General features: G+C 59.3%; 44 protein-coding genes and 5 pseudogenes. 24 read left to right on the top strand and 25 right to left on the bottom strand.

Annotated elements, in window-relative coordinates; genetic code table 11:
* The first annotated feature begins 47 nt into the window (after positions 1–47).
* The gene (locus B8991_RS18610) at positions 48–620 is read left to right on the top strand and encodes a hypothetical protein (RefSeq protein ID WP_084354700.1); all 573 of its coding nucleotides are present in this window, start codon (positions 48–50) and stop codon (positions 618–620) included.
* 594 nt (positions 621–1,214) lie between these two features.
* On the opposite strand, the gene B8991_RS18605 is transcribed toward B8991_RS18610, so the two are convergent.
* The 3 genes and pseudogenes from B8991_RS18605 to B8991_RS22055 all read right to left on the bottom strand — a co-directional run.
* Positions 1,215–1,421: a hypothetical protein gene (locus tag B8991_RS18605; protein ID WP_084354697.1), complete on the bottom strand. Its 207-nt coding sequence runs from the start codon at positions 1,419–1,421 to the stop codon at positions 1,215–1,217.
* A 493-nt stretch (positions 1,422–1,914) separates the two neighbouring features.
* Positions 1,915–2,931: a nucleotidyltransferase family protein gene (locus tag B8991_RS18595; protein WP_268876752.1), complete on the bottom strand. Its 1,017-nt coding sequence runs from the start codon at positions 2,929–2,931 to the stop codon at positions 1,915–1,917.
* Positions 2,932–3,091: 160 nt separating this feature from the next.
* A pseudogene (locus B8991_RS22055) lies at positions 3,092–3,309 on the bottom strand (DUF2493 domain-containing protein); the annotation flags it as partial.
* Here B8991_RS22055 and B8991_RS18585 point away from each other — a divergent pair.
* The 3 genes and pseudogenes from B8991_RS18585 to B8991_RS22425 all read left to right on the top strand — a co-directional run.
* Positions 3,295–3,549 (top strand): annotated as a pseudogene (locus B8991_RS18585) (IS6 family transposase); the annotation flags it as partial. The pseudogenes B8991_RS22055 and B8991_RS18585 sit on opposite strands and share 15 nt — an antisense overlap.
* A 46-nt stretch (positions 3,550–3,595) precedes the next feature.
* Positions 3,596–3,925: an MBL fold metallo-hydrolase gene (locus tag B8991_RS18580; RefSeq protein WP_235866697.1), complete on the top strand. Its 330-nt coding sequence runs from the start codon at positions 3,596–3,598 to the stop codon at positions 3,923–3,925.
* 189 nt (positions 3,926–4,114) lie between these two features.
* Positions 4,115–4,279: pseudogene (locus tag B8991_RS22425) on the top strand (IS6 family transposase); the annotation flags it as partial.
* A 62-nt stretch (positions 4,280–4,341) separates the two neighbouring features.
* Here B8991_RS22425 and B8991_RS18570 read toward each other — a convergent pair.
* From B8991_RS18570 to iolD, 5 genes are read right to left on the bottom strand one after another with little or no spacing between them, the layout of a single operon-like run.
* Complete coding sequence (locus B8991_RS18570; protein ID WP_084354703.1) at positions 4,342–5,475, bottom strand: Gfo/Idh/MocA family protein; 1,134 nt, start codon at positions 5,473–5,475, stop codon at positions 4,342–4,344.
* A 30-nt stretch (positions 5,476–5,505) separates the two neighbouring features.
* Positions 5,506–6,564 (bottom strand): sugar phosphate isomerase/epimerase family protein, encoded by a 1,059-nt coding sequence (locus B8991_RS18565; RefSeq protein ID WP_084354688.1) that lies wholly within the window; start codon positions 6,562–6,564, stop codon positions 5,506–5,508.
* A gap of 3 nt (positions 6,565–6,567) precedes the next feature.
* A complete protein-coding gene (locus B8991_RS18560; protein ID WP_084354685.1) occupies positions 6,568–7,383 on the bottom strand; it encodes an SDR family oxidoreductase in 816 nt (271 codons plus the stop codon).
* Complete coding sequence (gene iolE / locus B8991_RS18555; protein ID WP_084354682.1) at positions 7,380–8,276, bottom strand: myo-inosose-2 dehydratase; 897 nt, start codon at positions 8,274–8,276, stop codon at positions 7,380–7,382. Before iolE ends, B8991_RS18560 begins: the two co-directional genes overlap by 4 nt.
* A gap of 2 nt (positions 8,277–8,278) precedes the next feature.
* Positions 8,279–10,138 (bottom strand): 3D-(3,5/4)-trihydroxycyclohexane-1,2-dione acylhydrolase (decyclizing), encoded by a 1,860-nt coding sequence (iolD, locus tag B8991_RS18550; RefSeq protein WP_084354679.1) that lies wholly within the window; start codon positions 10,136–10,138, stop codon positions 8,279–8,281.
* A gap of 104 nt (positions 10,139–10,242) precedes the next feature.
* Here iolD and iolG point away from each other — a divergent pair, with 104 nt between their 5' ends.
* The 19 genes and pseudogenes from iolG (at position 10,243) to B8991_RS18455 (ending at position 30,737) form a co-directional block, all read left to right on the top strand.
* Positions 10,243–11,250 (top strand): inositol 2-dehydrogenase, encoded by a 1,008-nt coding sequence (gene iolG, locus B8991_RS18545; protein ID WP_084354676.1) that lies wholly within the window; start codon positions 10,243–10,245, stop codon positions 11,248–11,250.
* Positions 11,251–11,253: 3 nt separating this feature from the next.
* Positions 11,254–12,684 (top strand): NAD-dependent succinate-semialdehyde dehydrogenase, encoded by a 1,431-nt coding sequence (locus tag B8991_RS18540; RefSeq protein WP_084354673.1) that lies wholly within the window; start codon positions 11,254–11,256, stop codon positions 12,682–12,684.
* Positions 12,685–12,707: 23 nt separating this feature from the next.
* Positions 12,708–13,523, top strand: a complete 816-nt coding sequence (locus B8991_RS18535) for an HpcH/HpaI aldolase family protein (RefSeq protein ID WP_084354670.1) — start codon at positions 12,708–12,710, stop codon at positions 13,521–13,523.
* Positions 13,523–14,497, top strand: a complete 975-nt coding sequence (locus B8991_RS18530; protein ID WP_084354667.1) for a hydroxyacid dehydrogenase — start codon at positions 13,523–13,525, stop codon at positions 14,495–14,497. Before B8991_RS18535 ends, B8991_RS18530 begins: the two co-directional genes overlap by 1 nt.
* A 127-nt stretch (positions 14,498–14,624) precedes the next feature.
* On the top strand, positions 14,625–15,611 hold the full coding sequence (locus B8991_RS18525; RefSeq protein ID WP_235866696.1) for a MurR/RpiR family transcriptional regulator: 987 nt from the start codon (positions 14,625–14,627) through the stop codon (positions 15,609–15,611).
* 530 nt (positions 15,612–16,141) lie between these two features.
* Positions 16,142–17,167 (top strand): substrate-binding domain-containing protein, encoded by a 1,026-nt coding sequence (locus B8991_RS18520; protein WP_084354662.1) that lies wholly within the window; start codon positions 16,142–16,144, stop codon positions 17,165–17,167.
* Positions 17,168–17,339: 172 nt separating this feature from the next.
* Entirely contained in the window at positions 17,340–18,287 is a 948-nt protein-coding gene (locus B8991_RS18515; RefSeq protein ID WP_235866695.1) for an ABC transporter permease, read from the top strand.
* A complete protein-coding gene (locus B8991_RS18510; protein WP_235866694.1) occupies positions 18,200–19,078 on the top strand; it encodes an ATP-binding cassette domain-containing protein in 879 nt (292 codons plus the stop codon). Before B8991_RS18515 ends, B8991_RS18510 begins: the two co-directional genes overlap by 88 nt.
* A gap of 2 nt (positions 19,079–19,080) precedes the next feature.
* Positions 19,081–20,073 (top strand): ABC transporter permease, encoded by a 993-nt coding sequence (locus B8991_RS18505; RefSeq protein ID WP_084354653.1) that lies wholly within the window; start codon positions 19,081–19,083, stop codon positions 20,071–20,073.
* A gap of 249 nt (positions 20,074–20,322) precedes the next feature.
* Positions 20,323–22,038, top strand: a complete 1,716-nt coding sequence (locus tag B8991_RS18500; RefSeq protein ID WP_179141544.1) for an extracellular solute-binding protein — start codon at positions 20,323–20,325, stop codon at positions 22,036–22,038.
* A 247-nt stretch (positions 22,039–22,285) separates the two neighbouring features.
* Positions 22,286–23,380, top strand: a complete 1,095-nt coding sequence (locus tag B8991_RS18495; RefSeq protein ID WP_084354646.1) for an IS630 family transposase — start codon at positions 22,286–22,288, stop codon at positions 23,378–23,380.
* Positions 23,381–23,406: 26 nt separating this feature from the next.
* Positions 23,407–24,762, top strand: coding sequence for an ABC transporter substrate-binding protein (locus B8991_RS18490; protein ID WP_084354643.1), 1,356 nt, complete (start codon positions 23,407–23,409; stop codon positions 24,760–24,762).
* Positions 24,763–24,849: 87 nt separating this feature from the next.
* Positions 24,850–25,725, top strand: a complete 876-nt coding sequence (locus B8991_RS18485) for a carbohydrate ABC transporter permease (protein WP_084354640.1) — start codon at positions 24,850–24,852, stop codon at positions 25,723–25,725.
* Positions 25,726–25,792: 67 nt separating this feature from the next.
* Complete coding sequence (locus B8991_RS18480) at positions 25,793–26,587, top strand: carbohydrate ABC transporter permease (protein ID WP_179141543.1); 795 nt, start codon at positions 25,793–25,795, stop codon at positions 26,585–26,587.
* Positions 26,476–27,066: pseudogene (locus B8991_RS18475) on the top strand (ATP-binding cassette domain-containing protein); the annotation flags it as partial. The gene B8991_RS18480 and the pseudogene B8991_RS18475, both read left to right, overlap by 112 nt.
* Entirely contained in the window at positions 27,055–27,675 is a 621-nt protein-coding gene (locus B8991_RS22255) for a TOBE domain-containing protein (RefSeq protein ID WP_328588527.1), read from the top strand. The pseudogene B8991_RS18475 and the gene B8991_RS22255, both read left to right, overlap by 12 nt.
* A gap of 3 nt (positions 27,676–27,678) precedes the next feature.
* The gene (locus B8991_RS18465) at positions 27,679–28,764 is read left to right on the top strand and encodes an ABC transporter ATP-binding protein (RefSeq protein WP_084354629.1); all 1,086 of its coding nucleotides are present in this window, start codon (positions 27,679–27,681) and stop codon (positions 28,762–28,764) included.
* Between the two features lie 127 nt (positions 28,765–28,891).
* Positions 28,892–29,713, top strand: a complete 822-nt coding sequence (locus B8991_RS18460) for a TIM barrel protein (protein ID WP_084354626.1) — start codon at positions 28,892–28,894, stop codon at positions 29,711–29,713.
* Positions 29,714–29,774: 61 nt separating this feature from the next.
* Positions 29,775–30,737, top strand: coding sequence for an aldo/keto reductase (locus B8991_RS18455; RefSeq protein WP_084354623.1), 963 nt, complete (start codon positions 29,775–29,777; stop codon positions 30,735–30,737).
* A 23-nt stretch (positions 30,738–30,760) separates the two neighbouring features.
* Here the strand turns inward: B8991_RS18455 and B8991_RS18450 are convergent, their stop codons facing one another.
* From B8991_RS18450 to B8991_RS18415, 8 genes are all read right to left on the bottom strand, one after another.
* Positions 30,761–31,879 (bottom strand): phytanoyl-CoA dioxygenase family protein, encoded by a 1,119-nt coding sequence (locus tag B8991_RS18450; RefSeq protein WP_084354621.1) that lies wholly within the window; start codon positions 31,877–31,879, stop codon positions 30,761–30,763.
* Between the two features lie 45 nt (positions 31,880–31,924).
* Entirely contained in the window at positions 31,925–33,043 is a 1,119-nt protein-coding gene (locus B8991_RS18445; protein WP_084354618.1) for a Gfo/Idh/MocA family protein, read from the bottom strand.
* Between the two features lie 74 nt (positions 33,044–33,117).
* Positions 33,118–34,077 (bottom strand): substrate-binding domain-containing protein, encoded by a 960-nt coding sequence (locus B8991_RS18440; RefSeq protein WP_084354615.1) that lies wholly within the window; start codon positions 34,075–34,077, stop codon positions 33,118–33,120.
* A 33-nt stretch (positions 34,078–34,110) separates the two neighbouring features.
* The gene (locus tag B8991_RS18435) at positions 34,111–35,115 is read right to left on the bottom strand and encodes an ABC transporter permease (RefSeq protein WP_084354612.1); all 1,005 of its coding nucleotides are present in this window, start codon (positions 35,113–35,115) and stop codon (positions 34,111–34,113) included.
* Positions 35,112–36,644, bottom strand: a complete 1,533-nt coding sequence (locus B8991_RS18430; protein ID WP_084354609.1) for a sugar ABC transporter ATP-binding protein — start codon at positions 36,642–36,644, stop codon at positions 35,112–35,114. The genes B8991_RS18435 and B8991_RS18430 overlap by 4 nt, the downstream gene beginning before the upstream one ends.
* A 224-nt stretch (positions 36,645–36,868) precedes the next feature.
* Positions 36,869–37,648 (bottom strand): ATP-binding cassette domain-containing protein, encoded by a 780-nt coding sequence (locus B8991_RS18425; protein ID WP_084354606.1) that lies wholly within the window; start codon positions 37,646–37,648, stop codon positions 36,869–36,871.
* A gap of 1 nt (position 37,649) precedes the next feature.
* Positions 37,650–38,765, bottom strand: coding sequence for an ABC transporter permease (locus B8991_RS18420; protein WP_084354603.1), 1,116 nt, complete (start codon positions 38,763–38,765; stop codon positions 37,650–37,652).
* Between the two features lie 64 nt (positions 38,766–38,829).
* Positions 38,830–39,780, bottom strand: coding sequence for a sugar ABC transporter substrate-binding protein (locus tag B8991_RS18415; RefSeq protein WP_218673258.1), 951 nt, complete (start codon positions 39,778–39,780; stop codon positions 38,830–38,832).
* Between the two features lie 297 nt (positions 39,781–40,077).
* Between B8991_RS18415 and B8991_RS18410 the strand changes: the two genes are divergently transcribed.
* On the top strand, positions 40,078–41,256 hold the full coding sequence (locus tag B8991_RS18410) for a phytanoyl-CoA dioxygenase family protein (RefSeq protein ID WP_084354598.1): 1,179 nt from the start codon (positions 40,078–40,080) through the stop codon (positions 41,254–41,256).
* Positions 41,257–41,339: 83 nt separating this feature from the next.
* Here the strand turns inward: B8991_RS18410 and B8991_RS18405 are convergent, their stop codons facing one another.
* The 9 genes and pseudogenes from B8991_RS18405 to B8991_RS18370 all read right to left on the bottom strand — a co-directional run bounded on the left by B8991_RS18405 (position 41,340) and on the right by B8991_RS18370 (position 50,492).
* Complete coding sequence (locus B8991_RS18405; RefSeq protein WP_084354596.1) at positions 41,340–42,416, bottom strand: Gfo/Idh/MocA family protein; 1,077 nt, start codon at positions 42,414–42,416, stop codon at positions 41,340–41,342.
* Between the two features lie 604 nt (positions 42,417–43,020).
* Positions 43,021–43,560 (bottom strand): annotated as a pseudogene (locus tag B8991_RS18400) (IS6 family transposase); the annotation flags it as partial.
* On the bottom strand, positions 43,475–43,744 hold the full coding sequence (locus tag B8991_RS21580; RefSeq protein WP_179141540.1) for a hypothetical protein: 270 nt from the start codon (positions 43,742–43,744) through the stop codon (positions 43,475–43,477). The pseudogene B8991_RS18400 and the gene B8991_RS21580, both read right to left, overlap by 86 nt.
* 253 nt (positions 43,745–43,997) lie before the next feature.
* Positions 43,998–44,873, bottom strand: a complete 876-nt coding sequence (locus B8991_RS18395) for a PfkB family carbohydrate kinase (RefSeq protein WP_084354592.1) — start codon at positions 44,871–44,873, stop codon at positions 43,998–44,000.
* Positions 44,874–44,885: 12 nt separating this feature from the next.
* On the bottom strand, positions 44,886–45,749 hold the full coding sequence (locus B8991_RS18390) for a MurR/RpiR family transcriptional regulator (RefSeq protein ID WP_084354590.1): 864 nt from the start codon (positions 45,747–45,749) through the stop codon (positions 44,886–44,888).
* A complete protein-coding gene (locus B8991_RS18385; RefSeq protein WP_084354587.1) occupies positions 45,746–46,735 on the bottom strand; it encodes an ABC transporter permease in 990 nt (329 codons plus the stop codon). Before B8991_RS18385 ends, B8991_RS18390 begins: the two co-directional genes overlap by 4 nt.
* Positions 46,732–48,276 carry a sugar ABC transporter ATP-binding protein gene (locus B8991_RS18380; RefSeq protein ID WP_084354584.1) on the bottom strand — a complete coding sequence of 515 codons (1,545 nt, stop codon included), beginning with the start codon at positions 48,274–48,276 and terminating at the stop codon, positions 46,732–46,734. The genes B8991_RS18385 and B8991_RS18380 overlap by 4 nt, the downstream gene beginning before the upstream one ends.
* Positions 48,277–48,424: 148 nt before the next feature.
* Positions 48,425–49,411: a sugar ABC transporter substrate-binding protein gene (locus tag B8991_RS18375; protein ID WP_235866693.1), complete on the bottom strand. Its 987-nt coding sequence runs from the start codon at positions 49,409–49,411 to the stop codon at positions 48,425–48,427.
* A gap of 103 nt (positions 49,412–49,514) precedes the next feature.
* Positions 49,515–50,492, bottom strand: coding sequence for a sugar phosphate isomerase/epimerase family protein (locus B8991_RS18370; protein WP_084354579.1), 978 nt, complete (start codon positions 50,490–50,492; stop codon positions 49,515–49,517).
* Between the last annotated feature and the right edge of the window lie 321 nt (positions 50,493–50,813).

Genomic DNA, 50,813 nt, shown 5'->3' with positions numbered 1-50,813 from the left:
GCAGGTGATGAACGACGTTCTGTCACACAATGTCTGGGAGGCCGAGGATGCCTAAACCCAAAGCGCAGGTCCTACACCCCGACACAACAGGCGCGACCCTGCATATCGGGGACAGCAAACTCCTTGACCAACTGGGGGTCTCCCCTGCCGCCCTGCCCGGCAGGCAGGCCGCGCCGCAAGAGCCGCAGGCAAAGCAACCGGCCCGTCAGAGCGGCCAGGCGTCAAAACCGCCGCGGGGATCAAAGCCGACGTCGCGAGAGAAGAAGATGCCCTCTCAAAGCCCACAAACGCATCTGCACATCGCTGAAAAATACCTCTCCGAAATCGAGGCGCACGTGGTCAGGACAGGCGTCTCGAAGGACGACATCATCAAGCTGGTGGCGATCGAGCTGTCCGTGATCGACAGGTTCGACATGCCGGACACGGAATGGATCGCCACACGAAAGACAACCAAGGGCGTGCTCATCCGCTACGCCATCCCGCAGGAGTTCGTCGACGCCTATAATCGGCAATTCAATCCGCTCGGCGTGAAGCCTCAGACCCACCCCTACTACGCCTGGGCAGATCAACACGAGGACACCGTATACCCGAAGATCCTTGATAGGTTGAAAAGCATCTGATTTGGCCGGTCTGGAGGCTGCGCGCACCGCGCGGCAAGCAGCACACGCAGCCTGACCCTTGTCACCGTCATCAGGACCCCCAGATCAGAGCGCCACTGGCGGGATGCGACGTGTCGCCACCTCAGCGCATGGGGTCCAATATTTCTTGGAAAACATGACTGTTCTTCGTGAGCAGCTGGCCTACTGTATCGCGGCACCACACAAAGTGATGCAGAACCAAATCAACTACCAAGCGACATTTGAGTGTCCGCGTCCAAGGTTCTGGCCGAACACGCGCGTGTTCGGACGGAACCGCGGGCGGGTGCAAACTCCACCGACGGGGCGGACAGGCAGGGTCAAGGAGGCCCAGATTTGGCTTGCCAAATCTCTGCCGCAAAAACCGGGAGGCCTTGGCCAATCGGGTTTTCGGGCTGGCCCCCTCGAGGCTGGCTGGAAGGTCTGTCGCGGGCTGATCATTCCGGGCGGTGTTCGTCCTTTGAGCGCGCAGCGACCGGCAGAATGCGGAGGTCGCTATCGGCGATCATCCGCGCCGGTGTCGGCGTCCCTGGAACATGGACAGGGCCGCCCGGGGGCGGCCCATCCTCGTCAGAGGATTTAGTCCTGAGGGTCCTTTGCGCTCGGCGGGAACATCACCAGTTCCTGGACCGCGACGGGGAAGTCGAGCTTGAGGCTGAAGAACTCCGAGCCGTCCCCGTTGCGGGTGTTGCGGAACATCGCACCCACGCGCTGAAAACGGGTGCGCTCCTGGCCATCGGTGTCGGTGAACTTGACGGGGACGGTGGCGACGTAGTGGTTGGTCATTTGGGTTACTCCTTGTTGCGATGGGGATCACCCGGCACGGGGCAAGAGGCCCGGTCGCAAGCGCAAATGCGGAGGGTCCGCGGCCAGCCGTGGAAGCCGTATTTGTGCTTGCCGAAGCGTAAGCTGAGGGCACGGACGGGCCGACCCCGTGCGATCCACATCAATGAGCAAAAAGAAGGGACCCGGATGGCTGCTGACACCACGCAGTCGCCACTGGAATCCTTCATGTCCATGACGACTTTGACCCTAGCGCTCACATCGGAACATGGCGGCGACCTTGGTCCGAATTACCGCATGTTGGAAGTTGCCGTTCCTCAGCCTCAAGTTCGACTTGCGCGATGCAAATCTGGGGCTGACCGCCGGGCGCGTAGGAACCCAAGCCCTCCCCACGAAAAAGGGCCGCTGGCAGGTGCCCCGGGAATGCGCGACGTTTCAGCCGGCGGTCAGGTCAGGAGGCTCACAAGCCTTTGTGCCAAGACGAGACGAACGGTGATTATACGTTGATGCTGTCGAGGATAGCCTTTGTCTCAACCATCCGCTTCAGCGATGTATCGATATGTTCGCGCCAGCGTGGGCCAATCTCCCTTGCCGCGGCATAGGCGCGGGCCAAGTCATCGGGTCGGTCCTGTGCAAGGGCTTCGATCAGAAACGCCGCCTGCTCCCGGTCCTTCGCCGATTTCAGGCTGCCCGCTCCGTCGCGTCGCCGATCCGCGATAATCAGTTTGTGGACTGCATATCTCTCCGGGCGCGGTACCTGCACCAGAACGCCGGATCTATAGATCGCCGCCGCATGGATCGGTTCTGCGATCAGGAAATTGAGGTAGTTCAACCCCTGAGCGTTCACGCCCAATGCTGGCAGGTCGCGGATAGACTCGTTGCCGAAGGCCGGTGTGAGAAACTCGACCAGCTGGCCACTGCCTCCCTGTGCCCATCGCCAGGTCCGGCCTTGTTCAAGCGCCGGCAAAGGGTCAAATTTGAGCGCCGAGAAGGTCTCGGCCAGACCCGGGTCAACCTGATCCTGCAGCGCGACGCTGAGCTTTTCAAACTGGGCGATGTCGATATCGCCGGTGTTGGCCATGCCGCCCAGGGGAAGGCGGAGACCAAGTTCACCTTCATACAGCCGGAATGCATTCGTTCCGACGATGGTACCGCCCAGCCGGAATGTCCCTGCTGCAGCCATGGCGGACAGGATGGATCCCGTCGCGCGGTCGGTTGGCGTCATCCCTTCTGCACGCAAGAGTCGAACCAACCGCGACCTCTCGGCTTGCCGTTCCTTTGCGGTCGCGCGCAGATCTTCGATACGGTCGATGCGCGCGCGCGTGTCGGGGCTTTCTTCGCCGATATAGATGAACCGCATCTCTGTTCCGACACGACGAGCCGCGTACCAGTAAGCTTTGTCACCGCGCTGTTTCAGCGTCGGTTTGCCCTCAGCACCGGACAAGGCATCATCCTTCAGCAGCCGTACCAAATCGGTATAAGCGCTCATTGCGATGCTGCTGAGAGGGGTCATGCCTATCATTTCATAGTTTTGCTTGGCATTGATATACCTATCAAAAATAAAAATTGCTAGGCATGATCCTGACGATGGCTGTAATCAAGGCATCCTTTCAACACAGCGCCCCAGAGAAAAAACGAAAGTGCCGCCCGAAGGCGACCCTCTAAAGTCACGTCTACGTCGGCTTCTTCGCAGGATCTGCAACCTGCATGACCATCAGTCCATTCGCTTCGGCTTTCTGCCCGAGGTTCAGCGCGACCCCGTTGCCGCCGAAAAAAACAACCCCGGTCGCCGCAAACACGTCGTCGCACTTGAACGGCGCTGCGCGGACCAGCGCGGGTCGAAGCGGCCTTGTGCGACCCCTCGTGCGCGCGGCCACCGGGCGCTGATCATCGGGCGCACAAGGGCTTGAAAAACCCGATCGAAGGGTCGCATAGACCGACCCGAAAGCGAGAGAAACTCATGGGGCGTTTCAACTCGCCCGGACAGGCACAGAGATTTCTCGCCGCACATGATCAGATCAACACGATCTTCCGTCCCCGCCGCTATCGCCTCACCGCCACAACCTATCGCCACGCCAGAGCTGATGCCCTCAATCTTTGGAGCGCCTACACACTCGAAATGACCGCCTGACGGGAGCGGGTCAGGCCGCATTCGGGCGGACGCAAATAGGTTGGCAATGCCCTGCGAAGCGGTGAAGCGGCTCTATTCCGGCAAGGTGGTGTTCCACGACGGCGACGCCGAAGTGGCCGAGGGTGTGACGGTGCATTGCATCGGCGGCTATTCGCGGGGACTGCAATGCGTCCGGGTGCGGACGGCGGCGGGCTGGATGGTGCTGGCCTCGCACGCGGCGCATTACTACGAGAACGTCTTTGCGAAGAAGCCGTTTCCGATCGTGGTTGACCTGCAAAACATGCTCGACGGGTTCATCCGGCTGGAGGTCCTGGCGTCCGATCCTCGGCTGATCGTGCCGGGCCATGATCCGCGCGTGCGGCAACTTTATCCCTAAGGTTCGGCACCGCATGTCTTCAGGCTCGATCACGGGCCGGAGGGTAACCCGCGAGCGGCGGGATGAGCGCGGACCTTATCACACCGCGCCCGATTGTGTCGAGCACGCCAGCCGCTTGCCCATAACCACCTCTTCGGGGTCGTAGTGGCGAAAGGCCAGGCCATCGGCTTCGGGATCATATTTCAGTGGCTGCAAGGCTTCCGATCGCCGGGCGGATTGCAGCGCTTCGTCTCCATGCTGCCTGCAACCCGGAATTCCATCTCCGTCCCAGTCCGCCGTCGTTCCGCTCTTGCCACACGTTACCATCGGCTCGACGCTGTCGAGGCGTGGAAATCCGCGGCAAACGTCGCTTGATGTCCTATAAGCACCCAGTCTCGCAGACTGGGCGCGTTAATGTGACAACATCAAAAGTCCGCCTAGACGGCCACAGGCGTCAGCCAGACGGGTGTTTCGCTTTCCGCGCTATCGACGACCGCTTCGACAAACGCAACCCCCTTGAGACCGTCATAGGCCAACGACACGTTGTGCCCCAAGAGACTTGGCGTGCGATCGTCAAGGCGCGCTCGAATGGCTTCGGCAAACCCGGCATAGAGATTGGCGAAGGCCTCGAGATAGCCCTCGGGATGCCCCGGAGGCGTACGCGACCGCAGTTTGGCATCCTCCGACAGATCGTCGGCACCGCGCTTGATCGTTTGCACCCGCCCGCCAAGAGGCGCGTAGACCAACTCGTTGGGCTGCTCCTGAAACCACTGAAATGACCCGGTTTCCCCGAAAACGCGCAAACGGACGCCGTTCGAATTGCCAAGCGCCACTTGGCTGGACCAAAGAAGGCCGCGCGCGCCTCCTTCATAGCGCATCATCACATGCGCATTGTCATCCAGCGCGCGCCCCTCGACAAAGGTTGCCAGATCCGCGGTCAGGCTTTCCAGCTTCAGACCGGTGACGAAACCTGCCAAATGGTAGGCGTGCGTGCCGATGTCACCGATGGAGCCCCCACGCCCGTTCTTTTTCGGGTCGGTGCGCCATGCGGCTTGCGCGTTGCCTTCCGCTTCGATTGCGGTAGCCATCCACTCAAGCGGATACTCGACCTGCACCGTGCGGACTTTGCCAATTTCGCCATTAGCGATCCGGACCCGTGCCTCGTGCACCATCGGATAGCCCGAATATGTGTAGGTGACGCCGACGAAACGCCCTGAGTCGCGGGCCAGTTTTTCAAGGGCGACAGCGTCTTCCAGGGTCGCCGTAAGCGGCTTTTCACAGATCACGTCGAACCCGGCGTCGATCAGGGCTTTGGCAATCGGGTAATGGGTGAAATTCGGGGTGCAGATCGCTACGGCATCGACCCGGTCTTCGCGGGCCGTTTCGCCTTCGATCAGGGCGTTGTAGTCGCCGTAGGCGCGGTTCTCGTCGATCCCTTGCGACAAGGCGAAAGCGCGCGCTTTGTCCGGATCTACGTCAAAGGCTCCCGCATCGAGGTCCCAAGCGCCGTCAAGGCGTGCCGCCATCCGGTGGATGTTGCCGATGTAGGCCCCCTCGCCACCGCCGATCATGCCAAGGCGCAGTTTACGTTGAACACTCATTTATTCCTCCAATCCGAGCATGGCCCGGTTCGCCTGCCGGTTCGCGCCGGATTTGACGAAATCGTCAAAGGCGCGGTCCGACACCTTGATAATGTGATCGGTGATGAACTGTGCCCCTTCGCGGGCGCCGTCTTCGGGGTTCTTGATGAAACATTCCCACTCCAGCGTCGCCCAGCCGTCGAACCCATAGGTCGAAAGCTTGGTGAAAATACCGCCGAAATCGACTTGGCCGTCACCGGGCGACCGGAACCGGCCTGCCCGTTTCGACCACGGCATGAAGCCGCCGTACGCACCGGATTTGCCATCCGGGCGGAACTCGGCATCCTTGACGTGAAACGCCTTGATGCGGTCGTGATAGTGATCGATGAACGCCAGATAGTCGAGCGATTGAAGCACGAAATGACTGGGGTCATACATGATGTTGGCGCGCGGGTGCCCGTCGAGCTTTTCGAGGAAATATTCCCACGAATGACCGTCGTGCACGTCCTCGCACGGATGGATTTCAAAGCAGGCATCAACCCCGTGTTCGTCGAAGTCGTCAAGAATCGGCTTCCAACGCGCGGCAAGCTCGGTGAAGGCCTCGTCGATCAGACCCTCCGGCCATTGTGGATAGGGATACAGGTACGGCCACAATAGGGACCCCGAAAAGGTTGTGTGCGTGGTTATGCCGAGGCGTTTGGAGGCACGCACGGCGAACCGCAACTGCTCCTCGGCCCACGCACGGCGCGCCTTGGGGTTGCCACGCACATGTTCGGGCGCGAAGCTGTCCATGATCTGGTCATGCGCCGGATGCACCGCCACAAGTTGACCGGTGATATGCGATGCAAACTCGGTCAGTGTCAGACCGTGATCGGCCAGCATGCCCGTGATTTCGTCGGCGTAGGTCTCGCTTTCCGCCGCCTGTTTCATGTCGATGAGGCGCGTGTCCCAAGTCGGGATCTGGACTCCCTTGAACCCCTTTTCCGCTGCCCATTTCGCAAGGCTGGGCAAGCTATCATAGGGGGCGTCATCCGCCGCGAACTGGGCGAGAAAAACGGCCGGTCCTTTGATTGTCTGCATGGCCTACGCCTTTAGCTTTTCGGCCGGCGCCGGAGCTTGGCCGTCGTAGCCACCCCACACCGACTGATCGAAATGGACAACCGCGCCCGTCATCATGCCGCTGTCCTCCGAGGCCATCCACAGGACGGCCTTGGCGACTTCGCGCGGTTCGAGCAGGCGGCCGAACGGCATGGTTGCAGCCTGTTTGTCGATGAAATCGGGATCGCCGGATTCGGCCTCCTGCAACTTGCGTTCGTGGTCCGAATTCATCCAGCCGATGTCAATCTGGTTGACCCGGATGCGGTTCCGCATCAGCGCATAGCCCGAATTTCGGGTCAGCGTTGCCAATGCCGCTTTCGAGGCGCAATAAGGCGCGATGAACGGCTGACCGGCCAGTTCGGAGGCCGATCCGATGTTGACCATTGTGCCTTCAATGCCTTCGCGCTCCATCAGTTTGACCGCATCCTGCATGAGGAAGAACGGTGCACGCGTGTTGACGGCGAAAATCCGGTCGAATAGGTCCGGCGTGGTGTTCAGAAGGTTGCCCCTATCGGTCAAACCGGCGGCATTGACAAGGATATCGACGCGCCCGAACAGGCGGTCGGTTTCGGCAATGATGTTGCGGACATCGTCCATGTTGCCCAGATCGGCGGCAACCATTTCGGTTTGCACGCCCGTGGCTTTCGTAATTTCGTCCGCCTTGGCGCGCCCCTTTTCGAGACCGCGCCCTACAATCACAAGTCCCGCAGCCCCTGCTTCGGCAAAGAGAGTTGCGATCGCGGCGCCCAGTCCTTGGGTCCCCCCCGTGACGACAGCGATTTTTCCATCAATACGGTTCATGCGTCCACCTCGTATCCTGCCGCGTCCATGACGCGTTTCAATTCTATCCGACCCTTTTTCGCCATCTCCAGAGGAGGATTGGCGATCGGATCCTGTTCCGCTTCGATCACAAACCAGCCTTCATAGCCTTTGCTGGCCAAGGCTTTGACGATCTCTTCGAAATCTAGGCTGCCGTCGCCAGGCACGGTGAACGCACCTTTGATTACGGCATCAAGGAAGCTTTCCGTGCTGCGATCGAGCGCGTCGATCACCTCCATACGCACGTCTTTGGTGTGGACATGGCTGATCCGCCCGAAGTGGTTGTCGATGACGCGCAAATTGTCTCCGCCAGCAAACGCCATGTGGCCCGCATCGAACAACAGCGGCACCGCGCTGTGCTTCATGAACAGGTCCAGTTCGGCCTCAGTTTCAACCGCAGCCGCCATGTGATGGTGATAGGCAATCGGCATGCCTTCCCCCGCGCACCAGTCCGCGAAGTCTGACATCTTGCGACCGTAAGCGGCCATTTCAGCCTCGGTCAGTTTCGGTTTCCGGGCCAGCGGCGTATTTCGTTCGCCCTGAACCGACCGTGCGGTTTCGCCGTAGACGATGCAGGGCGCGCCAGCGGCCTTGAAAAAGGCCATCTGCGCAGCAATCCGGTCCTTTTCGGTCTCGATGTCACCGTCCAGCAAAAGACCCGAAAACCACCCGCCGCACACGGAAATACCGTGACGATTGAGGATCGGTCCAAGCTCGTCCATGTCCATGGGAAAGCGGCGACCGGTTTCCATGCCGGTCAGACCGGCCTCGGCCGCCTGACGCAAACATTCGTCAAGAGAAACGTCGTCGGACAGTTCTTCGAGATCATCGTTCCACCACGCGATCGGCGCGATGCCAAGTCTGGCTTTTAGCATAATCAAACTCCCCGTCGCTGTTTTGCACGGAAGGCTTCCTGTCCCTCGCGCGCCTTGCGGATGCTTTCGCGTTCGTTGATTTCTGGAACGCCCACATACCAACCAGCGCCTCCCGGGGTCCAAGTGTAGGCATCAGAGGTGATGCTTAGCACGGTCGTCCGGTCGGTTCCCTGCGCCCATTCCATCGCCGCTTCGAGATCCGCGAGGCTGTCGCAATGGCGGGCTTCGGCACCCATGGCACGGGCGTGCGCGACAAAATCGACATGCGGGACGTTTTCTTTGTCCAACACGCGGGAGTCCTTGAGCAGGTTGTTGAACCCGGGAACGCCCATGTTGGTCTGCAGCCGGTTGATGACCCCGAAACCACCATTGTCGCATACGACGACGATCATCTTGTGGCCTGTCAGAACCGTTGAATAGATGTCGGAATTCATCATCATGTACGACCCGTCGCCCAACATGATGATCGGCACGCCATTACCCGCCTTGGCCATCGCATGACCCCAGCCTCCGGCAATCTCATATCCCATGCAGGAAAACCCGAATTCGAGATCATAGGTGTTTGGCGCTTTGACGCGCCAGTTCTTGGCTGTTTCGCCGGGCAGACCGCCAGCGGCAGTGACCATCGTGTCTTCAGGCTTGGCCATCTTGTTCACGATGCCGATAACCTGGGCGTAAGACGGGACCGCTGCGTTTGTCGGCGCCTGACCTTCATCAAGCAATTCGTTCCACTCGGCATAGAGTTTTTTGGCGCGCTCCATCTGGGCCGCATCGCAGGTCCAGTCCCCGAGCGCCTCGTCGATCTCCGTCAGGCACTCTACCGCGTCACCGACAACCGGCACGGCGAAGTGCTTGGACGCATCGAAACGGGCCGCGTTGATGTTGAGGAACTTGGCCTCCTTGGAAAAGGTGGTCCACGATCCCGTGGTAAAGTCCTGCATCCGCGTGCCCACGGCGATGATCACGTCGGCGGTTTCCGCCAGTTCCCGTGCCGCCTCGGTGCCTTCGATACCCATTGCGCCGACGTTGGCAGGGTGATCATGGACAATCGCGCCCTTGCCAGCGATCGTCTCTGTGATCGGGATGCTGCGGCGAACCGCGAAATCGGCGAGCAATACGTTTGCGCCCGAATAGCGCACGCCCCCACCGGAAATGATAAGCGGCTTTTTCGCGGTTTTCAGAAGCTCGACCGCCTCGACAACCTCGTCACGCGACGGGCGCGGACGCGGAATCGTCCACGTCTTCTCGACGAAAAAGCTTTCGGGATAGTCGTATGCGATTTCCTGGATGTCCTGCGGCAAACCGATGAACGCGGGGCCGCAATCGGCCGGATCCAGCATCGTCGAAATGGCCTGAGGCAACGAGGACAGGATCTGGGCCGGATGCACGATGCGATCCCAGAACCGCGACACACAACGGAACCCGTCATTCACGGTCGTCGAAGGCGAGCCAAAATGTTCGACCTGCTGCAACACTGGATCGGGAAGCCGGTTCACATACGTGTCGCCAGCAAGCAAAAGGACAGGCAGTCTGTTTGCATGAGCCACACCGGCGGCCGTTATCATGTTGGTCGCACCGGGACCGACCGAGGTTGCGGCAACCATGATCTGGCGGCGAAGTTTGGCCTTGGCGAATCCAACGGCAGCCAATGCCATGGATTGCTCGTTCTGGCCGCGCCATGTCGGAAGCTGATCCTGGACTTGTTCCAGTGCTTCGGAAAGGCACGTAACGTTGCCGTGACCAAAAATGCCGAACACTCCGGCAAAGAGTTGCACCCGCTCACCGTCGATGACGGTGTATTGGTTGCATAGGTAACGCACGAGCGCCTGCGCCATGGTCAAGCGGACTGTTTTCTCGGACATCTTGGCTTCCTCCCGTAGATGGATTCTCCTCATTTGTGAAATGCATATTGACAAATCACCTCCCATGCAATGAAAATTGCATAACTTTGCCCAGGAGGAGCACCATGCCTAATATCGCAGTTCTCGGCTGCGGCCGTATCGGTCGCATGCACGCTGAAAACATCGCAGCGCATCCCAACGCCACACTTGCGGGAGTATACGACATCCACGCCCCGTCTGCCGAAGATGTTTCTCAACACCTTGGAGTGACAAACTTTTCCTCGGTCGAGGAGATCCTGAAATCGAGTGGCGTAGACGCAATCCTGATTGCCACCTCCACTGCCACCCATGCCGATCTCATCGAACAGGCCGTTGAAGCTGGCAAGCCGATTCTGTGTGAAAAACCGATCGATCTGTCTCTTGATCGGGTGAACCTTTGTGCAAGCCGCATCTCCGGAAGCAGCGTTCCGATCATGCTGGGCTTCGTGCGCCGGTTCGACCCCGGACACAGGTCCGTGCGCAACGCGATTGCTGATGGTAAACTCGGCGACCTGCGTCAGGTGATCATCTCTTCCCGCGACCCCGCGATCGCTCCGGACGCCTATATCAAAGCGTCTGGCGGCATTTTCCGCGACATGACAATTCACGATTTCGACATGGCGCGGTTCCAGACCGGCGAAAACATTGAAACGGTCTATGCAACAGGCTCGCGGTTCGTAGCGCCCGATCTGATGGCGCAATGCCATGACTTCGATACGATTTCAGTCGTCTTGACCACCAAATCCGGCAAACAGGTGCTGATCAACAACTCGCGGGAAGCCGCCTACGGGCACGACCAGCGCGTCGAAGCCTTTGGCGGCAAAGGCATGGCAATCTCGGAAAACCGTCGCAACAACTACGCGACGCTTCATGACGCGCATGCCACGTTCCAAGGCGCACCGCTGCAACACTTCTTTACCGATCGCTACCGCGAAGCCTTCTTCAACGAAATTTCCGCATTCGTCGACGCCGTGTCCAAGGGCGAGACCCCCGAAGTCGGTTTCGAAGACGGGCGTCAGGCATTGATCATCGCCGAAGCCGCGTTCAAGTCCGTTGCCGAGGGCCGCGCGATCAACTCAAGCGAGATCGGATAAAGCATGTACGAGAAATTCGGACTATTCATCGACGGCTCATGGACAAAAGGCACAACCTCAGCCGACGTGACCTCGCCTGTCAGCGAAAAATCTCTCGGGCAGGTCGCGACAGCGACCCCCGAAGACACCCTGTCCGCCATCGACGCCGCCGCGCGCGCCGTGCCGGCATTGCGTAATCTTGGCGGTTTCGGTCGTGCCGACGCGCTTCACAAGATCGCCGATGAAATGATCGCACGGACGGACGAAGGCGCCCGCATGATTTCGACGGAAACCGGCAAGCCCTTGGTGCAAGCCGGTCGAGAATGGGCGCTCGCCTGCGACCAGTTCCGTTGGTACGCCGAGGAGGCGCGCCGGATATACGGACGGATCGTTGACAGCCGCGTCCCCGGTGGACGGTTCGAAGTTACCCGCGAAGCCGTTGGCATCGTTGGCGCGTTCACCGCCTGGAACTTCCCTGCCGCCCTGCCCGCGCGCAAAATCGCGCCTGCTCTGGCTGCCGGCTGTCCGGTCGTGCTGCGCCCGTCCTCACAGACGCCCGGCGTGGCCATGGTCATGGTCGATTGCATCCGTGCGGGCGGTCTGCCCGATGGCGCGGTGAACCTCGTGGTCGGCTCGACCGGCAACACCTATGCGCCCATCATGGCGGATGCCCGCGTACGCAAAGTGTCGCTGACGGGGTCGACCCGTGTGGGCCAGCAGATGATCCGTGACGCGGCAGACACCGTCAAAAAGGTCTCGATGGAGTTGGGCGGCAACGCACCCTATATCCTTTATGACGACGCCGATCTCGAAGCGGCCCTTGATGTCACGGTTGCAACCAAGTTCGCGAATTGCGGCCAGGTGTGTGTGACCCCGGACCGCTTCTTTGTTCACGAATCCCTACACGACGCCTTTGTCGAGGGGTTTGTAAAACGCGCCGAGGCCATCCAGTTGGGTGACGGCCTTGCCGAAGGCGTTGCGATGGGCCCCCTGATCAACGCGGGTCGTCTGACTGAAATCGACGCCATTGTGCGCGATGCGATCAAAGCCGGCGCCACAGTGGCCACTGGCGGACAGCGCGCGCCGCATTTCAACGAAGGCTACTTCTTCGAGCCGACCGTTCTTACCGGCGTGACGGATTCGATGAAAGTTTTTGACGAAGAGAACTTCGGACCGATTGCGGCAATCACCACTTTCAAAGACGAAGACGAAGTTCTGGCCCGCGCGAATGCGTCCACCATGGGCCTTTCGGCCTACGCCTTCACATCGTCCCCCGACCGCGCCCGTCGCACCGTCGCGGCACTCAAGGCAGGTATGGTCGGGATCAACTCCTTCGCGCTCGCGGCAAGCGAAGTTCCGTTCGGGGGCACAAACTTTTCCGGCATGGGTCGTGAAGGCGGCACCGAAGGTATCGAGGACTACCTCGACACCAAGCTTGCCCAGATCGTGTTCTGAGCGTCAATTTAGGGAGGAAGACGATGATCAAGAACAAGGTCCGACAGCTATGGGCAGAGGGAAAACCGGCCCTTCATGGGTGGTTGTCCATCGGCAATCCGTTCACCGCGGAAATCATGGCCGCGCAAGGCTATGACGCAATTTCAATCGACTGGCAGCACGGGGCCCTGGAATATTCGGATGTCCTGCCAATGTTTCAGGCCATGCGCGCCTCCGGCGTCACGATCGGCGCGCGGGTGCCTTGGCTTGATCCAGCGGCGATCATGAAGGCGCTTGATGCGGGTGCGATGCAGATCATCTGCCCGATGATCAACACCCCCGAGCAGGCCGCTGAATTTGTCAGCTACCTGCGCTACCCGCCACACGGGCAGCGCAGCTTTGGCCCCACGCGCGCGGCGTATGCGCAAGGCGGCAACATTCACGTCGAGGCCAACACCGAAATCACAGGTTGGGCCATGGTCGAAACCAAAGAGGCAATGGCCAACCTCGACAGGATCGCGGCAACGCCCGGTCTCGATGGCATTTATGTCGGGCCTGCCGATCTAACGTTCTCGCTGTGCGACGGCAAATACCCGCCGGGGTTCGATCGTGAAGAACCCGAAATGATCGAAGCGCTGCAAACCATAGTGCGCACCTGCCAAAAGCACGGGATCAAGGCAGCCCTACATTGTGGAACTGCCGAATATGCGGCCCGAGCCATTGACTGGGGTTTCAACATGACAACGGTTTCGGGGGATACGCGCCTTCTGGCCAGTGCCGCAGCGGCCTCAGTGAAGGCGTTTCGCGACGCTGTTTCGGCCACGGCGACCGAAGCGACCGACGACAAGGGAGGATACTGATGCCTCATGTCATCGTCGCCGGAAAGCTCCACCCCGCGGGCCGCGCGTTGCTCGACGCTGCGCCGGGTCTGACCGTGCGCTACATCGAAGAGGTCAGCGAAGAAAGCTATGCGCCCCACATCCACGAGGCGGACGCGCTTTTGATCCGCACCCAGCCGATGAGCGCCGCAACCGTGTCCAAGGCGGAAAACCTCAAGATCGTGTCCCGTCATGGCGTTGGTTATGATGCCGTTGACGTTGGGGCGCTCAACGAACGCGGGATCGCGCTTGTCGTCTGCGGTGATGTGAATTCCTATTCTGTCGCCGAGCATGCCTGCATGATGATCCTCGCGGCATCCAAACGCGCGCTACGCGGGGACGCCTCTGTCAGAACCGGCCCATGGGGATGGCGCAACAGCCTTGAAAGTCAGGATCTGCGCGGTCGAAACCTTCTCATCCTCGGTTATGGCCGCATCGGGCGGCATACGGCGGAAATGATGTCCGGTTTCTCGATGAACATTCGCGCTTTCGACCCCTACCTCCTCGGACAAGGGTGGCCCGAAGGCGCAGTTGCCCCTGCAGAAGATCTGATTGAAGCCCTGCGTTGGGCTGATGTCATATCGGTCAGCGCACCCAAAGCCGAAAAGCCTCTGATCGACACGAAGGAATTCGCCGTGATGAAAGACGGAGTCGTCATCGTGAACACCGCGCGTGGTGGCATCGTCGATGAATCCGCTTTGATCGCCGCACTTGCCTCGGGCAAGGTCGGCGCGGCCGGGTTGGACGTCTTCGAACAAGAACCACCAGCGGACGAAAATCCTCTGAGAACATTCGATCAGGTCATCCTCAGCCCGCATATCGCTGGTGTGACCGAAGGCGCTTCGGAACGCATGGCCTTGAGTTCCGCACAGAACATCATCGACTTTTTCGGGGAAAGGGTTGACCCTTCACTGATCGTAAATCGTCGGGAAATAGGGCTCACCCTCGGCGCGTGACCGTTTCGAGGTTGCAGTAAAGGTAGGATTGCCTCGATCCCATCCCGAAGCCATTGCTGGAGGACGCCCAACCGAACCCGACATGTCTCTGACAGAAAGACCCGTTCAGGTCCCGTCGCGCACCGCTATGGCGAGGATAGATCCTGCAATGAATGTTGCACGGGGGCCGCTCGGTCCCTATTCTACCTCGACAGAGCGAACACCGGGTTTGCGACCGATCGACTGGGAGAAGACCATGGTAACGAAACAAGACCTGCCGCCGGCTGACTACGAGGAACTCATTCGTCTGATCCACGACCGTTTCGAGCAGATGAGCAAGACCTATCAGCGGATCGCGGAATACCTCACCCAGCACCCCAACGAAGTTGCTGTCCAGTCTGTCAATTCCATCGCATCGCATTGCGGCATACACGCTTCAAGTTTCGTACGGTTCGCGCAGTCTTTGGGATATAGCGGCTTCAAGGATCTACAAATCCTGTTCCAGACGCGTCTTTCCACTGCAGCGCCCGGCTTCGAAGCCCGCAAGAAGGCTTTGGAAAACGAACTGTCCCTGCGCCAAGACCATTCCGAACTAGGCTTCTTGCGGGATTTGGTTGTGCGGGATGTCGCCTCGCTCCAGGAACTTCTGGACAAGATCAGCGCCGAAGACATGGCACAAGCTGCCGACATGATCGAAAGCGCGGATACCGTGTATCTCATCGGTCAATTGCGCGCCGAACCCGTGGTGAACCTGCTGCGCTACATCCTGACGATGCTGGGCCGCCCGTGCGTTCTTCTGGATGCAAGTGGAGGGCTGGCGACACACATGGCGCGCAATATGAAACCAACCGATTTGCTTATTGCCGTGTCGTTCCGTTTCTATGCCAATGAAGTGGTCAACATAGTCGAGGAGAGCGCCAAAGCAGGTGTGCCAATCCTTGCCATTTCCGATAGTACGCTGTCACCACTGATGAAGCCCTCCAAGATCCTTTTTGCCGTCCCGGAACACGACTACACCTTCTCGCGCTCTCTCGCTGCACCGATGTGTCTGGCTCAGGCGCTAATGGTCGCAGTGGCCGCGCGTGTGCAGCACAATGCAGACGACCCCCGGATTCCCACAGTAACCGGACAGTAGTCCTTTGGCCACAAGGGGGCGCGCATTGCTGTGGCGCAGCGTGCTTCCGTCTGTCGTGGAAGCAAGGATTTCTGGCCCAGATTTCCACGGATGAATACCGCGACTGCGCAATGGGTGCGGCAAGATTCGCACCAGTGCAATCGTCCCGATTTTCCAACATGCGTGGCAGAAGCGACTGAGGCGCACAGACGTGCGATCATGCGAAAACGGGCCATCCTGCAAGCGGGAACGTGGACCTCACTGCAACGTTCATGAATGCGCTGCATTCCCACAAGCCTCTGTCTTCAAACGGAATTAAATGCAGACAAACATGGCGCGCCCGACGGGCCGCAGATCACTTGGCACGAATGTCCAATGGAAAGTCTCGAGCGCGAAATGCAATGATTTATGCAGCATTTCATAAGAGGAAAAATATGTTGACGCCACCGGTTCGGCGCAATTAGTATTCCTCAACCGCCATTCTCGCAATAACTGTTGCAGTTTGTTGCAGCAGCATATATAAGAGCGGTTAACATAGGAGGAGGAAATCTATGAATTACGTGACCAAACTTGCGGCTACTGCGCTTCTGGCGACCACCGCTCTCTCTGGTGCAGCTCACGCACAGGACGAGACATTCCGCTTTGTGATGGTGTCCCACATCGGGTCCAACGACGCGAACATGGGCTGGCTGACGGAATCTCTCGCTGCTTTCGAAGAGAAATATCCCGACGTCACCACCGAATACGTGTCGACCAACAACTACTCCGTTCAAGAGCACGTGCGCCTGCTCGAGCAAGCTATCGCAACCAAGCCTGACGGCATCGCCGTTCCGATCGTCGATGCAGACGCTTTCGAAGGCCCGCTGCGCAAGGCGATCGAAATGGGTATCCCGGTTGTTGCATTCAACATCCCCGATGCTCGCCCCGTTGGCGAACGCATTCCTTACCTGACCTACGTTGGCGGTGACGAATACCTCACCGGCCTTCACCTCGGCGAATACGCGCTGGAGCAGGTTGCGGCTGGCAATATCCCGCAGCCGACCGGTGTTGTCTGCGCAAGCCATGACGCTGCACACCAAGGCCTCAAGGCCCGTTGCGCCGGCATGAAAGCCGCGATGGAAGGCACCGGCGCAGCCTTCGAAGAGCTATTCATCGGCGCGGAACCGGCGACCGCACGCAACACGCTGCAGTCCTACCTTCAAGCCAACCCGGAAACCAACTACATCTTCACCGTTGCAGGTTGGTCGTCGCCTTGGGCATGGGGCGTGGCAAACGACATGGGCCTGAGCCCGGACGTCGACAACGAAGGTGTTACCGTTCTCACGGTTGACGAAGCTCCGGTCTCGATCGAAGGCATTCGTGCCGGTCACCTTCTTGCCGCCAACAGCCAAGGGTTCTGGTTGCAGGGATATGCTCCGATGGAGTGGCTCTACTGGAACAAGACGCTCGGTTATGAGCCGCAGTCCGACATTCTCACCGGTCCGGTCATCATCAACGCTGAAAACGCCGAAAAATGGGCCGATCTGGTTCGCGGTGTCTTCGGTGACGAAGAATACGACAACCAAAACACTTGGTAAGTCGTAGACTACTCGGAAGGGCGGTGGCCTTAGGCCCGCCCTTCCACCCTCTCTTTTGACGTCGTTTGAGCCGCGGTCCTGCAGTCCCGGGGTCTGAGCGCGGTATCGTTTCAGTCCGCTCCCCCGTCAAACAACTCTATGAAAGCTGTGTTCCATGACATCCACGAGACAATTGGCAAAAAGCGCCGGATTCGGATCGGTTGTTGGTGTGGCGCTGATGCTGACCGCATTCACGCTGATCGATTTCTCCGGCTGGTGGACGGCCCGGACGATTTCAAACGTCGTTCACTTCAGCTCGATCCTCGCTCTTATCGCGATGGGTCAAGCCCTGGTGATCATCTCGAAGGAAATCGACCTGTCCGTCGGGTCGGTTTACGGCCTCACCGGCATCGCCTTCATCACGTTCGAGCATTCGCTAGGCGTCCCGGGCGCGGTGATCGCCGCCTTGGCAATCGCGGCAGTTTGCGGCCTGTTGCAGGGTCTCGCTGTCGTGCGGGGCGGATTGCCGTCGATGATCGTGACCCTCGGCGGGCTCTTTACATTCCGCGGCATTATCTACGTCTGGACTGGCGGCTCGGTTCGCAACTTCTCGGAAGCCGCGCGTGAGAACTGGCTGACCAAACTGTTCGGCGGAGAAGTCTTCGGTATCGAAGCGGCCGTTTTGTGGATGCTCCTGATGCTGGCCATCCTCAGCGTCGTTCTCAAATTCACGCGGTTCGGCAACCACCTGTTGGCGACCGGTGGCGCATCGGACAGCGCGGAATCCCGCGGCGTACGGATCGACCGAGTCAAAATCATAACCTTTGTAATGTGCTCGGTGATGGCCGGTTTCGCAGGGATTGTCACATTGGCGGACCAGCCGCAGACACACGTCACAATCGGTGACCTGCTCGAACTCGAAGCCATTTCGGCAGCCGTGATCGGCGGATGCCTGCTCTCGGGAGGTCGTGGTTCGCTTATCGGTGCCGTGCTCGGAGCCTTCATCGTGACCAGTTTCCGCTATGAGCTGATCGCGCTTGGTGCCCCGTCTTCGTGGTTCATCACATTCGTCGGCGTCGTGCTTATTGTGGCGATCATCTTCAATCAAAAACTCGCCCGCTGGGCTGGACACAACGTGTAACGCGGGAGGAACAGACAATGTCAGATGCACACCCCCTTATTCAGGTAAAGAACCTGGACCTATACTTCGGTTCGTTTCACGCACTGAAAGACGTTTCGGTCGATTTCCATGCCGGTGAGCTTGTCGGCCTTGTCGGCGACAACGGCGCCGGGAAGACAACCCTGATCCGCGTCCTGTGCGGCATCCACAAACCTTCGAAAGGCGAGGTCTATTTCGACGGCGAACTGGTGACCGAGTTCCACCCGAAACTGGCCATCGACCAAGGCATTGAAACGATCCAGCAGTCTGTCGGTCTTTGCGACAACCTGTCGATCGCGCGCAACTTCTATCTCGGACGCGAACCCATGAAAAAGATTGTGGGCATTCCGTTCCTCGACTTCAAACAAATGCGCAGCATGTCGACCAAGGTCATCCGCGCGTTCGGGCTTCGTGACAACGTTTCGGCCGATGACGAGGTTGAGCGGCTTTCAGGCGGCGAACGCCAGTCGGTCAAGATCGGTCGCGCCGTCGAGTTCAAGAACCGCGTCGTCATCATGGACGAGCCGACGAACCACTTGTCCGTGCGTGAGCGCGAGCACGTGAACGAATTGGCCGTCCAACTCAAGGAACAAGGCCTTCTCGTGATCTACATTACGCACGATATCTTCCAGGTCCACAAGCTTGCAGATCGCGTTGTCATCATGGAAAACGGCGAAAAGATCGAAGATGCCTCGACCGACTCCATGACCGCCGAGCAACTCGAGGAAGTCATCCGTCAGGGCGGCCGCCTTGTCGAGAAAATGGGATCGTGATCATGGCTGACGCAGCGTTCAAACCGCTTGTCCGCAAGCATTCCGAGATCGGGATTTTCCTGATTGCGATCCTTCTGATCGTGTTCTTCGCCGCCACATCTGAAGGCCGGTGGAACAACTCGTACAATATCAGCACAATCCTTCAAATCACAGCCACGCTCGGCCTCATGACACTTGGTGTCGCGCTGGTTGTGGGCACGGGCGAAATCGACATCTCCGTCGGATCGACCTTCGGCATGTCTGCGCTGATCTACCTGTTTCTCGCGGTCCGCGTCGATCCATTCATTGCCGCTACGGCCGCTGTCTGCGTCGGAGCTCTTATCGGGGCCTTCAATGGCTATCTCGTGACCAAGACGGGAACGCCGTCGCTGATCATTACCCTCGGGTCGTTGATGATCTTCCGGGGATTGGCGATCGCGTTGACAAGCGGCTTTGCCTTTTCCATTCCCTACAAGGAGCGCGGCGGGTTCTCGTACTTCATCCTCGGCGGCGACAACATGTTCAATTTCGGCACGTTTGCCGGAGTTAACACCGGGTTTTTGTGGTTGATTTTTGCGCTGGTGGTCTTGACCGTGGTTCTGAAACTCATGCCCTATGGGAACCATTTGTTGGCCGTTGGCGGGTCATCCGAAAGTGCGCACTCTCGCGGTATTCGCGTGGATCGCGTCAAGCTCAAGGCTTTCATCATCTGTGGTGCTCTTGCCGGCCTCGGAGGCGTGCTAGAAGCCGGCAAACTCGGTTCGGCGGACGGATCCATGGGGCGGCTTATGGAATTGCAGGCAATTGCATCTTGTGTGCTGGGCGGATGCCTGCTCGCAGGTGGACGCATCTCGCTCATCGGGGCGCTCATGGGGGCCTTCGTGCTCTCGTCGATCCAGTCATACCTCGTCGTCATGGCCGTGCGGCCGCAATGGTTCATGGTCCTGCTGGGGATCATCGTCGTATTTGCCGCGCTCGGGGACAAAAAACTGCGCCACTGGGCCCACAAACATTAGACCATGAAAGTGGATCGTGCCTCGCTTGAGGGCCCGATCCAAACCACCCCACGTCCGTTTGCAGGTGACCCTCACCGCACTGCCCGTGATCTGCCTGCTTTCGCATGCCACAAACCGTTGAACAGGCCCCGCCTGCAGGATGGATGGCTCGCGAAAGGTAGTGACGGTGGCCGCAACACCCTCTGAAACACTGCACACATGCGCGGGTCGATCGAACGGCAGCGCGCAGGACAAGAGAGATCGGCGTCGATGACACGATCAGAAATACTGGCAATTCTGGAGTTTCTCGAGACCTCGCGCGGTGCGGGGCTCTCGGTGCTCGGCGTCGAAGCGCGTGATCCGGTCTGGATGATGACCATTGCGCTCTTGCGGTGCCACTATTCCTATCAGCGGATCACGATCTCTTCGCTCGCGGACGCCTCTGGAACGGCCTATTCGACCGCCTTGCGTCAAATCGAGCGCATGGTATGCGCCGGGCTCCTGTCGCGGGATCGGGATCCCGAGGAACCTAAACTGGTCTTTATCGAGCCGACCGAAACGCTTCTGCACAATTTCCACGACTATTGCGCAGGACTGAAACAGAGCATCGGGAAATCCTTCGGCCTGCGGCATCACAAAAGCGAAGCCGTTGTCTTTGGCGGTGCTCACCTGGCCGCCTGCATCATCGGGCCGCCTCGAAAGATCGCGCCGGCGCTCCGGCTTGACGGGCCATTGCGGCTATTGCTCAAAGATGAACCCGTCTTTCTCACCTTGAAGCGGATGGAGGCGGAGATTTCGGTGTTCCTAAACACCGACATCGAGATCGAACTCCTGGCTTACGACCCACTCAACCAGACGATCATCGAGAACGGGCGCGCAGACAGGTCCAGCTACGACATCGTGGCCGTAGATGTTCCGTGGCTCGGACGCATGGCGATGGAGCGTAGCCTGTTGCCGCTGGACGGATATTTGCAACGAGGTAAACTGAACCCGTTCGATTTCTTCGCCGCTGCATGGAGCAGTGCGCATAGCCAGGGACGACAGTTGGGAATCCCTGCCTCGCCCACCGCCGAACTTCTTCTGTATCGCAAGGACATCTTCGAAAAGCACGGGATAGACCCGCCCGAAACCGCCCAAAGCGTTCTGTCCGCCGCCCGTGCCATGCACCGTCCGGCGCGCGGCAAATATGGCATTGCCTGGAACGCGGGCCGTGGCCAGCCGCTTGGCCAGACCTTCATCCAGACCATGGCGGCATTTGGATCGCCACCGGTCAACCTTCGCCGGTTCGGCACGGGCTACGACAACGACACCCCTTGGGAAGAATTGCGCCCGACCCTCGATCACGAAACCGGACGCGCGGCTCTGGACTACCTGATGGATCTGGCCACCGTGTCGCCACCCGGCATTGCCGACATGGACTGGACCGGTCGCACCCGATGCTACCGTAACGGCGAAGTGGCGATGTGCTATGAGTGGTCCACAAACACCTCGCAGTTCGAGGGCGACCCGGCGTCCCCCGCAAGCGGAAATACGGGGTATTTGGTGCACCCCGGGCGGCAACCGGGAAGCGGCGTGTCGCCAATGGGCGGCTTTGTCTACGCCATCCCGCGGAACCTGCCGCAAGACAGGCAGCGCGAGATCTGGCGGGCACTCGAATGGCTGGCAAGCCCTGAGGTCACCAAGTACCTCATGCTCAATGGCAGTCCCGCCAAGTTTCTCCATAGCGTTTCGGCGGACCCCGACGTACCCGAAGCCGCGCCCGCCATGCGGGCCATGGCCGCATTCGAGCGGCGCAATCAATTGCAGACCTGGCCGCGCCCGCCGATCCCGTTCATGGCCTCGATCATGCGCATTGTCGGACAGGAAGTGCACGACGCGATCTGGGGGACGGCGGACGCCGCCGATGTGTTGAGCCGGGCGGAAAACCGGATACGGCCGCTGCTGGATATGCTGAAAGAAGACCACGCACCGAAACACCCCTCATAAGCCTTTCGGGCAGGCAGCTGGGTAAATTCTCTCAACACGCTGTTATTTAGTACTAATTTTCAATATTCACTTTGAACATACCGCGTATTCCAATACGCCCCCGCCTATTCCATGCTGAACCAGGAAAGTCATGGGCGAGGAGGTCCAGCGCTTTCCAAAGTCGGAGACGCGCACCATCGGTGCGCACCTAGTCACCCGGAACTGTAATTCGTATCATAGACTGAACGGGATATCGGGAGATGATGCGATGGTGGGCCGAGTTGCGGATGTGGTTGAATTGAGCGACGACGAGCGGCGTTTTCTCGAAGGTCAGGTTCGGCGCCACAAAGCACCGCGTTCTCTGTCAGACCGTTGTCGGATGGTTCTTTTGTGCGCCGATGGCCTTCCCAGCAAAGAAGTGGCGGCACAGCTTGGCGTGCATGAGCACACGGTTGGCAAATGGCGCAGACGTTTTGTGAAGGACCGGATCGAAGGCCTCACCGACGAATACCGCCCCGGCCGCCCGCGCACGGTGTCGGATGAACAGGTGGCCGAGGTGATTGAGCGCACGCTGAACACAAGGCCGAAAGATGCGACCCATTGGTCGATCCGCTCGACGGCCACTGCGACCGGACTATCACACACAACGATCCGCCGGATTTGGACTGCCTTCGGCCTGCAGCCGCATCGCAGCGAGACGTTCAAGCTCTCGACCGATCCACTGTTCGTCGACAAGGTGCAGGACATCGTGGGGCTGTACCTGTCGCCTCCGAACCGGGCCATCGTGTTGTGTGTAGATGAAAAATCACAAATTCAGGCACTGGATCGCGAGCAACCCGTCCTGCCCATGGCCGCCGGTGTCGCCGAGCGGCGCACGCATACATATATCCGCAACGGCACCACATCGCTGTTTGCCGCTCTGGATATCGCCACCGGCGCTGTGATCGGAAAATGCTACAAGCGGCATCGCGCGACCGAGTTCCTCGACTTCCTCAAACAGATTGACCGTCAGATGCCCGCGGGTCCGGAGGTGCATATCGTCATGGACAATTACGCCACCCACAAGACCCCGAAGATCAAGGCATGGCTCGCACGCCGCCCGCACTGGCACGTCCATTTTACGCCCACATCGGCAAGCTGGATCAACCAGGTCGAGCGCTGGTTCGCGGAACTCACGCGCAAGCAATTGCAACGCGGCGTGCACAGGTCCGTTGCTGAACTGGAGGCCGATATCGCGGCCTTTATTGCGGCGCACAACGAGAACCCAAAACCTTACAAATGGGTCAAGTCCGCCGACGAAATCCTCGCCTCCGTCAAGCGGTTCTGCCAAAGAACACAGCAAACCCTATGTGGCGAACTTTAGATTCGGGTGACTAGGGAGGAATATCAATGAACTCAGCAAAGGGCGCGAAGCGCCGGAAATTCCGTACATCCGCTCTCGCGGCAACATGTCTGGCAACGGCCTTTTCGGCACCGGTCATCGCGCAGGAGGAAAGCATTCTCGGCGGAGAGACAATCCGCATCATCGGCATCGGGGACCCTGTGTTCCAGGCGATGCAAAAATTCCACGGCGAGATGGAAGAGATGACAGGCGGCACGATACAACTTGATGTCCGCCCGTTCGACGTGTTGCGCCAACAGGTCCTTCTGAACGCCCAGAACAGCACATCGTCCTACGACATCATCGCCGTCGATCTTCCGCAATTCGGAGAGTACAAGCCATTCCTGACCGATCTAGACGGCTTTATCGACGCCACGGGCTATGACGGGTCGGATTTCCACGATGTTGCGTGGTCCGGCGCACAATTCGGCGGCGCGCAACTTGGCATTCCGCTCCAGCCTCATCCCGAAATCTTTGCCTACCGCACAGACATCTTCGAGAAATACGGGCTCGACGCTCCGACCACCCATGAAAAGGTCCTCGCCGCGGCGAGAACGATTTCCGAGCAGGAAGACGGCATGTCCGGCGTGTGCTGGAACGCCGCGCGCGGCACGGCCCTCGGCCAGACGTTCATCATGGACATGGGCGATTTCGGCGCTGCGCCGATCGACATGGTCAAGGAAGGCGACGACTATCTCATGGGCGATATTCAACCCGCGAACATGAAGCCGATGATCGACACCGAGGCAGGCAAGGCGACCGCCGACTACTTGCAGGCTCTCATGGAGGTGTCGCCTCCGGGCATCTTGAACATGGCGTGGGACGAGCGCGTGCGTGTCTACGGGCAAGGTGGCTGCGCGATGACATACATCTGGGCAGGGCGCTCCGCGATCTTCGAACAGGACGAGGCGTCACCCGCACGGGGCAATACCGCCTACCTGCCGCATCCGAGCGGCCCGGACTCACCGCCTAAATCGACGCTCGGTGGTTGGTATCTTGCGATCCCCAACAACATTGATCCCGACCGTGCCGAACTGGCTTGGAAAACGATCGAGTGGCTTGCCAGCCCCGAAATGATCGAGGAATACACAAAGTACGGCAACTGCGTGTCGCCACGAAGCTCAGTCAGCAAGATCGACAGCGTCATCGAGCGCTGCCCGGTCATCCCGCACGTGGAAGACATGTCCATCAAAGGCGAACTTGCCGGATGGCAGCGGCCGCCCGTGCCCGAAGTCCAGATCATTGTCGATGTTCTGGGAGCCGAAATGCATCAGGTGATCTCCGGTGAAAAGCCGTCCGAAGAGGCCCTCTCGGATGCCCAGAGCCAACTTGACCGCGAAATGCGCAAGGCCGGCTACTACTAATCCGTTCCTCCCGGTGCGGGGGCGCATCCATCGACGTGCGCCCCCGCCGAATTTGCCCACGCGCAATAACAACGGAAAATTCGCATCATGTCACAGTCCCGCGAAGCCAGGCGGGCGGCGACCATTCTGGTCTCGCCTGCTGTGCTGCTTCTCCTCGCTCTGAACATCTTTCCGATCATTTACGCGGTCTACATCAGCCTGCACCACTGGTCGCTTTCAAGCCCGAACCCGCCGCGCTTTGCCGGTCTGTTCAACTACCAGGAACTCTGGCAATACGACGACCGCTTCATGAACGCCCTCGGGGTATCAGCGGTGTTCATCGTTCTCGCCGTTGGGATCGAACTGTTGCTCGGCTTTGCGTTGGCCTTTGTCTTCAATGCAAAGCTGAAGGGGCTCGAAACGCTGCGCAAGCTCTCGCTTCTGCCGGTGATGGCCATGCCGCTCGTTGTCGGGCTGGTCTGGTTTTACATGCTGAACGAGAACTTCGGTGTGACGAACTGGTTCTTGACCTTGTTCGGGTTCGAACGACTGCCCTTTCTCACCGATGGCACGCTCGCCATGCTGAGCATCGTGATTGCGGACATCTGGCAATGGACCCCGTTCGTGACACTCGTAATTTTCGCCGCGCTGCAATCTCTGCCGGAATATGTGTTCGAAGCGGCCCGGATGGACGGTCTCACCGAGCGCGAAATCTTCTGGCGGATCACTCTGCCCTTGCTGCGTCCCGCGATCCTGGTGGTCTGCGTTATCCGCGCCATCGACGCCTTCCGCATGATCGAACTGGTCTTCGTGATGACAAAGGGCGGCCCTGGCGGAAACACCGAGGTCTTGCCTTGGTACATCTATACCAAGGGGTTCCTTTCTCTGGATCTTGGATACGCTGCGGCGATGGCCGTTGTGATGATCGTTGTCGTAACGGTTGTAGCCCAGGTCTTCGTCCGCAAGATCGCAGCGCCGGAGTGATAAAACCATGGCAACCTACTCATTGACCACACCGAACAGTATCCGCGCCACAGGTGCATTGCGCTACTTGATCGCGGCCATCTTCGTCGGCTTTTGCCTGTTCCCATTCTACGTCGTGATCAGTACGTCCCTGAAGATCGAGAGCGACATCTTCGCCTGGCCGCCGCGCTGGATCTTCCGACCGATCTGGGACAACTACGAAGCCGCGCTTTTCGTCTTCGGCGGCAGCGGCGTGCTGCCGTTCCTAATCAACAGCATCATCGTGACCTGCGTCAGTACGATACTGGCCGTCGGCCTCGGCGCGATGGTGTCCTACGGCCTGACGCGATTCAGGGTCTTTGCCGGCCACCACATATTCTTCTTTATTCTGTCGACGCGCTTCGCCCCGCCCGTAGCCTTCGTGGTGCCCCTTTATCTGATGCTGCGTCAGGTCGGCTTGCTCGACACGCATATCGGGCTGATCCTGATCTATACCTCCATGAATCTCTCACTGGTGGTGTGGATCATACGCGGCTTTTTCGAATCGATCCCGATCGAAATCGAGGAGGCCGCACGTATCGACGGGTACACCCATTTGCAGGTTTTCACCAAAGTGGCCCTGCCCTTGGTAAAGCCGGGGATGATCACGACTTCGATCCTCTCAGCCATCATGGCATGGAACGAGTTCCTGATCGCTACGATCATGACCCAAAGCAACGCGTCGACCCTGCCCGTCTATCTCGGGGGATTTTCCGGCTCGATGGGCCTTGAATGGGGACCGTATATGGCCGTGGGGGCCATGGCCGTCCTTCCCATCATGATCTTCACTCTGGTCCTGCAAAAGCACTTGGTGCGCGGACTGACATTTGGCGCGGTGAGGTAACCGACATGGCCCATGTACAAGTCCGAAATGTGTCGAAGATCTACCCTGACGGTACCGCCGCGGTGCGTGATCTCAACCTCGATATCCAGAGCGGTGAATTCCTTTGCGTGCTTGGCCCGTCCGGCTGTGGCAAGTCGTCGACGTTGCGGATGCTGGCCGGTCTCGAACACGTCTCCGAAGGGTCGATCCTCGTCAATGGCGAGGATGTGGTGAGCGTTCCCGCGCGGGACCGCGACATCGCCATGGTCTTTGAAAACTACGCGCTCTATCCGCAATCTCGCTTTTGGAAGTCTTGCGCGCGACCAAAGGCATCGCGATGTTGTCGAAAACGCTGAGATGCGGATCGCGTCGGCCAGATCGCGCGCACCCTCGACATCACGGAGCATCTCAAAGCACGGCCGGGCAAGTTAAGCGGTGGCCAGCGCCAGCGCGTATCCCTTGCTCGTGCGATGGTGCGCCGGCCCAAGATGTTCATCATGGACGAACCGCTCGGGCATCTTGAGGAATATCTGCGCATAGAACTGCGTCGTGAAATTCGGGCCCTTCACGAGGCGACCGGAGGAACCACGTTCTACATCACGCATGACCAACAAGAAGCCGCCGCGGTGAGTGACCGGATCGCCGTCATGTCCGAGGGCAGGGTCCAGCAGGTCGGCACAATGCGCCAGCTCATCGAGACGCCGAACAACCGCTTCGTTGCCGAATTCGTCGGTGAACCGCCGATCAATATCTTCGAGACCCTGACCGTCGATGGCGGAACCATGCGGTTGGCGGATTTTTCGATGCCTTTGTCTGCCGCCCAGCAGGCCGCCTTTGCGCGAACGCCGCCGGCCTCGGTCGGTATCCGTCCGGCACGGTTGGCGATTTCGGACAGTGCAGGCACCGGCATTTCGGCCATCGCGACATCTGTCCAGCCGATGGGCGAATCGGGCGCGGTCTTGTGTCAAACCGATGCGGGCCCAACAACGGCTCTCACCTCGGCGGACGCATTGCCTGCCGAAGGGGCCGCGCTGCGTTTGCGGCCCGATCCCGACGGGCTGCATTTCTTCGCTGCCAATGGTCAGCGCATCGCGATCGAGGAGCGCTGAAACATGGCCAATATTCAAATCTCACAACTCAGCAAATCTTTCGGCGCGCACAGGGTCTTTGATGCACTGGATCTCGAGATCCCCGACCGCGCCTATGTGTGCCTTCTGGGCCCGTCAGGCTGCGGAAAATCAACGCTCATGCGTATCATTTCAGGTCTGGATTCTGATCACACCGGCAGTATCCGCTTTGATGGACACGCCGTCGAATCCCTGTCGAGCGCCGACCGCGATATCGGCATGGCGTTCCAGAACTACGCGCTCTACCCGCACCACACGGTTGAAGGGAATCTGAGGTTTCCGCTTTTGGCCCCCAAGCAGAAGGGACGATGGTCCTCAGCCGAGATGACGAAAAGGGTGCACGAGACGGCGGACCTGTTGCGGATCACACCGCTTTTGCACCGCACCATCGATCAGCTCTCGGGAGGACAGCAACAAAGGGTATCGCTCGGCCGCGCGCTGATCCGGCACCCCAAAGTGTTGCTGCTGGACGAGCCGGTCACCCACCTCGATGCCCGCCTGCGGTTTTCGATGCGCTCAGAACTCAAACAAATCCACAAAACCATGGGGACGACGACGATCCATGTGACCCACGATCAGCAGGAAGCACTGGCCATGGCCGATGTACTTGTCATCATGCGCAATGGCCGCATAGAGCAGTCCGGACCGGGAATGCGCATCTACCGCGACCCCGACAACAGCTTTGTTGCAGGCTTTCTCGGGGATGCGATGCGCACGCTGCTTACGATCGAACTCGCGGGCGAAGGCCGGGCGCGTCTGGACACGTATGAGTTCGCCCTGCCCGACGACTTGGCGTCTTTGGTGGCGCAAGCACCGCATCGCGAAATCACACTTGCCCTTCCGAACACCTCGTTTTCGATCGACCCGACGGGTCCGCTCACTGGCACCGTCGTTGCACACGAGATGATCGAAAATACCCAGCGTATCGTTCTGAAGGTCGCCGGCCAACGGATCAAATTGCTTAGCAACAGGGTCGAGCGTGTCAAGAACGGCGACGGCGTGCGTATTCGGGTCGGCATCACTGACGGAATGATCTTCGACAAGCAAAGCGGTCAAAGGTTGAGAGCCTGAGGGCGAGGACCAGCAGGCATGATTTTTGCCTGGTTCCGGTCGATTTCGCAGACCACCAGAGGCGTCGACGCGCGCCCGCCTTTGGGCGTCGATACCCCTGTCACGATATAATTTGAAGGAAGTGAAGATGTTGAAACGAGCTTTGAACCATATGGCCGCGCCGAACCTCGAGTGGCAGGGATTTGTCGCGCTGGCCGCGTCCCTGAATTGCGTGGGCGTGGAATTCCGGAACGATCTGGGGCGCGACCTGTTCGAGGGGGCAACGCCTGAGGATGTCGGGGCGGCCTGTTCGGCGCGCGGGTTGAAGATCCTCGCACTTGCCGAGGTAAAGGCGTTCGACGACTGGTCGGACGAGAAGCAGGCGGAGGCGGCAAGCTTGATGACCATAGCACGGGCCTGCGGAGCCGAGCGCATCAGCCTGATCGCCCGTAACGATGGCATCAACACCGGCAAAAGCGAACGCAACGCGGCGCTGAAAGTGGCCCTCGACGCGCTCGCACCCATGCTGGCAAAGAACAACCTGATCGGGCTGATCGAGCCTTTGGGCTTCGAAAGCTGCGCACTGCGATACAAGGATGAAGTGGTCGAAGCGATCCACCTGTTGGGATCGGATGCCCCGTTCCAGATCGTGCATGACACGTTCCACCACGCGCTCGCCGGTGGCGGCGCGCTTTTTCCCAACGAAACCGGAATTGTTCACGTATCGGGCGTGACCAAAACAGGCATTGCGGTCACTGATTTTCAGGACCCGGACCGCGAATTGGTGACATCGGGTGACCGGCTCGGCAATATTGAACAGGTGGCCGAACTGTTGCGCAAAGGCTATGACGGAGCGATCAGTTTCGAGCCATTCTCGCCGCAGGTGCACGGTCTCGCGCACCCGCGATCCGCCTATGAGGCGTCCTTTGCCTTCATGGAGGCCGGGCTGGCCGACCCTTACCCCGCCTGAGCGGGCTGTGATTGCGTCGCAGGCCGCGCCCGAAACACTTTACCCAACGGAAGGTAGCGCGATGAAGCTCAAACCGATCAGTGACACCGGCCTCGCCGTAACCCCGCTTTGTTTCGGCACCGCGGGCCTTGGTGACATGCCGGACACCTATGGATACTCCGTGGACGAAAACCGCGCGCGGGCAACTGTGCGCGCCATTTTCGACAGTCCCATCAATTTTCTCGATACGTCCAGAAACTATGGCCTCGGGCGCAGCGAGGAACGCATCGGCGCGGTGATCCGCGAACGTGGTGGGCTACCGGAGGGGTTCGTTCTCTCGACCAAACTTGATCGGGACATGGAAACCGGGCGGTTCGACGCGGCGCGGGTCCGCGAGTCCATCGAGGAAAGCCTCGAAGTCCTCGGACTGGATTGCATCCCGCTGTTACATCTGCATGATCCGGAATACGCACGCGATCTTGGCGAGATTACCTGCGACGGCGGCGCGCTGGACGCCTTGTTCCGCCTCAAGGAAGAGGGACTGGCGCAAGCGGTGGGCCTTGCGATGGGACGGCTTGATGTGATGGAGCCGATCCTGCGCGAGCGTCCCTTTGATGCCCTGATCAACCACAACCGGTTCACCCTTTTGAACCGTGCCGCACAGGGTATGTTCGCCGACGCCGCGGCGCGCGGGATCGCGGTATTGAACGCCGCGCCGTATGCGGGCGGTGTCTTTGCCAAGGGGGCGGCGGCCATGCCGCGGATCACATACCAAGAGGCAAGCGACGAAGCGCTCGAACCCGTCCGGCAGATCGAAGCGCTCTGTGCAAGATATGGCGTGGCACCGGGGGCTGCGGCGCTTCATTTTTCCATGAACGCGCCGCAGGTGACGTCCACGATTGTCGGAGTGTCAAAGCCCGAGCGCGTGGCCCAGACCCTAGAGTGGGCCTCTGTCGACATTCCCGCGGACATGGCCCAAGCCTTGAATGGCTTGGCCTATTCCACTCAAGACCCCGAGGCCAACCGGGTGTACCGCCCCGCATGACGGGGCGGACATTGTGATTTGGCTCAGGCCTTGCGGCGCTCCAGTTGGGCGTCGAGCTCTTGATCGAGCTGCGCCGCCGACCAATCTTCGCGGACCGCGCGCAACAATAGACCTTGTTGGCTTTCCGGCGCGAGGCCTCCGATCGCCGGGTCGCTGTCGAGGTTCGTCGGAAACGGATAGCCCTCCGCCGTCGCTGCTATCGCAAGGCGCAGCATCTCTTCGTCCATCCCCTTGAGATACGGAAAGACGGCGCGTGACATCGCTGCACGGTCGAGCGACTCCATGGCCCGCACCATAGGTGACGACGCCTGTAGCAAGTTGACCATACGCACAACATCGCTTGTCCGGTTCTCGCCCGCCGCATGGAACAAGGCCGGGCTGAAGAAGACACAATCGCCTTTCTCAAGCGGAAGTTGCACGTAATTCTGTTCGAAATAGTCGCGGAATTCCGGCAGCGCGGCTGCGGCGTATCCCTGCGGATACACCTGACTGAACGGAAGGAGTTTGGTGGGTCCGGCATCGACGGGTACATCGATATGGGCCACGCCACCCTGCATGAGAAACAGATGCGAATGGCGGTGGACCGGCTCGGGATACTGCCGCAACTGCGCGTCGGTCATAAAGCCGAGATGGTAATCGCGGTGCGGGCTTTGGGATTTGCCCGACGGGCGGACCTGATTGACTTGCGCTGCCATCTGGTAGCCCGGCCCAAGCCATGACCGGTAAAGCGTATCAATCACGGGGTTGGTCATGTAGCGCAGGAAAACTTCGGGCGCGCGCAAACACAATTTCTGGTGGGAATTCCAGATCCGGTCATTGGCCCCCGCTTTGGCAAAGTGATCGCTCGCGGCGATCCCCGCAGCTTTCTCGTCTTCAATGATCTGCTGGAACACCGCGCTTGCGGCATCGATGGCATCGAGGTCGCGAATTGCCCTCTTGATCACCAAAACACCGGGCCCTGTCTCGAATAGCCTTGTCCACTCGGGGATCAGACTGTCATCGACCGTGTCCCCGTCATAGATCGGGATATTGCGGTCAATCCGCACGGCGCCTGGGTATTCCTCGGCGCGGGTCGTCCTTTCGACGGACGCTTTGAAATCTTCAAGATCGATGTGATCCAGAAATGCCATTTGATTGTTCATGTTGTCCTCCCTGTGCTGCCCTTTCTCGCAGGCAGACTTTTTGCATTATGCCTCTAGCCAATTCATCTCATGTGCAGAGCGATGAATCGTTTCGACCAGATGCTGGATGCGCAACCCGGCCCTGAAGTTGAACGGTTCGTCACGCTCCCCCGCAATGGCCTGCGCGAAACCGGCGACCTCGATGGCCTTGAGGTCGTTGAAGCCAAGCTGGTGGCCCGGCGCCACACAGAACAGGCCATACGGTGCATGATCGGGGCCCGCCTCGATCCGGCGGAAGCCTTGGCGTCCGGCCGCGTCCGCCGTCGAGAAATAGTGCAACTCGTTGAATCGCTCCTGACTGAACGCAAGCGCACCCTTGGTGCCGTAGATCTCGAAATCATGCTGCATCTTGCGACCCGTCGCGATCCAGTTGCCTTCGATAGAGCCGCTCGCCCCGTTCTCGAACCTGACAAAGGCGCGCCCGATGTCATCCACCTCGACACTGCGCTGCCCGCCCTTTGCGTCGGAGCGCGTCGGGATCATCGTGACACAATCGCCCATCACGCGTGTGATCGGACCGCACAGGAATTCTGCCGTGGCAAGCGCGTGGCTGCCGATATCTGCCAGCGCGCCACCGCCCGCAGGGTCATGTCGGAAGGTGAAAAGGCCGGAAGCATCTGCCATATAGTCTTCGCAATGGATGCCGCGATAGCCCCGGATGTCACCCAATTCTCCGGCGGCAATCATGTCGCGCGCAAGTTGGAGCATGGGATTGCACAGGTAATTGAAGCCGACCTGCGTGCGAACATTTGCAGCCTCGGCGGCCTCTGCCATTTCGCGCGCATCCTGTGCCAGCGGGGCGAGCGGCTTTTCGCAGTAGACGTGTTTGCCAGCGGCAATCGCGGCAAGGGCCATTTCCTTGTGAAGCGCGTTCGGAGCGGTGATCGACACAATGTCGATTTCGGGATCATCCACAATATCGCGCCAGTTGGTGGTGACATTGGCGAAACCGAATTGCCGCGCGGAGGACCGCGCCGCCGCCTCGGAGACATCCGCCAGCGTGTGCAGATTGAACCGCACCGGCAGGTCAAAAACGCATTGCGCCGACGAATAGCCAAAGACATGGGCTTTGCCCATAAACCCTGTGCCGATCAAGCCGACGTTGAGTGTTGGTTTTACGGCCATAGCGACGCTCCACCTGAGTATGTTGCATGGGGCTGCGGGCATCCGGGAAAGACACCCGCAGCAGGGAGGATCCCTCAGTAAGGGCTATCGGGGAAATAGAAATCTACCGCGTTTTCTTTTGTGATCAAAGGACTGTCGAGTTCGTAACGACCCTGGATCGGGGCTTGGGTCGCGTAGCGCATCGTCGTAATTTCGATGGCCGGAACGATCAGCGTGGGCGGATAGAAGATGTCCGCGTCGATCAGGGCATCGCCGTCCATGATCATCTTGATCACCGTGTTCATACCCGACCCGCCAAGCAGGACCATGTCGTCTGCACGGCCGGACTGTTCGATCGCTGCCTTGGCACCCAGTGCGGCATCGTCATCGCCAGCCCAGACACCGTCGATCTGCTCGAACCGGCTCAGATAGTCCTGCATCAACTCGAAGCCCTTGTCAGGATTCCAATTGCCATACTGCATATCGAGAACTTCGATTCCGGACCCTTCCAGCGCAGCGTTGAACGCGTCGATGCGGATGTTATCGATAGCGGTCGGAATACCGCGCATCACGACAATTTTGCCGCCGTCGGGCAGCTTGTCCTTGAAATACTCGGCCGCAATGGTGCCGTACTGCGCATTGTTGCCGCCGACATAGAGATCTTCCACGCCCTCTTCGGATAGACCGCGATCCACGGTCGTGATGAAGATTCCGCGCGCCTTCGCGGCCTTGACCGGCTCCGTCAACGGGTCGCTTTCCATGGGCAGGATCACCAGCGCGTTGATGCCTTGAGCGACCATGTCTTCGATGTTGTTCACCTGGGACTGGACATCGCCTGCCGTCGTCAGAACGAACTCTATCTGGGGAAACGCGGCTTCCATGGCGGCGATGGTGCGCTCGGTGTGGTAGTTCAAACCACCCGTCCAACCGTGGGTGGCCGCGGGAATGGCCACGCCGATCTTTGCGCCGCCCTCCTGCGCAATTGCAGGCGCGGCGAGCGAGATCATCGCGCCGGCCGCAGCGATTTTGATGATGGTGCGTCTTGTAATGGACATAGGTTCCTCCTGGTTTTGTTTGCGGGCAATGGATCAGGCTGAAACGCGTTTGCGTTGCAGGAAGACCGCCACAATGATGATCGCGCCTTGAAAGGCTCCGTTCAGGTGCGGGCTAATGAAATCGGTCAGGTTCAAGATGTTGGAAACGACACCGAGGATGAGGACGCCCGCGACGGTCCCCCACACCCTACCTTGCCCACCCGAAAGAGCGGTGCCCCCGATGATCACGGCGGCAATGGCCTCTAGTTCCCATAGCATGCCCGTGGACGGGGTCACCGCACCGAGGCGTGGCACGTAAATCAGCGTCGCAATCCCGACGCAGACGCCTTGCAGGACGTAAGTCGCGATCCGGACTTTATCGACGGATATCGCAGAGTAACGCGCCACCTCGGAATTCGACCCGATTGCGGCCACGTGACGCCCGAAGCGCAACCGCGTCAGCACCAGTTCCCCGGCGATGGCCAGAAGGCCGAAGACGATGATCGGCACCGGAATTCCGAGAACGGTCCCGTAGTATAGCGGGCGGCCCACGCCACGAAGGGCGAAATCAAGCGAGATTGACCCACCATCCGACAACCATGTGACAAGCGACCGCATGATCCCCATCGTCCCGAGGGTCACGATGAACGCTTCAACCCTGCCTTTCACAGTTAGCGTGCCGTTCACGAACCCTGCGGCTGCGCCGAGAAAGAGCGCGGCCACCAGACCCAACACCACAGCGAGCGTGGCGGAAAGCGAGGCCGACAAGCCGTTCATCACCATCACGGAAAGCCCCGCAACCAGCGCCGCCATGGCGCCGACGGACAGGTCGAGCCCGCGAGACGTGATCACGAACGTCGCCCCGATAGCGATGATGCCGATGATCGAAGACCGCGTGAGCACGTTGAGAATATTTTCGGTGGTTGAGAACGTCGGGCTGACGAGAGCCCCGACGACGACGAGAAGCGCCAAGGCCAAAAGCGGCCCGAGTTTGCCCAACAGTCCCATCAGCTTTGGAAGGGTCCGGTCGGTTTTGCCCATGTCCAGTGCCATGCTCATGCGGCATCCTCTTCATTTTCGAGCCCAAGACCGAGACGGAGAATTTCATGTTCAGAAATCTGACCATCCTCGGGTTGTGTCAGAACTCCGGATATCCGCCCGCGATCCATGACGAGGATGCGATGGGCCAATCCGATGAGTTCAGGCATTTCGGAACTGATCACCACCACCGCTTTGCCTTGTTCCGCAAGCTTGGCGATAATCCGGTAAATCTGGCTTTTCGCGCCGATGTCCACGCCGCGGGTCGGCTCGTCGAGTATGACGACCTGCGGATCGGTCGCGAGCGTCTTGGCGAGCAATAGCTTTTGCTGGTTGCCGCCGGACAGCTGGCCAGCCGTTGTAGCCGGACCTGCCGCGCGAATGTCGAACCTGGCGCGCGCCGCGTCGAAATCGGCGGCGTCCGCACGCCGATCAATGCGGGCGCCGCCAAACAGCGCGCCACTAACGAGCGTGGCATTCACCAATAGGTCCTTGTCGAGCAATAGTCCGCGCGATTTGCGATCTTCGGTGAGATAGGCGATGCCGCATTGCCATGCCTCGCGGGCGCAAGGCAGGACTTGATCCTTGCCCGAGAGCGCGAAGCGTCGCGCATGTGCCGGACGCAATCCCACCAGACCTTCGAACATCTCGGTGCGCCCTGCCCCGACCAGACCGGCCACGCCCAGAATCTCTCCGGGATACAGAGCGAACGAAGCGTCCTTGACGGGGGCGCCGATCTCGCGCGGAACATCAAGACCCTCGACCTCGAGCACGGGTCTGGCCACGACCGGTGTGATCCTCGGCACGAAGAGATCGCTCATTTCGCGACCCACCATGGCACTTGCTATATCATGCTCACTAACGTCTTGGATTGGTTTGTTCAGTGTGATCTGCCCGTCGCGCAACACGGCAACGCGATCCGCGATTTCACGCACCTCGTCCAGTCTGTGCGAGGTGAAGATCACCGTGCCACCGGCGGTCGTATAGGCGCGGATGCGATCGAACAAAGCGGCGGCTTCATCGCGACCCAGCACTGCGGTGGGCTCGTCCATAAGCAAAAGATGCGGGCGGGCTGCAAAAGCTTTTGCCAGTTCGACAATCTGCCAAGAGGCGACCGGCAACCGTGCAAGACCGGCTCCGGGAGAAATCTCCGCGTTCAAAAGCCCCAATGCCTCGCGCGCCTGGCGGTGCATCCGGGCACGGTCGATCAGGCCCCACTTTCTGGGTTCGCGTCCGAGATGGATATTCTCGGCCACCGTCATGTCAGGGATTAGCGCAAATTCCTGATGAACCAGCGTGATGCCAGCGTCCTCTACCGTGCGCAGCCCCTCGGGCAATGGGGCCTGCTTCCACAGGACATCTCCCGACTGCGGGGGCAGGTAGCCGCCGATGATCTTCATCAAGGTCGATTTACCGGCCCCGTTCTCCCCGGCCAACGCAAGAACTTCGCCTGCATTCACCTCAAGATCAACAGCCTTCAGAACGCGGTTCGCACCGAAAGCGTGAGAGATCCCGCGCAGAGACAACAAGGCGCTAGACGCTTGGTCCATGGTTGATTCTCCTCCCCCTTGCAGCGATATTATACGCGAATGGATGCATTGCAACATTCATTGCGTCGCCTGAGCAGTGTTGGATCAAAAGGCACTTGGCCCGCCGGAAAGACCGGACATTCCCGACGGAACGTCCCGAATAACGGCGGCCAGAATGGAAGCCGCTCTTCGGTCGGACAGAAAACGCCAACGAACCATTCTGTTCACGGTCTGGACGTCTTGCGTCAGACGGTCCCGCCGAGCGACGAGTCCAGAACCGCAAGCTTCTGACCACCGGCCATCATATCCTGAAGTTCGCTTTCTTCGATCTTGCCGCGCTCCGCCGTGCCAAGGGTGCGTCCACGGTTCAGAACCGTAAAACGGTCACCTACCGCCAGCGCATGGCGGATGTTGTGGGAGATAAACACCACACCAACGCCCTGTTTGCGCACCTTGTCTATGGTATGCAGCACGTTGGATGTTTGCCGCACGCCGAGCGCCGAAGTCGGTTCGTCTAGAATGAGGACTTTGGCCCCGAAATGGACCGCGCGGGCAATGGCGACGGTCTGGCGCTCACCGCCCGACAATGTGCCGACCGCCTGTTCGGGGCTTCGAAGGTTGATACCCATGCGTCGCATCTCGTCCATCGTCACCTCGTTTGCCAATTTGTAATTGAACAGGTGCACGCCCATGCGGCGCCGGGTCGGTTCATGACCCATGAAGAAGTTGCGGCTGACCGACATCAGCGGGATCATTCCGAGATCCTGATAGACCGTCGCGATGCCCCGTTCGATGGCGTCATGTGTGCTGTGAAAGGTCACCTCTTCGCCCTCGAAGTAGATCTTCCCTTCCGTGGGCGAATGCACGCCGGACATTGTCTTGATGAAGGTCGACTTCCCGGCTCCGTTATCGCCGAGGAGACAATGGCATTCGCCGGGCCTCAGATCGAACGAGACACCGTCCAATGCGATGACAGAACCGAAGTGCTTTTTGATGTTCTCAAGGCGCAAGATGGGTTGGGTCATGTCAGTCTCCCGCGCCGATAATGCGACGGCGAATATAGGTATTGGTGATCACCGCAATAAGCAGGAGACTTCCCAGGAAGACGCGAAACAGCGAGCTTTCGGCCCCTGAAAAGAACAGGCCCTGCTGGACGACACCGAACATGATCGCGCCCAGTCCGGCTCCGATCACCGACCCGTAGCCGCCGGTCAGAAGCGCGCCGCCGATGACCACACAGATGATCGCCTCGAATTCCTTGAGCAGGCCACGGTCTGCACCGGCCGAGCCAAACTCCGTCACCTGGCACATCGCGAAAATGCAGGCACAGAACGCCGTGAACATGAACATGAGTACTTTGACGCGCTTCACCGGAATACCGGCATATTCCGCGGCATGCGCATCGCCACCGGAGGCGTATATCCAGTTTCCGAAGCGTGTGCGCGTCAGGACGAACTGGCCGAAGATCACAAGGCCGATGGCCCACAGGATCAGCGCCGGCACACCGCTGACGACAGGCTGTCCTTCCATGCTCCCGCGCGAAAACGTGTCGATCCAGCCCTTTTCGGCCATCCATGTGAAGGCGAACTTGAACGCCTCACCGCCGAATATCGGGGCAAGCCAGTCGGCTTCGGCGGCAGGCTTCATGCCACTCAGAATGGTCTTGCTTGTGGTGGTGACGGACATGAAGATCGTCAGCCCGCGCAAAATGTAGAGAAACGCGAGCGTCACGATGAAACTGGGAAGTTTCGTCTTGATCACCAGGAAACCGTTGAAGGCACCAAGCGCGACCGAAAACACGAACGCGGCAATGATACCAACCCACATCGGATACCCGAAATGGACGTTCGTGATGGCTAGCACCATGCCCGAAAAGCCGATCATCGAGCCCACGGACAAATCGAACTCGCCCGCGATCATCAACAGGCAGGCGCCGACGGCGATAATCGCGAACTGCGCCGAGACGACCGACCAGTTCCGCACGCCATCGAGATTGAACATGCCATTGTCGGAGGCGATCAAAAGGAAAAAGATGATAACCAGAATCACGCCGCAAAATGACCCCATCTCCGGGCGCATCAGGAAGCGTTGAGCAATGGAAAGGGATTTTACCCTTTCGTCAGAAACGGTCTCGTCGGACATTGTTTACCTCATTGGACAAGACGGGGCCGCTTCGAACGGCCCCGCGCAAGGAACTTGAGTATGATCAGCGGAATGTGCCGATGAGCGTTTCAACCTGCCCGATATTGTCCTTGGTCAGGAACCCGGGGCCGGAATTGATGTGGTGCGGGATGCGCACGCCGTAGCGGATGTAGTTGGTCAGCAAGTTGGCCGCGAGGTAGCCTTGGAAGAACTGTTGTTGGTCGATCGACCACTGCAGGGTCCCCTCCTTGAGCGCGCCGATCATGTCGTCGGACAGCTCAAAAGACGCCCAGTAGATCTCGCCGGCAAGACCGAGTTCCTCAAGAGCCTGCAAAGTCGGATCGCCACCGTTGGGGCCGAGCGTCAGGATCGCGCTTACATCCGGGTTTGCCTTGAGATACGCGAAGGCACGGTTCTTGGCCTGGACGGGATCGCCGCCGAGATCGACCATGCGATCACCAAGGTCATCAAGACCGAGACCTTCGGCGAAACCCGCACAACGGTCGGTCAGCGGAATGTTTCCGACCTGGTGGTTGAAGCAGACGAAATCGGTCACGCCATCGGCTTTGGCGCGAACGCCACCCAGGCGGCCGGCTTCGTACTCGGGCTGACCGATATGCATCAGCGCGCCCATGGATTCCGACTGCTCTTGAGTGCCTGAGTTCACCGTGATGACAGGCATACCGTTGTCAACGGCGCCCGTGATCGCATCGCGCAAGGCGTCGTAGTCGCCGATCGTGACGATCATACCGTCGTAGTTGGCGGCGGCGGCCTGTTCGACGATACGGGCCATCTGCGCAGAATCCCCGTTCGGGGGATTGCGAATGTCGATGTTGATCCCGAGTTCTTTTTCGGCTTGGTCGAGCGTGTTCTTGATGGTGTTCCACCAGAAGTCCTCATCGCCCGAATGATAAATGTATACGAGGTTCTCGCCCTCGGCTTTTGCCATAGTGCCGAAACCGAAGCTCATGGTTGCAATCGCGGCGACTGCCACGGTCTTGAAAAATGTATTCAAGGGTTCTCCTCCCAGGTCGTGGATCCTTGGAAATAACCCGCCGCTGGACCCCGTCGCGACGGTGTTTTCGGCCCTGTCTAGCGCCGCGTGAATGCTCATCCTCCAATGACCACCCACCCAAGCGTAAACAGAAAGCAACACGCGTTGCAATTGTAAGTTTTTATCAATATACGTTTTATTGCGACCATGGATCGCAAACCGATCATGGCCACGCCTTTCTGGGGAAGAAACGGTGCCGGAATGTGCGGTGGCGACTGTCGCGTCGACATACCGGCGCGACCATCCAGGGAGGAAGTCATGAAAGATGAAGCACAACCCCTAAGCGACGACCGCCGCCGAAAGGTCTGGATCAACCGGACGGATGGCGAACTCGACGATTTGGTGCGCCTGTGCGACCGCGAGACACGTCTCGAGGATTGGCCCCACGCTCAGGCTACCGAGCAGAATGTGTTGATCTATGATGCCGCCAAAGCGGCCGAGACGCGCGGCGAAGAGCGCCTTGCGTTGATGGCGGAATGGGCGACGGCCTTTCGCACCGGACCCGGCGTGATCGTCTTACGGGGTGCAATCCCGAACGCGGCGGTGATGGATCGCGCGACCGAGGTGTTTTCCGCGATCATCGCGGAGGAAAAGGACGCCAGTGCACGCGGGGATTATTTCATTACCGCCGGATCGAATGACCGAGTGTGGAATTCGCTTCAGAAACACTGCCTGGCGGACCCGAAGAATTTTGCAGACTACTTCAGCTATTCCGCGATCGACATGGCGTGCCGGGCATGGCTTGGACCGGGATACCAGATGACGGCGCAGTGCTTTCGGGTCAATCCCGGCGGCAAGGCGCAGGACGCGCATCGCGACTATCACCTCGGGTTCATGACACCGGAACGGCAAGAGGCCTATCCTGCCCATGTTCAGGAGCTATCGCCAATGCTGACCCTTCAGGGTGGTGTCGCGCATATTGACATGCCCCTTGAGACCGGACCGACCCTGTATCTGCCCTACAGCCAGATGTACTTCGAAGGCTATCTTGCGTTCGAACGTCCGGAATTTCAGGACTATTTCCAGTCCGCACGCTCGCAATTGCCGATGAACAAGGGCGATGCGATCTTCTTCAACCCCGCGGTCATGCATTGTGCGGGGGCAAATGTCACCGAGGACCGGTTCCGGCTTGTGAACCTGCTACAGGTCTCCTCGGCGATGGGCCGACCCATGGAAGCCATTGATCGCACAAGAATGATCACGGCGCTCTTCCCCGTGCTCTCCGGCGGCGGCTGGAGCGAAGACGCGCTTGAGCGGATCATAAGCGCAAGTGCCGAAGGCTATGCCTTTCCAACCAATCTTGACACCGATCCTGCGGTCGGGGGGATGTCGCCACGCACCCATGCCGACCTGATGCGCGATGCCCTCGCCGACGGCACCACACCCGCCGCGTTCACTGCCCTGATCGACACGCTCGACGCCCGACGTCGCGGCTGACGTCACCGCTTCGTACCGCGAACGCCTCGCCGGAAATCATTTATGGCGAGGCGTTTTTCGTTCTTAGGGACACGTCGTCGCCGTTAGAGCAGCAAGCGTTTTTTCGTCGTCGGGAAGGCGCGCACCATTGACCGGTCAGGGTGGGACGGTCGCGGCGGGGTGTCGATCTTTTGCGCCTGGCCTGTCTCGGCGGCCTTCTCGATCGCCAGAAGTGCGCGCATGTCCGCCAGCCCTTCTCCGCCGTCCGGTTCAGGCAGGGTCCCGTTCACGATACAGTCGGAAAAGTAGGACACCTGACCGGCAAAGTGATCCGTGTGCATGAACGTTTCGAAGGCGAAACTGTCATCGTTTCGGCGTTGCAGGGTCGTCGGGGTCTCGAACCGGAAGGCAGGGTCGAGCGTGAGGCTCCCCTTTGTCCCGACGACGGTATAGCAATCCTTGCTGTTCGCGCCAAAGCTCGCAATGAATTGCGCCAACCGGCCATGCGGGAAGCTAAGCGTGACCGCGATGCTTTCCTCCACATCGGAAAACATTGGATTGTTGTCGCCGTGACTGCGCACGGCCGTCACCTCGACAGGCTCTTCACCAAAGACATGCCGGACCGCATTGAGACAATAGACGCCGACATCCTGAAGTGGCCCGCCCCAGTGACCCGCCTTGAGCCGGTGGTTGTCCGGATCGGGCATAAAGGAGAAAACCGCGCTGAAGATGCGCGGATCACCGATCTCTCCGGCTCTAATCCGTTCGAGCACATCGACAGTTCCCTGCTCGTTGTGCAACCGGTAGGCGGTCACGAGAAATACGCCGTTTTCCTCGGCCGCTGCGACCATCGCGGTCCCGTCCTCAAGCGACGTCGCCAGAGGTTTCTCGACAAGGATGTGTTTCCCCGCCCGCGCGGCACGGATTGTAAAATCGGCATGCATCGAGTTCGGCAACGCGACATAGACGGCGTCACATACATCTGCGGCAAGCATTTCGTCGTACTGCTCGTAGGAATAGACATGCGGAACCGTATGAAAATCCGCAAGCATCCTGGCCTTGTCTATCGACCCTGAGACGATGGCGGAAATGTTGGAATTCTCGGTTTGGCTGACCCCGGGCATGAACGCCTCCTGCGATATCCAGCCTGCGCCAACCACGGCATAGCGAATTTTCTTCATTATCCTCCCCTTTAGATATTCTTGTAACCGCGTCAGACGGTCTATCGACGCGTACGAGATGTCAGGCCTCGGCAAATTGCCAATATTAAAGTCCGTGCCGGCGCTATCTCGCCTTTGTCGACATGCAGCCCCTCCGATAGGCACATATGAAGCCTTTTTGACACTTCGCTGTCCCGGGTCGGACAATGCCGAAATGTTCATTGCGTCCGGCCATTGAAAACCGGCCACTTCACTCGCCGCTAGAATGATCCCGATCTTCACGTGCGTGGCCCGGTTCCCGTCCTGCCGAGACGACAACAATGATCATTGCTAAACGTTATTCATGTCAATAAGTATTTCTTTGTCAACATAGACTGGGCGCAGACAATGGCCCGGGCGCGACACTGCATCTACGGCGATCATACGATCCGACAGCCGTCCCGACGCCGTTTCCGGTCGAAAGGCTTTGCCTTGAAGCGCCTTGTGCGGCACGGGACCCCCGCTCGGTTCTGCGGTCTTTCGCTGCCTGCTCGCGAACACGATCGGGACCCCAGATGAGCCACGCGTCGATCGGTTTTGCCGCAAACTTGGCCGCGCGATGGAACCCCCCGTCCAGCAGATGTAATTATGCTGCGAGCCCGGCCAAGATCTGAAACACAGATGCCCCGTTTGCCCGGATCTGACCCTTTCGGATCATGTGTGCAGCCTCGATCCCGGCGCTGGTGGCAGCGGCGGAATGGAACGCCTTGAAGCCCAGCATCGGGCGCGTAATCCGTTTGATGAAGCGGTGGTCTTGTTCGAGGATATTATTGAGGTATTTAAGCTGCCGAATCTCGACGGTGCGGCCGCTGGGGGTGAGTTTCAAGACCCCTATGATCGCCTGAAGTCCCGCTAGGTTGGCGCTGCTCTTGTCAATGACAACCCGATCTGGAGCGCCGTTTGCGCTGATCGCTTGCTTCAAGAAGCGCCGGGCGGCGGCTAGGTCACGGCGCTCAGAAATCATAAAATCAAGGATTTGGCCGTCGCGGTCCACGGCACGGTGGAGGTAGGTCCACCGACCTTTCACCTTGATGTAGGTTTCATCCATCCGCCATGACGAAATCGTCGTCCGCTTCCTGGCTCACGCCCGAACCGCAATCAGCGGTCCAAATTTCACCACCCGGCGGAACACGCCCGATAATTCGGGCAGCGTCCATTCGAGTGACACCCACCAGTCGTTCCAAAAACTCAGGAGGAAGCGAAAACCCAAAGCGGGCTACAACATCGGGACCCACTTCCAGCTGAACGCGCTCCGTGTCCAACAGAAGCCCGTCCAAATCCAAAAGCACGACCGAGATGTTGTAATTCATTGTACTGGCTCCCAAGAGACCGTTCCCTCGGAGTTAGATGGACCTACGCAACCGGGTAGCCGGAGTGAATCCAATGGCATCACATGCCGTGTGATGTGGAACCGGACATTGCGACCCGTCCGAGCAGAGGGATGCGCTGTGTTCAAAACAGAATGGATGATCGTTCGTACTACAGAAGACCCTTCCTGTTGCCTGATGACCGACGAACGAACACTTCAAATCAGCAATCAAACTGAGATCCGATACACCTGAATCATTTTTCCGCAAACACTTTGGATACATGCGCAGCCGCCGCAAGGTTCGCGGCCTCGGCCGCCGTCTCGAGGTCATCCCCGAAGCAAAGCCGTGCCGCCAATGTCCCGACAAAGCGATCACCTGCGCCATGCGTGCTGACGAGTTTCACGGGAATGGCAGGTAACGCACTAGATCCACTTGAATCGGCGATGGCGAGACCGTCGCCGCCGGCCGTGACAACGACAGATGGCAGTTGCTCCACCAAAACCTTCGCGGCCTTTTCCGCGGAGGCAAGACTATCCACGGCCACACCACACATGGCTTCTGCCTCAACGGCATTGACCACAAGGATATCGACGAGACCAAGGAACTCGCTGGACATGGGTCTGTAGGGTGCCGCATTCAGGATGACAGGAAGGCCACGCTGATGGGCTGCTTCCGCAGCGGCGATATTGACCGCCTCGGGCACCTCGTTTTGCAAAATAAGCACCTTCGCACCGTCCCAGAGCGCCGCATCCGACAAATGCCCTTTGTCGATCGCAAGGTTGGTGCCCGAAACGATGACCGCCCCATAATCGCCGGTCGCATCGCTGATCGCCACGCTCATTCCCGAGGCTTGGCCAGGAAGTTCATCGACCCAGCGATCCTCAACGCCGCCGCTTGTCAGGTTCTCGCGCATGAATTGCCCAAACGCGTCGTCGCCAAGGGCGCCAACCATCCGTGAGGCACAACCTGCCGCAGCAGCCGCGACAGCCTGATTGCCGCCCTTGCCCCCGAACTTCCGGAACCATCGCTGGCCAGTGACAGTCTCACCTGCGACAGGGCGATGCGGGGCCTCGATGACAATATCGTGGTGGAGGCTGCCAACCGTGACAGCGCAGGGCTTTGTCGTCATGTCTTGTTCCGTTCAGGTGTTTCGCTTGGTCTCGACGGCACCCATGGTGCGGGCAAGCTGGCTTTCCGCTCGCTTCAGATCCCGTTGAGCGACCGCCACGAATATCGCGTCCATGATATTGAGCTGCGCGATGCGGGCGGCTGCATTCTCACCCAGCAAGGGCGAGCCCTGCGCGGTCGAGCAAAGCACGATATCCGCGATCTTGGTGATGGGCGCATCGGCGTAATTGGTGATCGCAATGGTCCGCGCACCGTTCTGCCGCGCCAGCCGGGCCGCATCGACGATCGCAGAGGTCGCCCCGGAATGCGAAAAGCAGACCGCCACATCCTGCGTATCGAGAAGTGAGGCCGACATCAGCATCATATGGCTGTCGTCATGCACATTGCTGCGCAACCCGATCCGCAGGAATTTATGGGAAACGTCGCGCGCAATCTGAGCCGACCCGCCGACGCCATAAAAATCGCGTACTTTGGCTTGGTACAGGAGGTCCGCCGCACGGTCGAAGGCTTCGATATCGAGGATCGACATCGTCTCTTCCAGCGCCTGTGTCGCGGTCCGGAACACCTTCTGCACGATATCGGCAGAGCTGTCCTCGGGCGAAATCTCACTGTGAAGCGACGCGACATCCGTCTGCTTGTAAACCACCAGCGCCTCGCGCAATTCACGAAAGCCGTTGAACCCCATTTTCTTCGCGATCTTTACGATCATCGCATCTGACACGCCGGCGTCGTCCGAGACCGCCCGTAGTGAGGTGCTGAGCGATAGGTCATTGCGCCCGGTGATCGTATCCATGACCCGCGCTTCAAGCGGCGTCAGAAACGGCATTTTCATCCGGATCTGTGCACCAATGGTGCGCGGGTCTGTTACTCCAATCATGCGGCTCCTCGCGTGGCTCGGTCGATCAACATTGCAACGAGTATGATAATGCCAGTTGCTAGAAGTTGATAGAAGGCTTGGACATTCATAAGCGTAAGACCGTTGGTCAACGCACCAAGGATGATTGCGCCAAGCAGAGTGCCAACGACAGAACCTTTGCCGCCCATCAAGGAGGCCCCTCCGATGGCGGCTGCGGCGATGGCATCAAGCTCCCAAAGGTTGCCCATGGTTGGGTCAGCTGCCCCCAATCTCCCAATGAGAATCATGGCAGCGATCGATGCAAGCCCGCCAGAAAGAACATAGACCGTAATTTTAGTGCGGACCACCGGCACACCGGCTATCCGTGCGGCCTCTTGATTCCCGCCGACTGCAAGGATGTATTCCCCGAGCGGGCTCCGGTTCAATACAATCCATAGTACCAGCGCGATAATCGCGACGATAACAACTGGGGTCGGCACTCCGAAGAGATCCCCATTGATAACCGCCCGGAACTCCTGCGGGATGCCAAATATCGGGTTGCCGCCCGTGACGATCAGAGAAAGAGCGCGGAAGAGGGACAGACCACCCAGCGTCACAATAAAGGGCTGAAGCCCTGCCACGGCGACCAGCGTGCCCGAGAAGACGCCGCAGGCCATCCCAGTCAGAAGGGCACCAAGCAGGGCGAGCGGGATTGGCACACCTGCGGCCATCATGGTCGCCCCGACAACCGCCGAAATCGCAGCGGTCGGCCCTACTGAGAGATCAATGCCACCAGAAATGATCACGAAGGTCATGCCGAGGGCGATGCACGCGTTGATCGACGACTGCTGCAAAATGTTAAGCAGGTTTGCACCGGTGAGGAAGACCGGGTTGAGGAATGAAAAGACCGCGAAGATCAGGATCAAGCCCAGAAGGGTGCCGGCATCGCGGATGTTCACGGTAAAGCGGCGACCGGTGGTCTGTTGGGTCGCGGTGCCGGACGAGCGGACGTTCGATTGTGCAGTCATGCCTGAACCTCGTAGTTCGGAGCGGAAGCCGAGCTTCCGGTGGCCTTGGATTTGGGGATTGCCAAAGCGGCGATCTGTTCTTCGGTGATGTCAGAGCCAGTTAGGGTGCCGGCGATTTCGCCTTCCCGCATGACCATGACGCGATCAGAAACCCTAATGATTTCTGGAAGTTCGGAGCTGACCACCACGATCGACTTGCCAGAGGCGGCAAGTTCTTCGATCAGGTCGTATATTTCGGATTTCGCCCCGATATCGATCCCTCGTGTCGGCTCATCGAACAGCAGGATATCGACATCGGCTGCGAGCCAGCGGCCAATGATGGCCTTCTGCTGATTGCCGCCGGAGAATTGCCCGATGGGCCGCTGCACGTCTGGCGGTCGCAGGCGCATCTTGCTCATCAATTCGGTGGCCTCAGCATGAAGTTCACGCCGCTTGATCAGCCCGCCCGCGCTGAAACGATCCATGCAGGGCAAGGCAATGTTGGCCGCAACCGAGCGCGATTTGACGATTCCGTCCTTCTTGCGTTCCTCGGGCACGAGGCCGATTCCGCTGGCAATTGCATGACGTGGGGTCCGCAAGGCGGCTTCTTTGCCGCAGACAGTGATCTTGCCGCCGGTCGCCCGGTCGATCCCGGCAACAAGCCGCAGGAGTTCGGTCCGCCCGGACCCGACCAGACCGGCAATGCCAAGGACTTCGCCGCGGCAAACCTCAAAGCTCGCGTTGCGGATCATCTTTCCGTCACCGAGCCCGTCGACCTGCATCATGACCTCTTCGGTCGCGAAACTGCGGTGCGTCGCGGCCTGCAACTCGCGTCCGACCATCTTGGCGATAACCTGATCCTGACTGATGCCCGCCATATCGACGGTGTCAATGAACTGCCCATCCCGAAGGATTGTGGCACGATCACAGATCCGGAACACCTCATCCATCTTGTGCGACACATAGATAATAGACACACCCTTACCTGCGAGCTCCGCAATAAGCTCGGCCAACCGCTCAAATTCAGAGGGTGTCAAACTTGAGGTCGGTTCATCCATCGCGATGATCTTGGCGTCGTCTAGAAGCGCGCGCGCGATCTCAACGATCTGCTGCTGCGCAACCTTGAGCTCATGGATCGGCGTGGCCGGATTAATACTTGGATCAAGCCCGGCGAGGATTTCCCGCGCTTTTCGCTCCTGCCCAGAACGGTCGACGAGAAGGCCCCCTACCCGTTTCATCGGTCGCCCGAGGAAGAGGTTCTGCGCCACGGTGAGGGCGGGAATATGCTGAAGTTCCTGATGAATCATAGCGATCCCGGCAGCCCTCGCGTCCGCAGGGGATGAGAGGTGTACCTCGGCGCCGTCAATCTTGATTTCACCCATGTCAGCCGAGAGAACGGCGGAGAGTACATTCAAAAGCGTCGATTTTCCGGCACCGTTCTCACCCAAAAGGCCGTGAACTTCACCAGGACGCACCTCAAAAGATACGCCGCTGAGGGCCTTGATACCCGGAAAGCTCTTTTCGATTCCGTTGAGCGCGAGGCGAGATGGCGTATACGTCATGGGTTCGATCCTTTCGGCGCTCCGCTAGCAGAGCGCTCGCAATTCTGCCCTCCGCGTGTGTCCGCATCTGGCCGGAAGGCTGCGGGAGACAGGGAGGATGCCTCCCGCAGACCCGATGGGTGGGCGGCCCGGAGGCCGCCTGCCCGTTTTACTGAGCGAGGAGGGTTTCCCGCAGTTGATCGACATCCTCGATCGCGTAGTCCGCAACGTTTTCGGCGGTGATCAGAGCCTGCGGCGTTGCAACAACACGGGGTAGGTCCTGGCCACCGAGGAGACGAAGCACGACTTCCATCGCCACTTCGCCAGTCAGAACCGGGAAACTATCCACCGTACCAGTCAGGTCACCGTTGCGGATCGAATTATAGGCGTCCGAAATCCCATCGGTGCCGAAGACCGCAACCTGCTCAGCCTTGCCCGCCGCTTTAACCGCTTCGACAACCCCGAGGGCCATGCCGTCGTTGTTGGCATAGAAGCCGATCAGATCCGGGTGCTGCTGAAGGATGGTCGAGGCCGTGTTATAGGCCTTTTCACGGCTCCAGTTTGCGGGAACCGAAGCAACCACGTCGAAGCCATCCACTGCCTCAATGGTGGCGGTGAAACCATCGGTCCGTTGGGCCGCAGCATAGACGCCCGGCTGACCTTCGATCACGGCAACTTTGCCGCCTTCCGGGTGGTTTTCGATGAACCATTGGGCCACACGCACACCGTTGTCGCGCTGAACGTTGCCGACATAGTTCGCAACGGACGGAATTACCGCATCATTCACGTTGAGCACCGGAATACCCTTGGCGGTCGCGCTTTCCAGCGCCGGTTGCAGATTGTTGTCGGTCTGCGGTGAGAACAGCAGGGCATTATAGCCTTGAAGGATCATGTTCTCGGCGATCGAGAGCTGACCAAGCTGGTCACCTTCGCTTGGGGCAGCTTGATAGGCGAACCCGAGGCCGAACTCATCGGCGACGTTCTTGTAGCCTTCACCGAGGGAGCGCCAGTATTCATTGGTCAGTGTCTTTGAGACGCCCCCAATCTTCGTCCCCTCCGCCGGGGTCGGGATTGCGCCGAATGTGGCCTCAAGCTGGCTCCAATCTATGCGATCCGGTTCCTCGTCTGAGTTCAGCGGCGCGAGGTCCTGCGCCATGGCGAAGCTTGCGAAAACAGAGAGCGCGCCTGCAAGCAAGGTCGCTTTGGTCACTTTAGTCATGGGTCTCCCCCCTTTTTGACTGTGGATTTGGTCTATGGTTTCAGCAACCAGCCATAATGCGTCCTATTGCACGTTGGCTGAGCGGTGAATTCTGGTCGGCTATGGCGGACTTGAGGGCATTGTCCCCATCAAGCTTCCCGGCGATTTTCATCAGGCGTTCCACCGTTTCGATGTTGGTGGCGCATTCCTCGACCGGGTCGATCCCAGACGCATCCGGGAAAGTGTCGAAGTAGATCACTCCGTCATACCCATCGCGCGTGATCTGCCACAGAAGTTCCAGAGTGGCCTGCGGATGGACAGCACCGACCATCAAACCATCGTCACGCTTGGCATAGCCATCGTTCAGGTGGACGCCGAGCAAACGCGAACGGCGCTTGACGAGGGTCGCGGCATAGGCAGGCATCTCGTCGGCATAGAGGACATGCGCGAAGTCGATGGTGACGCCCAGATTGCCGGTGCCGATTTCGTCGATAGCGAGCAGCGTGGTCGCGACATCTGGCAGGAGCGCGAAGGAGCGCGGTTCGTTCGGTTTGTATTCGATCGAGATCATGCAGTCCGGGGCGTGCTCTGCCACTTCACGGATCGCATCGATCTCATCCTGCCACATGCGATTGTAATCGCCCTGGAAGCTGTAATCGAAGCCGTCTTGTCCCAACCAGAGGGTCATCAGCGGGGCGTCCATTTCCATAGCGGCATCGATCCCACGTTTGGTCAGATCGATCGCTTCGCGACGCACGGCGGCTTCGGGATGGGTAAAGGCACCAAGCTTGAAACCCGGGTTGGTGTAATAACGCATCGCGAGGCCGTTCACCTCGAGCCCGAAATCATTGATCCGCGCCTTCACAACCCGAGGATCATCGGAAACGTGATCCGGATAGTTGAGGTCGACATGGGTCAATCCCGGCACTTTGGCGGCACGTTCGGCCATCATCATGGGGGTGGGTTTTCCCGAGAGATCCGGCCAAGCGGTCTCGGCCTTCGCCGCGAAAGAATTCAGGCGGGTCGCAAATCTGGTCATATGGCCTCCCTTTCAGTTCTTCACACGAAACACTAAAGTTGTGAAGTTGTCAACAGGAGCATTCTCCGGATAAACCATTGGAATCCCGCGCGTCGCGAAAAGCACCCTCCATTTAACCCCTCGCCAACGATACCCTTTTGCGGCGCTTCTTTTTTTTGGGTTCAGGTCCTGGTCCTCCCCCACTGACGTGGTCCATCGAAATGTTTAGGCTCTGGACCCATTGATTCTGTTGGCTTCTCGTGATTCAGGCTCCGCAAGGAGGCCTTGAAAATGAGCAATCTCTACTGGCTGAGCGAAGATCAGATGGCACGGCTTCGGCCG

This window comes from Primorskyibacter flagellatus (assembly GCF_900176485.1).
Lineage (GTDB): Bacteria > Pseudomonadota > Alphaproteobacteria > Rhodobacterales > Rhodobacteraceae > Primorskyibacter > Primorskyibacter flagellatus.
This window is presented reverse-complemented; position numbering and strand designations above follow the sequence as displayed.

Coding starts and splice junctions, on each gene's coding strand:
- B8991_RS18610 (WP_084354700.1), top strand. CDS start 48: ATGCCTAAACCCAAAGCGCAGGTCCTACACCCCGACACAACAGGCGCG.
- B8991_RS18605 (WP_084354697.1), bottom strand. CDS start 1,421: ATGACCAACCACTACGTCGCCACCGTCCCCGTCAAGTTCACCGACACC.
- B8991_RS18595 (WP_268876752.1), bottom strand. CDS start 2,931: ATGACCCCTCTCAGCAGCATCGCAATGAGCGCTTATACCGATTTGGTA.
- B8991_RS18580 (WP_235866697.1), top strand. CDS start 3,596: ATGCCCTGCGAAGCGGTGAAGCGGCTCTATTCCGGCAAGGTGGTGTTC.
- B8991_RS18570 (WP_084354703.1), bottom strand. CDS start 5,475: ATGATCGGCGGTGGCGAGGGGGCCTACATCGGCAACATCCACCGGATG.
- B8991_RS18565 (WP_084354688.1), bottom strand. CDS start 6,564: ATGCAGACAATCAAAGGACCGGCCGTTTTTCTCGCCCAGTTCGCGGCG.
- B8991_RS18560 (WP_084354685.1), bottom strand. CDS start 7,383: ATGAACCGTATTGATGGAAAAATCGCTGTCGTCACGGGGGGGACCCAA.
- iolE (WP_084354682.1), bottom strand. CDS start 8,276: ATGCTAAAAGCCAGACTTGGCATCGCGCCGATCGCGTGGTGGAACGAT.
- iolD (WP_084354679.1), bottom strand. CDS start 10,138: ATGTCCGAGAAAACAGTCCGCTTGACCATGGCGCAGGCGCTCGTGCGT.
- iolG (WP_084354676.1), top strand. CDS start 10,243: ATGCCTAATATCGCAGTTCTCGGCTGCGGCCGTATCGGTCGCATGCAC.
- B8991_RS18540 (WP_084354673.1), top strand. CDS start 11,254: ATGTACGAGAAATTCGGACTATTCATCGACGGCTCATGGACAAAAGGC.
- B8991_RS18535 (WP_084354670.1), top strand. CDS start 12,708: ATGATCAAGAACAAGGTCCGACAGCTATGGGCAGAGGGAAAACCGGCC.
- B8991_RS18530 (WP_084354667.1), top strand. CDS start 13,523: ATGCCTCATGTCATCGTCGCCGGAAAGCTCCACCCCGCGGGCCGCGCG.
- B8991_RS18525 (WP_235866696.1), top strand. CDS start 14,625: ATGGCGAGGATAGATCCTGCAATGAATGTTGCACGGGGGCCGCTCGGT.
- B8991_RS18520 (WP_084354662.1), top strand. CDS start 16,142: ATGAATTACGTGACCAAACTTGCGGCTACTGCGCTTCTGGCGACCACC.
- B8991_RS18505 (WP_084354653.1), top strand. CDS start 19,081: ATGGCTGACGCAGCGTTCAAACCGCTTGTCCGCAAGCATTCCGAGATC.
- B8991_RS18500 (WP_179141544.1), top strand. CDS start 20,323: ATGACACGATCAGAAATACTGGCAATTCTGGAGTTTCTCGAGACCTCG.
- B8991_RS18495 (WP_084354646.1), top strand. CDS start 22,286: ATGGTGGGCCGAGTTGCGGATGTGGTTGAATTGAGCGACGACGAGCGG.
- B8991_RS18490 (WP_084354643.1), top strand. CDS start 23,407: ATGAACTCAGCAAAGGGCGCGAAGCGCCGGAAATTCCGTACATCCGCT.
- B8991_RS18485 (WP_084354640.1), top strand. CDS start 24,850: ATGTCACAGTCCCGCGAAGCCAGGCGGGCGGCGACCATTCTGGTCTCG.
- B8991_RS22255 (WP_328588527.1), top strand. CDS start 27,055: ATGTTCATCATGGACGAACCGCTCGGGCATCTTGAGGAATATCTGCGC.
- B8991_RS18465 (WP_084354629.1), top strand. CDS start 27,679: ATGGCCAATATTCAAATCTCACAACTCAGCAAATCTTTCGGCGCGCAC.
- B8991_RS18460 (WP_084354626.1), top strand. CDS start 28,892: ATGTTGAAACGAGCTTTGAACCATATGGCCGCGCCGAACCTCGAGTGG.
- B8991_RS18455 (WP_084354623.1), top strand. CDS start 29,775: ATGAAGCTCAAACCGATCAGTGACACCGGCCTCGCCGTAACCCCGCTT.
- B8991_RS18450 (WP_084354621.1), bottom strand. CDS start 31,879: ATGAACAATCAAATGGCATTTCTGGATCACATCGATCTTGAAGATTTC.
- B8991_RS18445 (WP_084354618.1), bottom strand. CDS start 33,043: ATGGCCGTAAAACCAACACTCAACGTCGGCTTGATCGGCACAGGGTTT.
- B8991_RS18440 (WP_084354615.1), bottom strand. CDS start 34,077: ATGTCCATTACAAGACGCACCATCATCAAAATCGCTGCGGCCGGCGCG.
- B8991_RS18435 (WP_084354612.1), bottom strand. CDS start 35,115: ATGAGCATGGCACTGGACATGGGCAAAACCGACCGGACCCTTCCAAAG.
- B8991_RS18430 (WP_084354609.1), bottom strand. CDS start 36,644: ATGGACCAAGCGTCTAGCGCCTTGTTGTCTCTGCGCGGGATCTCTCAC.
- B8991_RS18425 (WP_084354606.1), bottom strand. CDS start 37,648: ATGACCCAACCCATCTTGCGCCTTGAGAACATCAAAAAGCACTTCGGT.
- B8991_RS18420 (WP_084354603.1), bottom strand. CDS start 38,765: ATGTCCGACGAGACCGTTTCTGACGAAAGGGTAAAATCCCTTTCCATT.
- B8991_RS18410 (WP_084354598.1), top strand. CDS start 40,078: ATGAAAGATGAAGCACAACCCCTAAGCGACGACCGCCGCCGAAAGGTC.
- B8991_RS18405 (WP_084354596.1), bottom strand. CDS start 42,416: ATGAAGAAAATTCGCTATGCCGTGGTTGGCGCAGGCTGGATATCGCAG.
- B8991_RS21580 (WP_179141540.1), bottom strand. CDS start 43,744: ATGAATTACAACATCTCGGTCGTGCTTTTGGATTTGGACGGGCTTCTG.
- B8991_RS18395 (WP_084354592.1), bottom strand. CDS start 44,873: ATGACGACAAAGCCCTGCGCTGTCACGGTTGGCAGCCTCCACCACGAT.
- B8991_RS18390 (WP_084354590.1), bottom strand. CDS start 45,749: ATGATTGGAGTAACAGACCCGCGCACCATTGGTGCACAGATCCGGATG.
- B8991_RS18385 (WP_084354587.1), bottom strand. CDS start 46,735: ATGACTGCACAATCGAACGTCCGCTCGTCCGGCACCGCGACCCAACAG.
- B8991_RS18380 (WP_084354584.1), bottom strand. CDS start 48,276: ATGACGTATACGCCATCTCGCCTCGCGCTCAACGGAATCGAAAAGAGC.
- B8991_RS18375 (WP_235866693.1), bottom strand. CDS start 49,411: ATGGCGCAGGACCTCGCGCCGCTGAACTCAGACGAGGAACCGGATCGC.
- B8991_RS18370 (WP_084354579.1), bottom strand. CDS start 50,492: ATGACCAGATTTGCGACCCGCCTGAATTCTTTCGCGGCGAAGGCCGAG.